General features: G+C 50.2%; 59 protein-coding genes and 1 riboswitch (2 of these 60 running past the window's edge). Of the genes, 51 read left to right on the top strand and 8 right to left on the bottom strand.

Features of this window, described 5'->3' with window-relative positions; all coding sequences use genetic code 11:
- From ASF12_RS16480 to ASF12_RS16490, 3 genes are all read right to left on the bottom strand, one after another.
- Positions 1-468: the 5' portion of a response regulator transcription factor gene (locus ASF12_RS16480; protein WP_056036682.1), read on the bottom strand. Its footprint begins 132 nt before the window's first position; 468 of the gene's 600 nt are visible here — the first part of the coding sequence; its start codon is at positions 466-468; its stop codon lies off the left edge, out of view.
- The gene (locus tag ASF12_RS16485) at positions 465-1613 is read right to left on the bottom strand and encodes a sensor histidine kinase (protein WP_056036684.1); all 1149 of its coding nucleotides are present in this window, start codon (positions 1611-1613) and stop codon (positions 465-467) included. Before ASF12_RS16485 ends, ASF12_RS16480 begins: the two co-directional genes overlap by 4 nt.
- Before the next feature lie 124 nt (positions 1614-1737).
- Positions 1738-2784 carry a fatty acid desaturase gene (locus tag ASF12_RS16490; protein WP_056036685.1) on the bottom strand — a complete coding sequence of 349 codons (1047 nt, stop codon included), beginning with the start codon at positions 2782-2784 and terminating at the stop codon, positions 1738-1740.
- A gap of 409 nt (positions 2785-3193) precedes the next feature.
- Between ASF12_RS16490 and ASF12_RS16495 the strand changes: the two genes are divergently transcribed.
- The 7 genes from ASF12_RS16495 (at position 3194) to ASF12_RS16525 (ending at position 10613) form a co-directional block, all read left to right on the top strand.
- On the top strand, positions 3194-4189 hold the full coding sequence (locus ASF12_RS16495; protein WP_235533189.1) for an ABC transporter substrate-binding protein: 996 nt from the start codon (positions 3194-3196) through the stop codon (positions 4187-4189).
- Between the two features lie 170 nt (positions 4190-4359).
- Entirely contained in the window at positions 4360-5952 is a 1593-nt protein-coding gene (locus ASF12_RS16500) for a helix-turn-helix domain-containing protein (RefSeq protein WP_063892570.1), read from the top strand.
- A gap of 81 nt (positions 5953-6033) precedes the next feature.
- The gene (locus tag ASF12_RS16505) at positions 6034-6561 is read left to right on the top strand and encodes a GNAT family N-acetyltransferase (protein ID WP_056036687.1); all 528 of its coding nucleotides are present in this window, start codon (positions 6034-6036) and stop codon (positions 6559-6561) included.
- Positions 6558-7226, top strand: a complete 669-nt coding sequence (locus ASF12_RS16510; RefSeq protein ID WP_162241903.1) for a YIP1 family protein — start codon at positions 6558-6560, stop codon at positions 7224-7226. The genes ASF12_RS16505 and ASF12_RS16510 overlap by 4 nt, the downstream gene beginning before the upstream one ends.
- A 97-nt stretch (positions 7227-7323) precedes the next feature.
- A complete protein-coding gene (gene hisC / locus ASF12_RS16515; RefSeq protein ID WP_056036691.1) occupies positions 7324-8388 on the top strand; it encodes a histidinol-phosphate transaminase in 1065 nt (354 codons plus the stop codon).
- 110 nt (positions 8389-8498) lie between these two features.
- Positions 8499-8810, top strand: a complete 312-nt coding sequence (locus ASF12_RS16520) for a hypothetical protein (protein WP_155973208.1) — start codon at positions 8499-8501, stop codon at positions 8808-8810.
- Positions 8811-8936: 126 nt separating this feature from the next.
- A complete protein-coding gene (locus ASF12_RS16525; RefSeq protein WP_046231290.1) occupies positions 8937-10613 on the top strand; it encodes a ribonuclease J in 1677 nt (558 codons plus the stop codon).
- Between the two features lie 138 nt (positions 10614-10751).
- On the opposite strand, the gene ASF12_RS16530 is transcribed toward ASF12_RS16525, so the two are convergent.
- Positions 10752-11615, bottom strand: a complete 864-nt coding sequence (locus ASF12_RS16530) for a hypothetical protein (RefSeq protein ID WP_056036695.1) — start codon at positions 11613-11615, stop codon at positions 10752-10754.
- 87 nt (positions 11616-11702) lie between these two features.
- Positions 11703-12626 (bottom strand): LysR substrate-binding domain-containing protein, encoded by a 924-nt coding sequence (locus ASF12_RS16535; protein WP_056036697.1) that lies wholly within the window; start codon positions 12624-12626, stop codon positions 11703-11705.
- Between the two features lie 220 nt (positions 12627-12846).
- Here ASF12_RS16535 and ASF12_RS16540 point away from each other — a divergent pair, with 220 nt between their 5' ends.
- The 9 genes from ASF12_RS16540 to ASF12_RS16580 all read left to right on the top strand — a co-directional run bounded on the left by ASF12_RS16540 (position 12847) and on the right by ASF12_RS16580 (position 21510).
- Positions 12847-13821 carry an ABC transporter ATP-binding protein gene (locus ASF12_RS16540; RefSeq protein ID WP_056036699.1) on the top strand — a complete coding sequence of 325 codons (975 nt, stop codon included), beginning with the start codon at positions 12847-12849 and terminating at the stop codon, positions 13819-13821.
- Between the two features lie 59 nt (positions 13822-13880).
- Positions 13881-14966, top strand: a complete 1086-nt coding sequence (locus tag ASF12_RS16545; RefSeq protein ID WP_056036701.1) for an ABC transporter substrate-binding protein — start codon at positions 13881-13883, stop codon at positions 14964-14966.
- 92 nt (positions 14967-15058) lie between these two features.
- Positions 15059-16729 (top strand): ABC transporter permease, encoded by a 1671-nt coding sequence (locus tag ASF12_RS16550; RefSeq protein ID WP_056036703.1) that lies wholly within the window; start codon positions 15059-15061, stop codon positions 16727-16729.
- A 3-nt stretch (positions 16730-16732) separates the two neighbouring features.
- A complete protein-coding gene (locus tag ASF12_RS36170) occupies positions 16733-18100 on the top strand; it encodes an MBL fold metallo-hydrolase (protein WP_056036705.1) in 1368 nt (455 codons plus the stop codon).
- 309 nt (positions 18101-18409) lie between these two features.
- Complete coding sequence (locus tag ASF12_RS16560; protein WP_056036707.1) at positions 18410-19105, top strand: stalk domain-containing protein; 696 nt, start codon at positions 18410-18412, stop codon at positions 19103-19105.
- A 216-nt stretch (positions 19106-19321) separates the two neighbouring features.
- The gene (locus tag ASF12_RS16565) at positions 19322-19930 is read left to right on the top strand and encodes a TetR/AcrR family transcriptional regulator (RefSeq protein WP_056036709.1); all 609 of its coding nucleotides are present in this window, start codon (positions 19322-19324) and stop codon (positions 19928-19930) included.
- Between the two features lie 39 nt (positions 19931-19969).
- Positions 19970-20389 (top strand): DMT family transporter, encoded by a 420-nt coding sequence (locus tag ASF12_RS16570; protein ID WP_081418852.1) that lies wholly within the window; start codon positions 19970-19972, stop codon positions 20387-20389.
- A 1-nt stretch (position 20390) separates the two neighbouring features.
- Entirely contained in the window at positions 20391-20705 is a 315-nt protein-coding gene (locus tag ASF12_RS16575; protein ID WP_056036712.1) for a DMT family transporter, read from the top strand.
- Positions 20706-20844: 139 nt separating this feature from the next.
- Positions 20845-21510, top strand: coding sequence for a serine/threonine protein kinase (locus ASF12_RS16580; RefSeq protein WP_081418853.1), 666 nt, complete (start codon positions 20845-20847; stop codon positions 21508-21510).
- A 54-nt stretch (positions 21511-21564) separates the two neighbouring features.
- Here ASF12_RS16580 and ASF12_RS16585 read toward each other — a convergent pair whose 3' ends face one another.
- Positions 21565-21771 (bottom strand): hypothetical protein, encoded by a 207-nt coding sequence (locus ASF12_RS16585; protein WP_056036713.1) that lies wholly within the window; start codon positions 21769-21771, stop codon positions 21565-21567.
- A gap of 227 nt (positions 21772-21998) precedes the next feature.
- On the opposite strand from ASF12_RS16585, the gene ASF12_RS16590 reads away from it, so the two are divergent.
- The 5 genes from ASF12_RS16590 (at position 21999) to ASF12_RS16610 (ending at position 28083) form a co-directional block, all read left to right on the top strand.
- The gene (locus ASF12_RS16590) at positions 21999-23165 is read left to right on the top strand and encodes a GntR family transcriptional regulator (RefSeq protein ID WP_056036716.1); all 1167 of its coding nucleotides are present in this window, start codon (positions 21999-22001) and stop codon (positions 23163-23165) included.
- A 290-nt stretch (positions 23166-23455) separates the two neighbouring features.
- Positions 23456-24772, top strand: a complete 1317-nt coding sequence (locus ASF12_RS16595; protein ID WP_056036718.1) for a glycoside hydrolase family 125 protein — start codon at positions 23456-23458, stop codon at positions 24770-24772.
- 47 nt (positions 24773-24819) lie between these two features.
- On the top strand, positions 24820-26193 hold the full coding sequence (locus ASF12_RS16600) for an extracellular solute-binding protein (protein ID WP_056036720.1): 1374 nt from the start codon (positions 24820-24822) through the stop codon (positions 26191-26193).
- A gap of 75 nt (positions 26194-26268) precedes the next feature.
- Positions 26269-27180 (top strand): carbohydrate ABC transporter permease, encoded by a 912-nt coding sequence (locus ASF12_RS16605; RefSeq protein ID WP_056036722.1) that lies wholly within the window; start codon positions 26269-26271, stop codon positions 27178-27180.
- Positions 27181-27228: 48 nt separating this feature from the next.
- On the top strand, positions 27229-28083 hold the full coding sequence (locus ASF12_RS16610) for a carbohydrate ABC transporter permease (protein ID WP_414811837.1): 855 nt from the start codon (positions 27229-27231) through the stop codon (positions 28081-28083).
- A gap of 88 nt (positions 28084-28171) precedes the next feature.
- Here the strand turns inward: ASF12_RS16610 and ASF12_RS16615 are convergent, their stop codons facing one another.
- A complete protein-coding gene (locus ASF12_RS16615; protein WP_056036724.1) occupies positions 28172-29032 on the bottom strand; it encodes an Rpn family recombination-promoting nuclease/putative transposase in 861 nt (286 codons plus the stop codon).
- Between the two features lie 287 nt (positions 29033-29319).
- On the opposite strand from ASF12_RS16615, the gene ASF12_RS16620 reads away from it, so the two are divergent.
- The 4 genes from ASF12_RS16620 to ASF12_RS16635 all read left to right on the top strand — a co-directional run bounded on the left by ASF12_RS16620 (position 29320) and on the right by ASF12_RS16635 (position 33607).
- Entirely contained in the window at positions 29320-30153 is an 834-nt protein-coding gene (locus ASF12_RS16620) for an aldo/keto reductase (protein WP_056036726.1), read from the top strand.
- A 135-nt stretch (positions 30154-30288) separates the two neighbouring features.
- Positions 30289-30708 (top strand): RrF2 family transcriptional regulator, encoded by a 420-nt coding sequence (locus ASF12_RS16625; protein WP_056036728.1) that lies wholly within the window; start codon positions 30289-30291, stop codon positions 30706-30708.
- A gap of 70 nt (positions 30709-30778) precedes the next feature.
- Positions 30779-31090: a thioredoxin gene (gene trxA / locus ASF12_RS16630; protein WP_056036730.1), complete on the top strand. Its 312-nt coding sequence runs from the start codon at positions 30779-30781 to the stop codon at positions 31088-31090.
- A 168-nt stretch (positions 31091-31258) separates the two neighbouring features.
- The gene (locus ASF12_RS16635) at positions 31259-33607 is read left to right on the top strand and encodes an S-layer homology domain-containing protein (protein ID WP_056036732.1); all 2349 of its coding nucleotides are present in this window, start codon (positions 31259-31261) and stop codon (positions 33605-33607) included.
- Positions 33608-33755: 148 nt separating this feature from the next.
- Here ASF12_RS16635 and ASF12_RS35215 read toward each other — a convergent pair whose 3' ends face one another.
- On the bottom strand, positions 33756-33899 hold the full coding sequence (locus tag ASF12_RS35215) for a hypothetical protein (protein WP_172455457.1): 144 nt from the start codon (positions 33897-33899) through the stop codon (positions 33756-33758).
- A 143-nt stretch (positions 33900-34042) separates the two neighbouring features.
- Here ASF12_RS35215 and ASF12_RS16640 point away from each other — a divergent pair, with 143 nt between their 5' ends.
- The 26 genes from ASF12_RS16640 to ASF12_RS16770 form a co-directional block, all read left to right on the top strand.
- A complete protein-coding gene (locus ASF12_RS16640) occupies positions 34043-34291 on the top strand; it encodes a hypothetical protein (protein ID WP_056036734.1) in 249 nt (82 codons plus the stop codon).
- Positions 34292-34339: 48 nt separating this feature from the next.
- Complete coding sequence (locus ASF12_RS16645) at positions 34340-35032, top strand: hypothetical protein (protein WP_056036736.1); 693 nt, start codon at positions 34340-34342, stop codon at positions 35030-35032.
- Between the two features lie 159 nt (positions 35033-35191).
- Positions 35192-36292, top strand: coding sequence for a redox-regulated ATPase YchF (gene ychF / locus ASF12_RS16650; protein ID WP_056036739.1), 1101 nt, complete (start codon positions 35192-35194; stop codon positions 36290-36292).
- 189 nt (positions 36293-36481) lie between these two features.
- Entirely contained in the window at positions 36482-37552 is a 1071-nt protein-coding gene (gene prfA, locus ASF12_RS16655) for a peptide chain release factor 1 (protein WP_046231406.1), read from the top strand.
- Between the two features lie 152 nt (positions 37553-37704).
- Positions 37705-38790, top strand: a complete 1086-nt coding sequence (locus ASF12_RS16660) for a N5-glutamine methyltransferase family protein (protein ID WP_056036742.1) — start codon at positions 37705-37707, stop codon at positions 38788-38790.
- A gap of 414 nt (positions 38791-39204) precedes the next feature.
- Positions 39205-39957: a stage II sporulation protein R gene (spoIIR, locus tag ASF12_RS16665; protein WP_056036743.1), complete on the top strand. Its 753-nt coding sequence runs from the start codon at positions 39205-39207 to the stop codon at positions 39955-39957.
- A 703-nt stretch (positions 39958-40660) separates the two neighbouring features.
- On the top strand, positions 40661-41734 hold the full coding sequence (locus tag ASF12_RS16675; protein WP_056036748.1) for an L-threonylcarbamoyladenylate synthase: 1074 nt from the start codon (positions 40661-40663) through the stop codon (positions 41732-41734).
- A gap of 246 nt (positions 41735-41980) precedes the next feature.
- Positions 41981-42526: a manganese efflux pump MntP gene (locus ASF12_RS16680; RefSeq protein WP_056036750.1), complete on the top strand. Its 546-nt coding sequence runs from the start codon at positions 41981-41983 to the stop codon at positions 42524-42526.
- Between the two features lie 125 nt (positions 42527-42651).
- Positions 42652-43230, top strand: coding sequence for a low molecular weight protein arginine phosphatase (locus ASF12_RS16685; protein ID WP_056036752.1), 579 nt, complete (start codon positions 42652-42654; stop codon positions 43228-43230).
- Between the two features lie 97 nt (positions 43231-43327).
- Positions 43328-43408: riboswitch (ZMP/ZTP riboswitch) on the top strand.
- Positions 43409-43562: 154 nt separating this feature from the next.
- Positions 43563-44015 carry a ribose 5-phosphate isomerase B gene (rpiB, locus tag ASF12_RS16690; RefSeq protein ID WP_056036754.1) on the top strand — a complete coding sequence of 151 codons (453 nt, stop codon included), beginning with the start codon at positions 43563-43565 and terminating at the stop codon, positions 44013-44015.
- A 75-nt stretch (positions 44016-44090) separates the two neighbouring features.
- A complete protein-coding gene (locus ASF12_RS16695; protein WP_056036756.1) occupies positions 44091-44714 on the top strand; it encodes a TIGR01440 family protein in 624 nt (207 codons plus the stop codon).
- Between the two features lie 131 nt (positions 44715-44845).
- Positions 44846-46093 (top strand): serine hydroxymethyltransferase, encoded by a 1248-nt coding sequence (gene glyA / locus ASF12_RS16700; RefSeq protein ID WP_172455458.1) that lies wholly within the window; start codon positions 44846-44848, stop codon positions 46091-46093.
- 196 nt (positions 46094-46289) lie between these two features.
- The gene (locus ASF12_RS16705; RefSeq protein WP_056036760.1) at positions 46290-47393 is read left to right on the top strand and encodes a hypothetical protein; all 1104 of its coding nucleotides are present in this window, start codon (positions 46290-46292) and stop codon (positions 47391-47393) included.
- 122 nt (positions 47394-47515) lie between these two features.
- Positions 47516-48145 carry a uracil phosphoribosyltransferase gene (gene upp, locus ASF12_RS16710; protein ID WP_046231319.1) on the top strand — a complete coding sequence of 210 codons (630 nt, stop codon included), beginning with the start codon at positions 47516-47518 and terminating at the stop codon, positions 48143-48145.
- A gap of 39 nt (positions 48146-48184) precedes the next feature.
- The gene (gene wecB / locus ASF12_RS16715) at positions 48185-49333 is read left to right on the top strand and encodes a non-hydrolyzing UDP-N-acetylglucosamine 2-epimerase (RefSeq protein ID WP_056036762.1); all 1149 of its coding nucleotides are present in this window, start codon (positions 48185-48187) and stop codon (positions 49331-49333) included.
- 189 nt (positions 49334-49522) lie between these two features.
- Positions 49523-49756 carry an AtpZ/AtpI family protein gene (locus ASF12_RS16720; protein ID WP_056036763.1) on the top strand — a complete coding sequence of 78 codons (234 nt, stop codon included), beginning with the start codon at positions 49523-49525 and terminating at the stop codon, positions 49754-49756.
- Entirely contained in the window at positions 49749-50117 is a 369-nt protein-coding gene (locus tag ASF12_RS16725; protein ID WP_056036765.1) for an ATP synthase subunit I, read from the top strand. Before ASF12_RS16720 ends, ASF12_RS16725 begins: the two co-directional genes overlap by 8 nt.
- 22 nt (positions 50118-50139) lie before the next feature.
- The gene (atpB, locus tag ASF12_RS16730; protein ID WP_056036768.1) at positions 50140-50898 is read left to right on the top strand and encodes a F0F1 ATP synthase subunit A; all 759 of its coding nucleotides are present in this window, start codon (positions 50140-50142) and stop codon (positions 50896-50898) included.
- Between the two features lie 85 nt (positions 50899-50983).
- Positions 50984-51196 (top strand): F0F1 ATP synthase subunit C, encoded by a 213-nt coding sequence (gene atpE, locus ASF12_RS16735; protein ID WP_056036771.1) that lies wholly within the window; start codon positions 50984-50986, stop codon positions 51194-51196.
- 89 nt (positions 51197-51285) lie between these two features.
- Positions 51286-51768, top strand: coding sequence for a F0F1 ATP synthase subunit B (gene atpF, locus ASF12_RS16740; RefSeq protein WP_056036774.1), 483 nt, complete (start codon positions 51286-51288; stop codon positions 51766-51768).
- Positions 51765-52313 (top strand): F0F1 ATP synthase subunit delta, encoded by a 549-nt coding sequence (locus tag ASF12_RS16745; protein ID WP_056036780.1) that lies wholly within the window; start codon positions 51765-51767, stop codon positions 52311-52313. The genes atpF and ASF12_RS16745 overlap by 4 nt, the downstream gene beginning before the upstream one ends.
- Before the next feature lie 15 nt (positions 52314-52328).
- Complete coding sequence (gene atpA, locus ASF12_RS16750; RefSeq protein WP_056036781.1) at positions 52329-53843, top strand: F0F1 ATP synthase subunit alpha; 1515 nt, start codon at positions 52329-52331, stop codon at positions 53841-53843.
- Positions 53844-53999: 156 nt separating this feature from the next.
- Complete coding sequence (gene atpG, locus ASF12_RS16755) at positions 54000-54863, top strand: ATP synthase F1 subunit gamma (protein ID WP_056036784.1); 864 nt, start codon at positions 54000-54002, stop codon at positions 54861-54863.
- A 78-nt stretch (positions 54864-54941) separates the two neighbouring features.
- Entirely contained in the window at positions 54942-56345 is a 1404-nt protein-coding gene (gene atpD / locus ASF12_RS16760) for a F0F1 ATP synthase subunit beta (protein WP_046231329.1), read from the top strand.
- 24 nt (positions 56346-56369) lie between these two features.
- Entirely contained in the window at positions 56370-56768 is a 399-nt protein-coding gene (locus ASF12_RS16765) for a F0F1 ATP synthase subunit epsilon (protein ID WP_046231330.1), read from the top strand.
- Between the two features lie 87 nt (positions 56769-56855).
- Positions 56856-57303, top strand: partial view of a tyrosine-protein phosphatase gene (locus ASF12_RS16770; protein WP_056036787.1) — the 5' portion only. The gene runs 338 nt beyond the window's last position; 448 of the gene's 786 nt are visible here — the first part of the coding sequence; the start codon lies at positions 56856-56858; its stop codon lies beyond the right edge, outside the window.

The raw sequence follows: 57303 nt of genomic DNA on the forward strand, positions 1-57303 counted from the left end.
CTTCGTATTTTTGCCGTCGGCGATGAGGCCGAGAACTTCCTTCTCCCGTTCGGTGAGCGGGTTTTCCTGCCCGTAGGCGTCGTCCACCAGCTCGGGCGCATAAATGCGGCGGCCTGTCATGACGCTGCGTATGGAGCTCGCCAGCTCCTCGCTAGGGCTGTCCTTGAGCAAATAGCCGCACACGCCGGCCTTGAGCGCACGGTCGAAATAGCCGCTTCTGGCGAAGGTGGTCAAAATGATGACCTTACAGCCTAACTGGCGCATTTCTTCCGCTGCCTCCAGCCCGCTCTTGACCGGCATTTCAATGTCCATAATGCAAATGTCCGGCTTGTGAAGCTGGACGAGCGTGATCGCTTCTTCACCGTTGCCAGCTTTGCCAACCACGGTCATATCATCCTCCAGATCAAGCAGGGAAGCAAGTGCCCCCAGCAGCATCCGCTGGTCTTCGGCGATAACAATTCTGATCATAGCGTGGGCTCCTTTTCCGGCTTCTGGACGACATTGGGCGCTTTAATGACGAGCATCGTGCCGTCTCCGCAAATAATGTCCAGGCTGCCATTAATAAACTCCAGTCTTTCCTTCATGCCCCTAAGGCCATTTCCCCGGTAATAGCTGCGCGACTCCTTGCCGCCTGTAGCAATGCCCGTGCCATTATCCTGAACGCGGACAATGAGCTCTGTGCGGGTCGGTTCAATCTCGACCAGGCACTTGGTGGCGGAGCTGTGCTTGACGATATTAGTAACAGCTTCCTTGAGGCACATGCTGACGACATTTTCGGCAAGCAGTGAAGTGTCGGTATGCGCCGGATCGCCTTCTACCAGAAGCTGAATATCGGCAGCCTTCAAAATTTGCTTTACCCGAAAAAGCTCATCCTCAAGCCGTGTTCCACGCATTTCGGTGACAAGCTCCCGCACTTCCTTGAGAGCGGTGCGCGCCGTTTGGCGCACATCATCGATTTCCTCCTGCGCCTTGGCGGGGTTTTTCTGCATCAGCTTGCCCGCTAGATCGCTTTTCAGCCCTATAAGCGACAGCTTCTGTCCAATCGTATCATGCAGGTCGCGGGCGATCCGCTGCCGCTCCTCCAGCTTGACGAGCTCTGAAATCCGCTTGTTGGCATGCTCAAGCTCCCCTTCGAGCTTGTCCCGCTTGTTGCGGTTGTACGTATTGACCGGAAGCAGAATAACGCCGATCAAGCTAATGAGCACGAAGGGGAACTGGGCGAGAAAGACCGGATTTTGCACAGCCAGCCCAAAGTTGATGCTCAGGAAGGTCGTGACGATATGAATGGAATACAGCGTAAAGAAGCCGATGCGGTTCTGGATATTGCCGATAAAATAAGCGAGAAAAATCGAGAAATACACATAACCGAACATGAGCGTCATCGCAATGGAAATAATAATTTGGATGCTGGTCCAGAAATAAACCTGCCAGCCCTTGGATACGAAGGAAAGCATATAACAGATGAAAAATAAAACGATCATCACAATGCCGGACGTCGCTTGGTAGGGCGATGAGTTGCGGAAAATAAAGTAGAAGGGCAGGATGTAGAAAACGACCCAAACATAAGGGCTGATTCCCGTATTTTTATGAAAAATATGATGCCATTTTTGCATATGCGTCCCGCCTTTTTAAATCGCTGTTGCAGCAATGAGAGCTGCTTTGAAGCTATTTTAACATAAAAGAGGCTCGCGCATTTGATTCCGCGCAGCCTCTTTCGTGCTTGTATCTTCGTACCTGCTAGCCTACGCGCCGAGTATCGAGCTTGGTGCTTGCCGCACGCGGCTTGCGCAGACGGTGCTTCAAGCCTTTAAAGCTGACGAACATTTTATTCTCTTCATCCCACAGGCGAAAACGCAAGGCAGTCAAGCTTGTTTTAAGAGTAATTGTCGTTGCCTGCTGAAGGGGAACGGAGGAGTTGTGCGCATCCTCCAAATAATAGTTAGGCACTTTCGGGCTCAGGTGATGCACATGATGGAAGCCAATGTTGCCGGTAATCCATTGCAATGGACGGGGAAGCTTGTAATAGGAGCTGCCTTCGACGGCTGCTTTCACGTAGCTCCACTCATCTTCATTTTCAAAATACGTATCCTCGAACTGATGCTGGACGTAGAACAGCCAAATGCCGAACAGTCCAGAGAGAAACATAACGGGCAGCTGTACCATGACAAATGCCTGCCAGCCCAGAAGCCAGCTAAGACCTGCATATAAAGCAACAATTGAAGCATTGATCAAATACGTGTTGAGGCGTTCCTGACGTCTAGCGCCTTTACGGTTGAAACGGTATTGGATCAGAAACACGGCAATCGGACCAAGGCCAAACATGACGACCGGATGGCGGTAAATCCGATAGAAAAGGCGGCGCAAAGGCGTTGCTGCAATATATTCATCTACGGTCATAATCCAAATGTCGCCAATACCACGCTTGTCGAGATTGCTGCTCGTTGCATGATGGATGGAGTGGCTGTATTTCCACTGTTGGAAAGGGACGAGGGTAATGATCCCTGTAATCGTGCCGACGATAGCATTTGCCCGTTTGCTCTTAAAGAAAGAACCGTGGCAGCAATCATGGCAAATAATAAAGGTCCGAATGACAAAGCCTGCAGTAATTAAGGAAAAAACGATCGTGAGCAAATAGGAGATCGGCATGACGACATACGCCGCGTACCAGAAAAAGCCGAGTGGGAGTAAAGTATTGATTAATTGTTGTATGCTGGTTTTCATATTCACTTTTTCGTAAGGGGCAAGGCTCTTTTTCAAGCTCGCTTGCTTGGCTTTCTGATCCATAATGAAGCTCCTCCTTCAATAACGGGATGTACGTCCTTTGTTCAAGGTGCCTGCATCCTGCTAGCTATATTTATATTGTAAAGAGAAACGTCATGCGCCATAAGTCATAAACGTCAGTTCAGCTATATGACATATGTCATATGAAAGCGCGGCTGCATGCCCATAAATGCATGTTTTTAACAAAAATTTTGCAGGGAATGGAATGGATAGAGGGCTATTGGATGGATGGGAGCAAGGCGAATAGGCCGTGGCGATAGCGTTTGTATAAGAAAATTGTAGCGTATGTGCATTGTAGGCAGGACGGGCGATGGGCTACACTTGATCAAGTTGTTTGATAATGATAATCACTGATTTAGAGGGGAGTCGAACAGAGATGTTGCGATGGGGGAAAAAGAGGTTTAAAAGTAAAATGACGGCGCTCATGTTAGTGGCGTTAGCCGTTATCATAGCGCTCGCGGGTTGCGGTTCGCAAGGCGAGACAGCTGTTAATAAGGGGGCTAGCGATGCAGCGGCCACTGTTAGCCCATCTCCTGCGGCAGCGGAGGAGCCGGCAGCTGCGGAGCAGGAAGCGGAAACGCGAGTGCTCCAGGACGAGTTTGGCGAGGTAACAGTTCCGGCGCATCCGAAGCGCGTAGCGGCACTTTATTTGGAGGACTATTTGACGGCGCTTGGCGTAACGCCAGTTGTCCAGTGGTATCACCCGCTTTGGGGAACGCAGGAATATTTGAAGCTGGATTTGCCGACGTTTGATATTACGGGCGATATTGAAGTGCTGCTTGATATGGAGCCGGACTTGATTATATTGGACGGCTGGGCAGACAAGGCCAAATACGATTTATTTTCTAAAATAGCGCCTACCTACCGGCTGCCAGAAAATATTTTGTTTGATTCTAAAGCGATTTTGACCACCATTGCAGATGTAATGAATATGAAGGAACAGGGAGAAACGGTGATTAATGCTTACGAGCAGAAAATAGCCGATGCCAAGGACAAGCTCAATACAGCGCTTGGCGATGAGTCCGTAGCGGTCATACGTTTGAATGTCGATGATAGTACCTTCGCGCTGTTCGGTGTGAACAACCGTTTTATTGGCTCTCTATACTCCCAGTTGGGTCTTACACCAAATACATGGTCGAAGGATATGGAGGAATTTCAAAAGATTTTAACAGAAGAAAGCTTACCGGATCTGGATGCCGACCACATTATTATTTTACTGTCCAACGGAACTTGGGATTCACCTGAAAATCAGGAAGCGCTGAAGCTTCTGGACAGCAGTATGTGGAAGGCTATTCCCGCAGTGAAGGCAGGGCATGTACACCGGGTGGAGAGATCGTATTGGCAATCTGGTGCGATAACAGCAAATTCGATGAAAATTGATGATATTTTGAAAATGTTCGTGAAATAAGCAGCGCCCTAGCAAGTGCGCTATTCAAGAAATAAAGAGGGAAGGCCCATCGGTGCATTGATGGGCTTTCTTTTTTCATTTATACTAGTTGTGAAAATCATTCTCATTTACTTCGGCATGTGCGGGCATAACGCGTGCTGTTTGCCAAAACATCCTAAGGGGGATATGAAGTGAGCAACGAGGAGAATAAGCCGCAGCTGCGCCATGCAATTTTCTATAGGCTGGCTGCGATACAATATAGGAACGTAAAAAATGGGCAGGAGCAGGTGCTGCCCACCGCTGATGAACATATCATCATGATAGTGACGGGTGGATCGGGAACGCTGTACGTGAATAGAGAGCAGCATGCTCTGGGCCATGGAGCCTGTTTTATTTTTGGCCCGGGTACGAGGATGGAGTTTGCAGCTGGTGGTTTTGAGGGCGGAGAAGAGGGGGTGTCGTTCTACTATATTGCCTTTGATGGAATTGGAGCGGAACCGGGGGAAGCCTCCTTTCCATGTCTGGGCGAGGTATCCTGCAAGCCCTTCTCCTACTGCATGAGTGAGCTGCAGGCGCTCCATGATAAGCGGGACGTGGAGGACGAGCTGGAGGCATTCCGTCATGATATCCGGTTTCAACAGCTTTTATTGTTCATCATGCAGCAAAACTTGCCTCTGCGCACAGAAAGCGGCGAAAGGCGAGCGATGGAACAGTCCATTGCCCATATTCGGCAAAACTTCCGGGAAGAGCTGACGGTAGACAAGCTTGCTGACCATGCAGGCATCGTGCGCTGGCGCTATTCCCGTCTATTCAAGGAGCTGACAGGCGAAATTCCGCTGCATTATTTGAATGGCGTACGTGTGGAGCAGGCGAAAAAGCTGCTGGCAAGCACGGATGAACGGCTGTTCAGCATCGCGCAAAGCGTCGGCTACAGCAATGAATATTATTTTAGCCGCCGCTTCAAGCAGTCGGTTGGCCTTACACCGGGCCAATATCGCCGCCATCAGCGGGAAAATATTCGGGTCTTTGCCCCTTTCATCGAGGATTATTTGCTGGCGCTTGGCGTTAGGCCCATTATGCAATTCACCCACGATCATTGGGGGCGGCAGGAATATCTTGGCCTCGATGATGTGCCAGAATTTAATGTGGTCACCGATAACGAAGCGACATTATCTGGCTTTGCGCCGGAATTTATTTTGATGGATACGGGCATTGAACGTTGGGGCATGGACAAGCTCACCAGCCTTGCTCCGAGCATTCAGCTTTCCTATAAAGGCGAGGAATGGCGTACAACGCTGCACAGCATTGCGGATTTGCTCGGGAAGGCTGAGGAAGTAAGCCCTGTTATTGCTGATTATGAAAATAAAGCAGCAGCCGCAAAGGCGAAGCTGCTGCGGGTGGTGAAGCGGCAGACGGTCGCCTGTTTGCGTTTGTCAGCCGATAGAGTGCAGTTATATGGCGGTCCTGACCATGGCTACACCGGCCCGGTGCTTTACCGCGATTTAGGACTGAGCCCGCATTTGCTCGTAGAAAAACTGGCTAAAGGGCTGCGGTTCGTTGAGCTGACGATGGAGGAGCTGGCGCTGCTTGACGCTGACCATTTGTTTATTACAATTGATCCGACTGCAGGCAGGCAGATCGAGCTGCTGCATTCGCCTCTCTGGCGGTCGCTGCCCGCTGTGCGCAACGGCAGCGTGCATGAGGTCGATTTTTTGTCGTGGATGAATTATGGCGTGCTGTCCCATCATCGAAAAATCGACGATGTGCTGCGCGTATTGTGTTAAACTGGTGATATTATGACGCTAAGAGACTGCGACGAAATAAAGTACCGCTAATTTCCTCGCAGCTCCAAAGGAGAGCGGTTTATGGCAGAGGAAACGTATCGAATTCGCGATGCTGTGCAAGAGGATTTGCCCGGCATTGTAGCTATATATAATTCAACGGTTGTGTCGCGCCAGGTGACAGCGGATTTGGAGCCTTCAACGGTAGAAGCGAAGCAGGCTTGGTTTGACGAGCATGCGCCGGATACTCGGCCGCTTTGGGTGGTGGAAGAGGACGGAGAGCTGCTGGCTTGGTTCAGCTTTCAGTCGTTTTATGGCCGTCCTGCTTATCAGGCGACAGCCGAAATCAGCATCTACATAGCGGAGCAGCACCGTGCACGCGGATTGGGAAGCATGCTGCTGAAGCATGCACTTGAGGCATGTCCGGCGCTGCATATTCGGACGCTGCTCGGCTTTATTTTTGCCCACAATGCTCCTAGCCTTGGCTTGCTCGGCAAGTTCGGCTTTGAGCAATGGGCGTACATGCCGAAAGTGGCGGAGCTGGATGGGGTGGAGCGCGATTTGGTTATTATGGGGCTCCGCGTTGGAGAAAGGACGAAAGGGGAAAAATGATGCAGCAAGGAAATTGGAAATATTGGTTTCGCGTATGGATTCATCCCCGTCAGACGGTTAGGCATTTTCTCAAACATCCGGGACCATTCTGGCCGCTTGTTGTAATTGCTTTATTCAGCGGCATCTTTCAGTTTTTGGATACCGGCGCGGATAATTCGTGGGGTAATCATATTTATTTGGGCTTGATATTGCTGCTGGCGGTTTTAGTTGGCGCACCGCTTGGAATCGGGGGATTATTTTTATCCGGCGTTTTGTATAAATGGGTGGGCTCATGGTTCGGCGGCACTGCCACCAGGCATCAGATGTACATTGCATTTGCCCGTGGCGTTTTGGCGCCTTCCGTATTAATCGGACTGCTTTGGATTCCGCAGTTTGTGCTATTAGGAAGAGGGAGCTTTACCGATACGCTTGTATATTCGGGTGGACTGGCCTCAGGGCTTGACCTTCCAGGCGGCGTGCTGATGACTCTTAGCCTGCTGTTCGCTATTATCAAAATTGTCTTGAGCATATGGGTGTTCATTATTATGCTGCATGCGGTCGGCGAGGCCCATCAGTTTTCGGCTTGGCGCGCACTTGGCGTTTCATTAATTATTACGGTAGCTATAATCGTACTTGTAATGATTCTTGTATTGCCTTTTTTAGTCATTGGCATAATCGCAAATTAGTGGATGCATTCGGCATCAAAATGTTTTATGCTGAATGAGGATGAATAAAGCGGACAAACGGCAGGGGCCGTTAATCGAAAAGAAGGGAGCTTGACTCATGAGTAAGTTCTGGAGCCCACTTGCGGCATCGCTAGTACCTTATGTGCCGGGCGAACAGCCAAAGGATAAGCAATACATTAAACTCAACACGAATGAAAACCCATATCCGCCTTCACCGAAGGTGATCGAGGCGATCCAAGCGGCGGCTAATGAGGATTTGCGCTTATACCCTGATCCGACGAGCGGAGCGCTGGTGCAGTCGCTGGCTGCTTATTTTAAAGTTTCCCCGAGCCAGGTTTTTGTAGGCAATGGCTCCGATGAGGTGCTGGCGTTTGCTTTCGCAGCATTCTTCGATCCTGCAAAGCCGGTGCTGTTTGCCGATATTACATACAGCTTCTATAAAGTGTATGCCGAGTTTTACGGGCTGCAGGCGGATTTAATTCAACTGGATGAGCAGTTCCGTATGCCGCTGGAGCAATTTAATATGCGTGAAAATGGCGGCATTGTCATTCCGAACCCGAATGCTCCGACAGCGATGCTTGTTCCAGTTGACGAGTTCCGCTCGATACTTGAGCATAACCGCGACCAAGTCGTCATCATTGACGAAGCTTATATTGATTTCGGCGGCGAATCGGCCGTTAAGCTAGTTGCCGATTATCCGAATGTGCTCGTCATTCAGACGTTATCGAAGTCGCGTTCGCTTGCCGGCTTGCGGGTAGGCTGGGCAATCGGAAGCGAGGAGCTTATCGACGGCCTTAATCGTGTGAAAAATTCATTCAACTCCTATACAATCGACCGCTTAGCGATTGCAGGTGCTGTTGCCGCTATAGAAGATGATGATTATTTCCAGGAGATTACGGCCAAAGTGAATCAGACTAGAGATCAGACGGCTGTGCGTCTGCGGGAACTCGGCTTTGTCGTGACCGATTCCACAGCCAATTTTCTATTCATTTCCCACCCTGACCAAGCGGCGGAACACCTTTTTCAAAAGCTGCGCGAGCAGGGCGTACTCGTTCGGTATTTCAAGCAGCCTCGCATTGATCAATATTTGCGGGTAAGTATTGGTACGGATGAGGAAATGGATGTTTTTCTTAACGTAATCGCTGATATTGTAAAGTCGTAATGACCGAGGAAAATCGCTCGTCGTTCGGCCCTGCTATGCGGAGGGTAATACTTCTTAGCTTAATTTTCTCGTTAATCGGCAATACTTTGTATTATGCGACAGCGTACAGCATGACGGTTTTGAATGGCGTAATTACTTTGCTGGTCCTGATTGGCGTATTTTATACGATAGCCATCGTTCGAAGCTTTAGCGGACGCTATTGGTATTTTCCGCTATTTATTCCGGTGCTTTGGGTACCCGTTACGGTCATTTTAACGTATGGGCTCGGGCTATTGTTCCCTTTATCCGATGAAGTGACATCCAGAGGTTTGCTCGTTATTTATATTCACGGGCTGAATTTATGCACGGTGGCCGCATCGGCTTTTATGGGAATGTTTGTTAAAGGCTTGCTTTACATTTTGGGTCGAATGAACAAGGAATAAAAGGCGAATAAGCCTATTTCCTTTTTATTAAATTTTCGTGCTATAATGGTGACAAGTGACTGGTTCGGATCTTTTTAGTTTGATGTATATTAATCGTCGTCAGTCTTATAAAATAGGAGGATTATTTTGAATAACAGAACAGAAAACAAACTATCCATTTTTGCCTTGGGCGGCGTAGGTGAAATTGGGAAAAATATGTACGCAGTACAATACGCTAACGATATTATTGTCATTGATTGCGGTTCCAAGTTTCCCGATGAAGAGCTGCTGGGCATCGATATTATCGTGCCGGACATTTCTTATTTAATCGAGAACAAGGACAAGGTCAGAGCGCTGCTTATTACGCACGGCCATGAAGACCACATCGGTGGATTACCTTATATTTTGAAGCAGCTTAGCCTGCCTGTCTACGCAAGTCGTCTGACAATGGGACTGATCGAAGGCAAGCTGAAGGAAGCTGGCCTGCTTGGCGCAACGGAAAGACATCTGATTCATGCGGAATCCGAGCTGAAATTCGGGACGCTAACTGCAAGCTTTTTCCGTACGAACCACAGTATTCCAGATTCCCTCGGTGTTGTACTGGATACGCCTGAAGGTGTCGTTGTACACACAGGCGACTTCAAGTTTGATCAGACGCCGGTTAATGATCACCATGCTGATCTTCACCGCATGGCTGAAATTGGCCGCAAGGGCGTGCTGGCGCTTCTATCGGAGAGTACAAATGCAGAGCGTCCGGGCTTTACGCCTTCGGAAAGAAACGTCGGAGCGAACTTCATAGACGCTTTCCGCAAAGCAGAGCGCCGTGTTATCGTATCGACGTTCGCATCGAACGTATACCGTTTGCAGCAAGTTATCGACGCGGGTGTCGCAACGAACCGCAAGCTGGCGATTATTGGCCGCAGCATGGTCAATATGATTACGATTGCTTCTGAGCTAGGCTATTTGAATATTCCAGACGGGATGCTTATTGAAACGAATGAAGTGAACCGTTATGCTGACAATCAGGTCGTCATTTTGTGCACGGGCAGCCAAGGCGAGCCGATGTCGGCGCTTACGCGCATGGCGCGTTCCAATCACCGCCAGATCGAAATTCTGGAGGGAGATACGGTCATCATTTCCGCAACGCCGATTCCAGGCAACGAGCGGAGCATTGGCCGTACTGTAGACGAGCTGTTCCGCCTTGGAGCGAACGTGATCTACGGTCAGGGCGCTGCTACAGGCATGCACGTATCTGGCCATGCCAGCCAAGAAGAGCTGAAGCTGATGCTTCACCTGATGGCTCCGAAATATTTTATTCCGATTCACGGCGAATACAGGATGCAGCTTCACCACAAGAAGCTTGCTGAAGCAGTAGGCGTTGCGAAGGAAAATATTTTCCTTGTCGATAACGGCGAGGTGGTCGAGATTGCGAATGGCCAAGCACGCAAAGCGGGCAAAGTTTCGTCAGGCAATACGTATATCGATGGCCTAGGTATTGGCGATGTCGGCAATATTGTATTGCGCGATCGCAAGCATTTGTCGCAGGACGGCATTCTCGTTGTCGTAGTAACGATCAGCAAGCAGGACAAAACGATTAAATCAGGTCCGGATATTATTTCGCGCGGTTTCGTCTATGTACGTGAATCGGAAGGTCTGCTCGACGAAGCAGGCCGCATCGTATCCCGCACCATTACTAAATCAATTAGCGATAATGTCAACCAATGGACGACGCTAAAATCTAATGTAAAAGACGCGCTCGGACGATTCTTATATGAGCAAACGAAAAGAAAGCCGATGATTCTTCCGATCATCATGGAAGTATAATCGGCGCCTAACCAGTCCACTTCACTTTGCTTAGTGAGCCGATCATTGAATAGATTCATGAATAAGAAGACCGTATAACCGGCCTGTTTCATCAGGCGGCTATACGGTCTTCTTTGCGTTCATTTTAGAGCTGCGGTCTTAATAACGTTCCAATACAAGCTGCGTTTTCAGTCCATCTGCCGGCACGAGCCAGCCGAGGTTGTTCAAGCTGTTAATGAGCGCGGTACGGTTCGTATTAGCGATGCTGTATTCATCTGTTTTGAAGGAAATTTCCACGATCGGCTCAATGCCTGTACCGGCAGCATTGCGGATTGGCCAAATTTCAACGTCTACCTCAAGGCCATTCCAAGTGCCTGTGTGCTTCGTTGTGAGGATAGGGCCGTATGCACGCGAGTTTTGCAGCTGCGTCTTGCCCCAATTGCTTGTCCCCCAGTTTTTCAGCTTGCCTGGCAGCTCGTCGAGCAGCATTTGGCGGGCGGCTGACTCGGATGGAAGTCCGAGCGCGCCGTTTAGCGATTGGCTTACCTTTTTATCGACGGACATGCTGAGCGTCTGCTTGCTGTAGCCCCAATCAATCTCCGCTTTGTAATTGTCATCCGAAATGTCAAAGCCTTCTGTGTTTGCAAGCGTCAGCGCCGCGTCAATATTGCCATTTTGCACAGCATAGCGTTTTTTGTATGTGAGCTCGTAGTTGTTTTTATCCTCTTTTTTGCGAAAACGTGCGTTCCAGCCTGCATCATCCAGACCAAGACTGTTGGTATCGAAATATTCCACATTGGTTTGTCTCGAAGTAGTCAGATTGAACTGGGAGGCAACAGCGGAACTCAGCGTCAAATTGCTGTTCAATACCTGCGTAGAATCCAGCAGCAGCTTGACCTCATAGGATGGGACCATATTCGCTTCCTGCTTTTTTGCCTGTACGGTGTCCGGTGCCTGGAATGCCGACAGCAGCAGCGTCGCACTCAAAACCATCGTTCCTGCTTTCGTTAACCAATGTTTCATTATCTCATCTCCTCTTCATAATGGACCTACAACCTTTACTTTAGGGAGCCATTGTTCGCGAGGAATCAAGCATGGAAACGGATTATGTTAATTTTTCCAATAATTAATGGATGGTGTCGGAGAATTTTTAAAGCTTCTATGGAGGGTATCAATAAATTGTTCGGTCAGCCGGGAGTCATAGCGATCCTTGTTATAGCAGCAATAAATCGAGCGCTGAAAACGGGTATTGGGGATTTTCCGCATAAGCAGCTGTCCCTTTCGAACCTCCTCCTGTACGGAAAGCTCCGAAATAAAAGCAATATGTCCGCCCTGCTGCACCGTCTGCTTGATGGCTTCAATCGAATCAAGCTCAATCGGCCCAATGAGGTCAATGCGGTGATTGTTCAGCCATCTTGTCGTCATTTCCCGCGTACTGGACTGCTCGCCATGAAGCACAAAATTGGCCGTAGCAATAAGACCCGGATTAAGCGTCTCATAAGCTGCGAGATGATGATTAGGAGCAAAAATAACGACCAGCTCATCTTCGCAAATGCTATGGGTGGACAAGGAGGGCTGCTCGAACGGCTCGGAGGAGATGAGGCCAAGATGGATGTCATGGCTCCACAGCTTTTCCTTAATAATAGGCGCTGGCTTCACCAGCACGGAAATTTCAATGCCCGGATGGTGTTTGGAAAAATTGCTCAGCACCTCCGGCAGCACATAGGTAGCCGGGACGTAGCTCGCTCCAATGGTCAGCTTTCCGCGGGCCAGGCTGCCATATTCCATAACGACGCGCTCGGCTTCCTGCGCCAGCTTATTGATGCGCACCGCATAATGAAGCAGCGCCTTGCCGGGTGCGGTCAGCAGCATTTTATCCGCCCGCGCCTCGAACAGCTTGACGCCCATTTCCTGCTCCAGGCTTTTCATATGATAGGTAATGGTCGGCTGCTTGAGATCCAGCTCGTGGGCAACAGGGGTAATTTTCTTATGCTTGTCGAGCAGCTCAATAATTTTCAGCTTCAATAAATTCACAGGCGGTTGCCTCCTACTATCGGATACTTATAAAAGTAGCATAGAAAAATTCGATGAATGTTAAAACAAATCCACTAAAAAGTTAATCTTTCATTTACACAGCTCAAATAAACAACGAATAGTCGGAGGCTATACTGAGGTCAAGCTTAAAGCCTAGCGGACAAGGAAGCCTCGGCTGCCTGCTCCGCCAGTCATTTAATAGACAGGCAGGTTAATGCATATGGGACATATCGTAATGAATCATTTGGAAAAGTCTTTCGGCGCTGTTCACGCGCTGCGGCCTTCCAACTTATCGATTGCCAAAGGCAGCTTTACGACGCTGCTCGGCCCGTCAGGCTGTGGCAAAACGACGCTGCTGCGAATGCTCGCAGGACTTGAAACGCCGGATGGCGGCGAGATTCATGTGAATGGAGAGTGCTACTATTCCAAAGTGAAGCGGATTAATAGGCCGGCTCATCAAAGGCAATTCGGAATGGTTTTTCAAGACTTTGCGCTTTGGCCGCATATGACGGTGTTTGAAAATGTCGCCTTCGGCCTCCGTGCTGCCGGCATGAAGGCTGGACTACAGGAAGCGGTGCTGGGCGCGCTCCAGACCGTCCGTCTTGGGGGCATGGAGAAGCGTTATCCTCATCAACTGTCGGGCGGACAGCAGCAGCGCGTCGCATTTGCGAGAGCGATCGTTATGAAGCCGCAGCTCGTGCTGTTCGACGAGCCGCTCAGCGCACTGGATGCGCTGCTGCGCGATGAGATGCGGGCGGAGCTGCTCCATCTGGTGAAGGAAGCTGGCGTGACGGCGCTTTACGTCACACATGACCAGACGGAGGCGATGAGCATGTCGGATGAGGTTGTCGTGCTGCAAGGCGGCGAAATTTTGCAGCAGGGGACGCCGGAGCAAATATACAGCGCCCCGGAGCATCCGTTCGTCGCCCGATTCATCGGCAAGTCGAATTGGCTGATGAAGGACAAGTGGATGCTGCGGCCGGAGCATGTGCGCTTTCGGGAGGCGGATGCGGAGGACCACCGCTTTGAGGCGGAGGTGCGGCATGCCAGCTACATGGGCGACCGCTATGAGGTAGAGCTTGAGATGCAGGAGAATCTGGGCATTTGGACGGCCTACTCTCCGTCGAGGCTGCTCGTTGGCGATAAGGTGCAGGTTTACGCCTCGCCGGAGCATGTGCATGAAGTGGTGTCCTAAACGAGTGGGTTACATGTTTTGACAAATAAAAAAATGAGAACAATCGGGAGGCCCTACCAATGAATTTAGCTAAAAAAGGCATGATGCTTGCTTTAACCGCATTTATGGGAGTCAGCTTGGCAGGCTGTGGAGCAGCAGCAAGCAATGGACAAGCAAGCAGTGAGGCGTCTGCGTCACCTTCGGCACCAGCCGCATCTGCAGCAGCAGAGCAGCAGCAGCAAACAGAGGTTAAACTGAGCGGCAGCGTAGTTATATACAGCGCAGGACCAGAAGGGCTTGCGAACAAAATTAAGGAAGGCTTTGAAGCGAAGACCGGCGTGAAGGTTGAAATGTTCCAAGGCACAACGGGCAAAATTCTGGCCCGCATGGAAGCGGAAAAATCGAATCCAGCGGTTGATGTGCTTGTACTGGCGTCGCTTCCAGCGATGCAAGGACTGAAAGAGGAAGGCATGCTGATGAGCTACCCGGAAGCGGCTAATGCGGACAAGCTAATTGCCGACTGGTCGGATAAAGACGGACAATATTTCAGCTACAGCGCCTCTGCCCTTGGCATTGTGTATAATACTAAGCTTGTACAGACGCCTCCAGCTTCATGGGCGGATCTGGCTAAGCCGGAGTGGAATGGCAAGGTCAACATTCCAGATCCATCCTTGTCTGGCTCCGCACTTGATTTTATTTCCGGCTATTTGAGCGCATCGGGCGATAGCGGCTGGTCGCTTTTCGAAAGCTACAAGCAAAACGGCGTAGCGATGGCAGGAGCGAATCAAGAGGCGCTTGATCCAGTCATTACAGGAGCGAAATCCGTTGTAGCTGCCGGCGTCGATTACATGGCGTACAAAGCGAAAGCGGCTGGCGAGCCGGTGGATATTGTTTATCCAAAAGAGGGCAGCGTCATTAGCCCGCGTCCGGCTGCTATTGTCGGCACGACCAAAAACGCCGACAATGCCAAAGCTTTTATCGATTATCTGCTTTCCGATGATGCTCAGCAAATGGTTACTGGCGCGTATTTGCTCCCAGGCCGCTCGGATGTGGAAGCGAAGGATCGCGCAAGTGTGGACGAAATTCCTACCTTCAACGTGAACTGGCAGTGGATGAACGAAAATAGCGACAGCGTAACGACGAAGTTTACCCAATTGTTTAAATAAAGCGAACACCAGCCGCCTGATATCTGCTGCCTTAAGGCATTAGGTATCGGGCGGTGCTGGCAATAAACAGGTAATAGACGGGTGGTCTGACGATGCAATCCTCTTTATTCAAAAACTATGTTTGGCTCGGCATGGGACTGGCGCTGGCGCTTCTCGGCATGCTGGTGCTCGCGCCGCTGCTGATTGTATTCGGCACGAGCTTATATACGGACCAGAAGCTCGATTTGCTTGCTCCGCTGCAAATCATTAGGCAAAGCGAGCTTAGCGAGGTGCTGTTCAATTCGATTTGGCTCGGACTATGCGTTATCGCGGCTACGACAGTGCTTGCTTTCCCGCTCGCTTGGATCATGGCGAAGACGCCGCTGCGCCGCCACAAGTGGCTGGATATCGTGCTGCTTATCCCCTTCATGACGCCGCCTTACATCGGGTCGATGGGCTGGATGCTGTTCATGCAGACGAATGGCTACATGCAGCAGTTCATTCCAGCCTCTAAGGCGATCACGCCTGCCTTCTTCAGTTTTGGCGGCATGGTGGCGATTATGAGCCTGCATTTATTTCCGTTTCTGTATTTGCTGCTGCGCAATGCGCTGCTGCAAATCGGCGGCAGCATGGAGGAAGCGGCGGCGGTGCATGGCGGCGGCTTCCTATACCGTTTGCGGCGCATCGTTCTGCCGCTGCTGCTGTCCAGCTACGTCATGGGCAGCCTGCTCATTTTTGTAAAAACGATTGCCGAATTTGGCACACCCGCCACCTTCGGGCGCAAAATCGGCTTTTACGTTATGACCTCGGAAATCCATAAATATATTTCCAGCTGGCCGATTGATTTTGGCAAGGCGACTTCACTTGCTTCGGTGCTGCTCGCGGCTTGTCTTGTGATGTGGTATATCCAAAGCACGATTAGCAGCCGCTATTCGTATCGCTTAGTCGGCGGCAAGGGCGCTATCAAGCAGACAGCAACGATGAGCCGCTGGGGCCGGATATTGTGCTCGCTGTACATTGGGGTGTTGCTCCTTGCCTCTATCGGTATTCCGTATTTTTCGATTATTACGGCATCGCTCTTGAAGCTGCGCGGCGTAGGCCTCGCATGGGACAATTTGACGCTCCAGCATTATGTGGAGCTGCTTACGCCAGGCTCTTCCAGTCTGGATGTGCTGCTTAACAGCTTCGGCCTGTCGATTGTCGCCTCCACGATTGCTGTCGTGCTGGGCACGTGGTTTGCCTTGACGGTGCAGCGCTCGCGTACGCCGGGGCAGAAGCTGGTCGATCTGTTCAGCTTGCTGCCGAATACGGTACCTGGCATCGTCATCGTTGTAGGATTGATATTGTTATGGAATGCGAAGTGGATGCCGATTCCGCTTTACAATACGTACGGCATGGTCGTGCTGACATATGTTATTTTGTTCCTGCCTTATACCGTGCAATATGTGAAAGCGAGCTACGGGCAAATCGACCCGATGCTGCTGCAGGCGGGACAAGTGTTTGGCGGACGCAGGCTTTATGTGCTGCGGCGGATTTTGCTGCCGCTGCTGCTGCCCGGCATGCTGGCGGGCTGGATGATGACGTTCACGATATCCAATCGGGAGCTGGTGGCTTCGCTGCTCGTCCTGCCGCCGTCGATGAAAACGTCGGCGACGTATATTTTTGCCCAGTTTGAGCAGGGAGAGGTGTCGATGGGGATGGCGATGGCTGTTATCTCGGTTGGCGTCACGACGGTGCTGCTGCTGGCGATGAATGTTTTTAGCTCACAACAGAAAGTGGAATAGCTGATGATGCAACTGACCATTTGGGGTGGAGCGGGCGAGCACGGCCGCTCCAGCTATTTGCTGCAATATAAAGACGAAGCGGTTTTGCTGGATTGCGGCGGGAAAAAAGAAAGCGGAGGACAATATCCGCTCATTAGTCCAGAGGTGATTCCGCAGCTTAAAGCGGTATTTTTATCGCATGCGCATGAGGATCATTCCATGGCGCTGCCGCTGCTGTATAAGCACGGCTATGAAGGTGAAGTATGGACGAGCCGCGTGACGGCGCAGCAGCTTCCGGGTTATTATCAGGCGTGGAGCCGTTATGCCCGCTCGCAGGCCGCCGAGCTCCCTTATGGGGATGAGCATATTGCGGCTATCCGCTATGCCTATTTGGAGGAGCGATCCATCGCAGATGAATGGAGCAGCGTGTTCCCCGGGCTGCGCATAAAATGGGGCCGCAGCGGGCATTTGCCAGGCGCCGTTTGGCTGGCGCTCGATTGGCATGGCAAGCTGGTTTATTTTTCAGGCGATTATACGGCTGAATCGGGTCTGCTTGCGACAGACGAACCGCTGCTGGGAGCGATTTGCGAGGGCGGCGATGAGGCGGATGCCGCCCGCCGCTCTATCTCTGAGACAGGGCGCATCGCCGATCTTGCGATCATCGATGCGGCTTACGGGGCGAACCCGGATTCGCAGGCGGTTCGGCTGGCGGAGCTGGAGCGGGCGACCGAGGAAGTGCTGCGGGCGCAGGGCTCGGTGCTGTATCCGGTGCCGACAAGCGGGAGAGGGCAGGAGCTGTTGGTATGGGCGAGCGAGCGTTTCCCCGAGGCGCAGCTTATTGTGGAGCGGGCGCTGATGGAGCCGCTCCACCAGCTGGCTGCGCTGCCGGAATGGCTGGGCGACGGAGCGCTGGCCCGTATGGAGGCGCTGCTGGCGAATGGCAGGCTTACGATTGTCGCCAATGAAGAGGAGCGGCTAAAGACGCTTGCTCGCAAGGGCAGCGCCCTGATTTTTACGAATGATGGCATGATGCAGTCCGAAGTTGCACGGTGGTATTATGAGCAGCTTTCGGGCGCCGCCCGCCATGCCGTATTGCTGACCGGACATCTTGCCGCAGGTTCTTATGGCGAAATGGCGCTGCGAAGCAGTGTTGGCAGCAGCGACAGCAGCGGGTGCCATGCCTCTGACTTCCCAATTCAGGTGCAGCATATCCGCTATAAGGTGCACCAAGGCTTGCCGGATGTCAGGCAGATGATGAAGCGGGTGCCTAGCCGCTCTGTCGTGCTGGCGCATGCCGTTAAGCCAAGAACCGATCAATTGCTTGAAGTGTTGGAGGAAGAGGGCTATAAGGGCGTGTATTCGCTGAGCCCGGGTGACCGGTTGATTTTTTAAATGAATAATGAAAAATGGAAAACAGCAGAGATTCACGGCGCCAAAATGTCGTAATGAATCGATGCTGTTTTTTTGCTGCCTGCTAAGGCTTTCATTCGTGTTGGAATTGGGGAATATTATTTACAAGTTAGATACAAGCTGGACATAGTCTTGAGATATTCGCTTTATATACTGTATTCATCAGGTAGGACGCAGCAGCGGCAAACAAGGAGGGACAGCAGCAACGTCCAGCTAGAGCGTCCAGTTATTGAAATTATAAAAAATAGAGATAAAACAAAAAAACGGAGTATTCAAAAGGAGATTATAAAAATGAAAAACAACATGAAAAAAGGAATCGTATCGCTGGTAGTTGTCGGAATGACGTTGACGGGCGCAGCGGGCGTATATGCTGGAGCGAGCCTCCAAAAAATCTCAGCATATTTGAACGGCAATATTAGTATTAAAGTCGATGGAGCTGCTTATACTCTCAAAGACGAGAACGGCCATAAGCTTTCGCCAATTATGTATCAGAATAAAATGTATTTGCCTGTCCGCTCGCTAGCGGGAGCACTTGATACACCGATTCAATATGATTCGAAAAATAATCAGGTGCTAATTGGCAAAGGGCAGCAAGCATCGGAGCAATATGTAGAGGTCAAATACAGCGATGCGCAAATCAAACTCATTAAGAAGGATTTTGCTGCATTTGATGGCTTTGAAACGGCATATGCGCCTAAGCAGATGGCAGCCGGAGATGCTTTTGTCAAATCGTTTGCCGGGGGCGACGGCGTTAGTGTGATTTTCAAGCATATGAACGTCAATGTATCTCCAAGAGACTACTCGGATGGTTATGAAAGCAAGGAGGTCGTGCTGTCGAACGGGGTAAAAGCGAAATGGTATACGCCGAGCGACCTGCCAATGCTGAGCTTCCAGCTCGATGACCGCACGATTACGATTAGCTCCCCAGATAAAGCGTTGACTGAAGCGCAAATGGAGAAAATCGCAGTTAGCGTAGCGAAGCTGTAAACTTAACCTAAGACGTAATTATCCCGTGTCACCTACAAATAAAAATAAACCACCTTTGTCGCTTCCATGCGGCAGAGGTGGTTTATTTTTATTGGCCCCCGGGAATTCGGCTTTCCGAAGGAGTCTTGACTTTTTAGCTAGGGCATTTTACAATAACATGATTCTAACTAACGTTCGTTAGGCAAAATCATTGCCGATTGAAAAGGGGAGATTGCGATGGCGGAAAAACAAGAGCGTGTGCCGCGAGCTACGGCAGAGCGTCTGAAGCAGGCGGCTCTGACGGTTTTCACGGAATATGGCTATGAAGGAACGTGCATGTCTGATATCGCCAAGGCGGTCCAGATTAAGACACCTTCTATATATGCTCATTTTGCGTCAAAGGAGCAGCTGTTTTTAGAGCTTTGCGCTGACGTGATGGCGGAAGAGGGCATGAAGTTTGATGCGCTTATCGGGCAGTCGCAAGGCAAGCCAGTTATCGAGCGGCTGCGCGAGGTGTATGATTTTTTCACGGATTTCCCGCATTTGACGGTCGGGCAGTGGTTTTTGAAACGAATGATGATGGTGCCGCCTAAACATTTGCAGCAGCAGTTCCGCGTTGATTTTTTGGCGCACGAGCAGCGGGTGGATGCTGTAGTTGGTGCGCTGCTCGTGGAGGGGCAGCAATCGGGCATTTTTTCTAAGCAGGAAGTGGATCATATGATTGCGGTTTTTTATACGCTGCTTGATGGCTTGCTGGTCGCCAACCAGATATATGAGCAGTCGGTGTTTGTTTCACGCAAGCAAGTCGTTTGGGAAATGCTAATGAAGAGCTGGACGACAGATTAAGCAAGGTGGATTTAACGGAGGGTACAGAGAGGGGTTTTTATGATGAAGGCTTGGCTTTATGTCATATTCGGGGGCATATTTGAGGTATTTTGGACCTTCGGTCTTAAATATTCGAAAGGATTTACAGACCCGCTAGTAAGCGTCATTACTGTTATTTTAATTGTTATTAGCTTTGTGCTGTTCGCCCGTTCGATGCAATTGCTGGAAATAGGCACAGCTTATGCGGTATTTACCGGAATTGGTACGGCTGGTACGGTCGTATTCGGCATTTTGGTATTAGGCGAGTCTGCGGATATTAAACGCCTGCTGCTGGTCGGTACGCTGATCATCGGCATTATCGGGCTTAAGCTCGTATCCAGTGAGAAGCCTAAGGAAGAGCAGGCGGCGAATGCAGAGGTCGAGCAGAGTGCGCAAGCGGCACAGGCAGCACCGGTCGTGCAGGGAAGGGGCGGAAAATAAGATGGCATGGATCTTTTTAATTATTTCCGGCCTTGGCGAGGTCGGCGGCGTAACATTCATGAAGCTGTCGGACGGCTTTAAACGATGGAGAGGAACGGTTGGAGCCATTATTTTCGGCTTCATCAGCTTCTACTTCCTGTCGCGGTCGCTTCAGGACATTCCAATCAGTACCGCTTACGGCATTTGGACGGGAATCGGCTCAGTCGGCAGCGTTATTCTGGGGATGATTTTTTTCAAAGAATCGCGCGACTGGCGTAAAATCTTCTTCGTCCTCATGATTATTGGAAGCGTCATTGGTCTCAAGCTGGTAGGTTAATAGTTGCGATATGGATAAAAGTAGACAATAAACCTAAAGAAGGAGGGCGAACCTGTGTCGCTCTTCTTTTCTTTTCGCCGTTTCCGATTTAAAATAATAGAATAGAGTATAGACATGGCGAGAGAGGCAGGCATAGTGCATGGAAGAGAAACGGCTGAAGAAATGGATTGAGATGACAGAACGAACGCTGCTTGAAGGAGTGAGGCTCCAAAGCATTAACCATGGCGAGCCCATTCAAGTGGATGTATTGCCGGAAGGCTGGGAGCTGCTTGGAGCGGGCAATTACGCTGGCGTATTCGTCCATCAGGATGCGCAGGATATAGCGGTGAAGGTGTATGCGCCGGGCAGAGAAGGCTGGGAAGCGGAGCGGGAAGTTTATCGCCGTTTGGGCGATCACCCTGCATATTCGACCTGCTACCATGCTTCCACAAGCAATGGGCTGGAATATTTGATGCTGCGCAGGCTTGAAGGGAAGACGCTGTATAAGTGTGTGCTTGAGGGTGTGATCATTGAGGACCGCATTATTGCGGAAATTGATGCCGCTTTGGATTACGCTCGGGAGCAGGGACTGTTTCCGCATGATGTTCATGGCAAAAATGTCATGGTATCCAGCGATGACCGCGGCCTTGTCGTAGACGTATCCGATTTTCTTAAAGAAGAGCCTTGCATGATGTGGGATGATTTGAAAAAAGCGTACAACCGGATTTATATGCCGTTTCTATCCAAGCATTCTATGCCCGTGCCTGAGTGGGTCATGAATGGTGTGCGCAAAGGCTATCGCTGGGTGCGTGCTTCCTCCAGATAGCTGTGCGCGGCCGGGCAGCCGCATAGATAATGCGTGCCCGGCCCGCGCCTGTGCTTAAGGTTCGGAGTCGAAAGCGTCCAGCTGTTGCTGAGCGGCTTCAACGTCCTTCTTAAGTACATGAAGCCGTTTCAAATTGCCTTCCAGTGTAATTTTTGCCTTGATGCCGCTTGCCTTCAAATGAGCCTCCAATCGGTCAATGATATCCGCCCTAGAACCGCTTTCGGTTCTGATGGCAACCCACCGCCGCCACAGCAGCCCCATCTTATGCACCTCCGAGTTCTGCACAGATTATCCGTTCAAGCTATATATATTCCGGGTCCTCCCGCTGCCATGACAGATTTATTCAAAGGGCTGGAGGATAAGCTCGCATTTGCCGGAAGCGGCATTATAAGCTTTCCAGAAATGACATGACATAGTATACTAGGTGGATATGTATAATCATGACATCGTCCCGGTACGACCAAATAGATGCTGAAGGTGAATGTATAATGGAAGGCATGAACGCTTTAAAGCCTAGATATGAACAAATGTATCTTATGCTGCGCGAAAAGATCCAAATCGGAGATTATACGGTCGGTGACCGCATCCCTTCGGAGAAGGAGCTGATGGAGGAATTTTCAGTCAGCCGAATTACCTCCAAGAAAGCACTGGATATGCTCGTTCAAGACGGCTATATTATGCGTCAGCCGGGCCGCGGCTCGTTCGTCATCGAGCATGCAATTCAGGAGCAGGGCGAAGCTCCGCCTGCGCAAGATCAGGCAGCTCAGGCAATTGCTTCTGTGCGCACACAGCAGATTGTATTAGGGCTCATCATGGAGGATTTCAGCGATAGCTACGGCAAGGAAATGCTGTCGGAGATGGAGCGGACGGCGCAGGCGCTCGGCGTTTATTTGATGCTGCGCATCTCTTTTTCCCAGCCAGATGTAGAAGAGAAGGCGATTCAGATGCTGCGCCAATACGGCGTAGATGGCCTGATCATATATCCGACGCGCGGTCAAAACTTCAGCCCGGAAATTTTAAAGCTGGTCATCGACAAATTCCCGCATGTGCTGGTAGACCGTTATTTGAAATGGACGGATACAACGGCCATCAGCTCAGACAACGTAGAAGCGGCGCGATTGGGTGTCCAGCATTTGTTTAACTACGGCCATCGCCATATTGGACTGCTTGCTTCGCGGGTGACGGACAATGTGGCCATTGAGGAACGGATTGAAGGGTTTGTGCAGGCGCATGCTGAAGGCGGCATTTTGCTGGATCGCTCGTCTTGGCTGACCGATATGAACTGGACGTCCAATGACAATTCCAGCAGTCACCTCATCGATAAATATGTGAAAATCATTCAGCAGATGCTGCGCGAGCATCCGCGGATTACCGCATTGTTTGCGATGGAATATGAGCTGGCGCTCATAGCGAAGGAAGCGGTAGAGAAGATGGGGCTGCAAATTCCGCAGCAAATTTCGATTATTTGCTTTGACAGCCCGCAGAGCACGTCGGCGCTGTATCCATTTACGCATTTGGAGCAGAATGAGAAAGAAATTGGCCGCCTCGCTGTCAATAATGTGCTGGAACTGATCCAGGGCGCTACGCTCCCTAGCAAAATATCGCTGCAAGTAAAGCTTGTCCAAGGCAAATCGACAGGGCCCGCCCCACAATAAGCAAGCGTGCTGCTGGGCGGTTTAAGCGTGCTTTGCATATTTTTTAAGCTCGCGTGAGAAACTGAATGCAAGTATAGAGATAAAGCCCTTCTGTCAATTGAGACAGCAAGGGCTTTGTGCTTATCTTTTATTATAATTTAAGGACATGAATAGGGGGTTTGCCTAGCAAACAATTAACATGCTATTTGTTTTTAAATAATATAACATAGTATATTGACATACCATGAAATATAGATTAATATCGGTACATAAACAACTTGAAAGCGCTTATATAGAAAGGGATGCTTGAAATGACTGAAGTAATGGAAACGCTGCCGACATCGGTGCAGTCGTTGATCCAGGAAGTAGAAGGGAAGCTCGGTTCGCGTACGAAGCTGGCCCGGATGTTTGCAAACTGTTTCTCCAATACGTTAACGACGACGTTGAAGCCTCAGCCTGACGGTGCTATTTTCGTCATTACGGGCGATATTCCAGCGATGTGGCTGCGAGATTCAGCAGCTCAGGTTCGTCCGTACTTAATTTTAGCGAATGAAGATGCAGAGATGGCACGTTTAATTGAAGGCGTTGTCAAACGGCAAATTCAACATATATTGCAGGACCCTTATGCTAATGCGTTTAATGAGCATGCCAATAGCAAGGGGCATCAAAACGATTTAACGGAAATGAGTCCTTGGCTATGGGAGCGCAAATATGAAATTGACTCGCTCTGCTATCCGATCCAGCTTGCTTATCTGCTGTGGAAGACAACGGGAACTACGGCGCATTTGGATGAGGCATTCAGTGAAGCATGCTTCAGCATTTTGCGGGTGTGGAGGACGGAGCAGAATCACGATGGGCAGTCGAGCTACCGTTTCCAAAGAACGGATTGTCCGCAGTCGGATACGCTGCTGAATGAAGGCAAAGGCACGCCAAGCGCAGTCACTGGCATGACCTGGTCAGGCTTCCGCCCAAGTGACGATGCTTGCGACTACGGCTATCTTATTCCATCGAACATGTTTGCTGTTGTTGTGCTGGATTATATGGCTGAAATTGCGGTGGAAGTGCTTGGCCATCAAGAGCTGGCGAAGCAAGCGGCTGCTCTCCGCCATGAAATTCAATCCGGCATTGAGCAGTATGCGACAGTCGAGCATGAGCAGTTCGGCAAAATTTTCGCTTACGAAACAGATGGCCTTGGCAGCTACAACCTGATGGATGATGCGAATGTGCCAAGCTTGCTGTCGTTGCCTTATCTCGGCTGCTGCAAGCTGGATGATCCGATCTATTTGAATACGAGACGCTTCGTTCTTAGCGAGGATAATCCTTATTACTTCGTAGGTACGGCGGCGCAAGGAATTGGCAGCCCTCATACTCCGGAAAACTATATTTGGCACATTTCACTGGCTATGCAAGCGCTGACTTCACAAGATGAGGCAGAGGTTGAGCGGCTGCTGAACGTGCTGGAGAGCACGGATGCCGGAACTGATTTTCTGCATGAAGGCTTTCATAAAGATGATCCTAGCGAGTATACGCGCGAATGGTTTTCTTGGGCCAATGCCTTGTTTAGCGAATTGATTTTGACGTATTGCGGCTTTAAGGTTCCATCGAGCATGAATGCTCGTTCAATATAGGAACAAATAATAAGCGTAACAGACGGACAATAAGGGGAGCGATCAAGATGGCAGGTAAAAAAACAATTCTGGCAGGTACGGTTGCAGCTTTAACTGTATTCACAGCAGCATGTTCGGGAAATGCAGGCACAAATGGCTCGGAGGGCGCAGAAGCAACTTCCGCAGCAGGAGCGACAAAGACAGTTAAAGTCGCTTATGGCAAATGGAATGAGACGGACAACTGGGGCAAGTGGCTGACTAGCGTGAAGGCGGATTTTGAAAAAGCCAATCCTGGCGTTACCGTTGAGCTGCAGCCAATTGAAGGCTCGCAATATGCAACTAAAATTCCACTGCTCATGATGGATGGGAAAACGGCGCCTGAGGTGCTTGCTGAAGATTCCTTCATGATTAATGCCGACAGCGAGGCCGGCTACCTTGAGCCGCTTGCTGTGGATTCATGGGAAGATTGGGGCAAATTCAACGAAGGTATTAAAGCGGCTGTAACAGCCACGGACAGCAAAGTGTATGGCGTACCTTTCTCCACTGACGTTCGCGGCTTGTATTACAACAAAGAGCTGTTCAAGAAAGCAGGACTGCCTGTGCCTTGGGAGCCTAAGAGCTGGGACGAAGTGCTGAGCGCTTCCCGCACGATTAAATCCAAGCTGCCAGACATTATTCCTTTCTGGATGAACTCTGGTAAAGCAGGCCAAGAAGCAACGACGATGCAAACGTTCGAAATGCTGCTTTATGGAACAGACGACACGCTTTATGAAGATGGCAAGTGGGTTACGCAAAGCCCGGGCATTTTGAGCTCGCTGAATTTCATTCACACCATCTACTCCGAGGGCATGGGGCCGAAAATGTCGCAAGTACTGACTGCACAAGCAGGTCAAGTACTGGAGACCGATCTGATGCCGAATCAGAAGGTCGCAATTGTCTTGAATGGCAACTGGTTGACAGGCAACTGGTCGGCAAGCGGCAGCAAGCCGTGGCCGGAAGCGCTTGATGTATATGGCTACGTGAAAATGCCGACAGAGAAAGGTCAAGAGCCTGGCTTCACTTCGATGTCTGGCGGCTGGACGCTTAGCGTTGGTGCGAAATCCACTGAAAAAGAGCTAGGCTTTGAATTTATTAAAATGGCAACTAATGAACAGCACAACAAAGAGTTCGCTATGCTGGACGGCGCTCTAACGCCTCGTACCGACGTTGCGGCTGATACTGAATACACGGGCCAGCCTGGTACGCTGTATGGCGTAGCTGCTGAATTTATTACGTACACACATGTTCGTCCTACTAATGCGAATTACCCGGCAGTATCGACTTCCATTCAAGAAATGGTTGAAAAAGTGGCATCGGGATCTCTTGCGCCTGAAGCTGCCATGAAAGAATATGCAAAAAGCGTAGAAAGAACAGTCGGCGCTGATAAAGTAGCGACGAAGTAGCACACAGCTGGGAAGCCGATTGTTGCTTAATGACAATCGGCTTGTCTTTTTCAAATTCAGTCAGGAGGATACCAGATGGAAGCGATAAACTCGCGATTTCCCAAAGCGAAAAGGAAAGGGAACGGCAGTGAACAGTGGAGAGCAGCGCTATTCTTATCGCCTAGCTGGCTGCTGCTTTTACTCTTTTTCTTCGTGCCGGCAGTATTAACTTTTTATTTCGCGTTTACGAATATGGCTTTGACAGGGGCCGCAGCAGCGAATCTGCAGTTTGTCGGGTTCCAAAACTTCACGAATATGTTTCAGGATGCGACATTCCGCACTTCTGTAGGCAACACCATCCTCTTCCTCATTTTCTCGGCCGTTATTGGCCAGCAAGTTATGGGCTTTCTTATTGCCTTTCTAATGAATGGTAGAAACCGCGTATTCCGCAGCGTAGTCGGCTCCATCGTCATCTCGGGCTGGGTCGCGCCAGAAGTGGTATGCGCATTTGTATGGTTTGCTTTTCTGAATGATACGGGAACGGCTAATGCATTCATTCAAGGCATAGGCTTTGAGCCTATTGCTTGGCTGTACACATTCCCGATGGTATCCGTTATTATTGCAAACGTATGGCATGGAACAGCCTTCTCGATGATGGTATTCCAGGCTGCACTAGGCGACGTGCCTAAAGAGGTTGAGGAAGCAGCCATGATTGATGGCGCTTCGGCTTGGCAGAGACTTATCCGTATTACCATTCCAATGATTAGCGGTTCTGTTGTAACGAATATGGTACTCGTAACGCTTCAAACATTAGGCTCCTTCACGCTTATTTATGCGTTGACAGGTGGCGGTCCGGGAAATGCAACGGAGACGCTGCCAATCTATATGTATCATCAGGCCTTCGTCAACTATCAGCTTGGCTACGGCACAGCTATTTCGCTTGTTCTGCTGTTGATCGGTATTGTTGCCAGTCTGTTGTATATGAAGCTTCTTAAAGTGAAGCTGTAAGCCATGCGCAAAGCTTGGATAATGGTTTATTAAAAGGAGGACGCGAAAATGAGCAGCAACGTACGCAAGCGCCCCAGAATGAATCGGTTTATGGTCGGCCGGGTGCTTCCTTATATTATTTTGAGTTTTATCGCTTTATTGTTCCTGCTTCCAATGCTGTGGCTCGTATTGGCTTCGTTCGATGGAGCAGCTACCCTTGCTTTGAAGGTGCCGGATGAGGTAACGCTAAGCAATTATACGTCTACACTAGCGAGCTCTGACAATCAGCGCTCTTTCGGCAATGGCTTGCTGCTGGCTCTTGGACAAGCACTGCTTGTTGTAGCGGCGGCAGGGCTAGCTTCTTATCCGCTGTCACGTTATCAGCTGCGGTATAAACGTCCGTTCATGTATGTGATCCTGTTCGCAACAGGCTTGCCGATTACGGCAGTTATGGTTCCGGTTTATCAATTTTTCCTGTACATGCAAATTCAGGATTCCTTGTTTTTCACCATTTTGTTCTTGGCCGCATCCGCGCTGCCATATTCCATCTGGATGATGAAAAACTTCATGGATTCCGTGCCTTTGGAGCTGGAGGAGGCTGCTTGGGTGGATGGCGCGTCCATTTGGACGACGCTTCGCCTAGTTGTTGCGCCACTGATGCTGCCAGGTATTTTCACAGTCGGTATTTTCGCCTTTGCCGGCAGCTGGGGGAACTTCCTCGTGCCATTCATTTTGCTGCAAAGCCCGCAGAAGCTTCCTGCTGCCGTTACCATCTACCAGTATTTTGGGCAAAATGGCATCGTGCAATATGGCAAGCTGGCTGCCTTCTCGATCATTTACACAATCCCTGCGGTCGCGCTTTATGTGTTCGGCCAACGCTTTATGTCCCAAGGCTTTAGCTTCGGCGGGGCGAATAAGGGTTAATTTTACGGAGTAATAGTTTTAAATGAAAAAGCGGCAAGCCCCACCATTTATTTGGATGGGCTTGCCGCTTTTTTTGGTAATCGTAACATTAGCGTTCGTGGCGTTTTTGTTTCATGTTTAAGATTTCGGACTCAGTAAGACCGGATGCTTTAGCAATAATATGCGCTTCAACTCCAAGAGCTATAAGCTCGGAAGCGATTTCGATTGCTTTTTTTCGCTCGCCACGGGCTTCCCCTTCTGCTAAAGCACCTTCAATCATGGAAGCCTCATCGTGCAAATACTTTTGCCTATCCTCATACAAGCGACGCGCTTCTGTATCCTGACTAAGAAACTCAAGTGTATTCATAGCTTTCTTTAATACAGGATCGTTCATGGTGAGCACCTCCCAATTGGATTTATTCGTACTCTTTAGAAACAGCAGCCAATTGACCAATCCTCCATTTTCAACAGGTACTGCGAGGTCATCTAGCTTAGGCAATTCTAAAAAATGCAGTTCTATATCATCGATTAGGGAAATGCCACTGCGATCTTCTCGAAGATGAAACACGTTATGATACTGTTCGTTAGGCAAAAATGAGTAATTAAGAATATTGATTGTGACACATTTTTTGAGCAACTTATAAGATTGACCTTCTTGCAATTGTCCATTGTAGAGCTTACTCCAATAAAAAAGAGTGCGCTTCTCAGTGTCATATTTATTGAACAGTTGCATTTCAACATTAATAAGTTCACCTTCGGCAGTTTTGCCCCGAATATCTAAGATCGATTGTTTGTCTCGTGGAGCATCTTTTTCTGTATAGGGATTGAGAAGAGTAATTTCCGTTAATGGTGGCTTTCCTGCTTCTGTAAAGGTCCGGTTGAGGAAGGCAAGCAATACATCCCGGTTCTCTTCGCTACCAAAAATGCGTTTAAACAAGAAGTCATTTCGAGGATTAAGCAATTCCGCCATCAATAATCAACTCCGTTCGATACGTTAATATCTATTATATCACGTTGCGACAGGCTAGAGACATTATCGTCCCTTCAATCACAGGAATAGGTTGACCCACCCGTCTTTTGTTGTTACTATTTTGTGGAAAATAGTTTTATTGCTATCGTTCATCACTTTTCTCAAGGTGAAAAGGCTGTCGCCGTCCTTTGGCGGCGCGGCGCGTTTCATTCCGAGAAATATAAGCCTAATGATAAGTGTGAAACTTATACAAGCTTATATTTTAAAAAAGAACAGGAGGAACAAAGATGACTAAAGCTGCAATAAGCACAGAAGTAACGACGCTGAATAACGGGGTACAAATGCCGCGGCTGGGGCTTGGCGTATACTTGTCGAAAGAAGGCGATGAGGTTGAGCACGCTGTACGTTACGCAATAGAGGCGGGGTATCGCAGCATCGATACAGCAAGCGCTTACAACAACGAAACCGGTGTGGGGCGTGCAATTGCCGATAGCGGTATTGCGAGGGACGAGCTGTTCATTACGACGAAGGTATGGAACCGGGACCAAGGCTATGAGACGACATTGCAAGCATTCGAAGCAAGCCGCAAGCGTCTAGGGCTGGATATCATAGATTTGTATTTAGTACATTGGCCAGTGGCGGGCAAGTTTACAGAAACGTACCGCGCGCTGGAAAAGCTTTATAAGGATGGCTACGTTCGGGCCATCGGCGTGAGCAATTTTCTACTGCCGCATTTCGACGAGCTGCTGCCGGGCTGCGAAATTAAGCCGATGGTCAATCAGGTGGAATTCCATCCGCTGCTGACACAGCCGGAACTGCAAAGCTTCTGCCGCGAGCAGGGCATCCAGCTTGAGGCTTGGAGCCCGCTCATGCAAGGGAATTTAGACGTGCCGCTGCTTCAGGAACTGGCTGGCAAATACGGCAAAAGCCCGGCGCAAGTCGTCATCCGCTGGGATCTGCAAAAAGGCGTCATTACAATTCCGAAATCCGTTCGAAAAGAGCGTATTGTCGAAAATGGCGATGTGTTTGATTTTGAATTGACGGAAGCGGAGGTTGCGGCGATTGATGGGTTAAACGAAGGCCGTCGTTATGGCTCCAATCCGATGAATTTCAATTTTTAGAGGTAGGCTGGACGGCCCGTGCATAATAGATGAAAAGTCATCGCATCCTAATGATGAATATTAGCGGGAACGGACTATTGACAGTTTGAACTGTAATTGATAAAATTACAGTACTAAACAGGGAGGCCGTTCACATTGAACAGCGAATTTACAATTGCCGTACACAGTCTTGTATATTTAGCTCATTTGCCGGAAAACATGGCGAGCAGCGAGATGATTGCCGTCAACGTAGGCACTCATTCAGCCCGCGTTCGCAAGGTGATGAGCGGCTTGCGCCGCAGCGGTTATGTGGATACGCGCGAAGGATCGGGAGGCGGCTATCGGCTGACGATTGATCCGAGAGTAGTAACGCTTGCCGATGTTTACCGAGTGATGGCGCAAGGTTCGCTTATTCCAAGCTGGTGCTCGGGCGATCCGGGCATGGAGTGCGTCGTTGGCTCCAATATGAACCAAGTGATGTTCCGGATTTTTTGTGAGGCGGAGAAGCAGCTTGAAGCTCATTTCAGTCACACGACAATTCAAGATGTGCTTGGCCAGATTCATGCGTGTGAATAGGCAACTGATTATAAAGACGGTGTGAGGGGTATTCCCTTATCATACAACACAGCTGGAGAGGATGATTGAAATGGCAGTAGCATTAACGAAAGACAACTTTTCATCTAACGTAGAGAGCGGCGTATCTCTGGTAGATTTTTGGGCACCTTGGTGCGGACCTTGCAAAATGCAGCTTCCAATCGTTGAAGAATTGGCAACTGAGCTTGCAGGCCAAGCTACAATTGCAAAAATCAATGTCGATGAAGAGCCTGAACTGGCTTCGCAATTCGGCGTAATGAGCATTCCAACCCTTATTTTGTTCAAAGACGGACAGCCCGTTGACAAAATGGTAGGTCTGCAAAGCAAAGATGCTTTGAAAGCAAAAATCAGCAATCAACTGTAAGACCTTTGGTCGCATATTGATTCAATGAAGGGAAGCTGCATCGCCGATGGTTCATCGGTGTGCGGCTTCTTTTTTTATTGTGCAAAAATTCTTTCAAAAGACGCAACTTCCCTCAAAGCTTGGGCGTCTATAGGATATTCAGGAATGTATTGGAGGGGGAAGCAGGAGATGGGAAGCAAAAAAAGGTTGATTGCATTTGTTGCGTTGGTCGCGATAACAAGCAGTGTGCCTACCGCCGCTTTTGCAAACGGAGCGAACGTGACGATTGATCGCCAGACTAATCTGGCAGACCGTATTTCCGGGGAGGGCTCCATGGAAGCTGCTGAGAATGTATCGGTTTCAAAGGATAAGGCTGAGAAGCTTGCGCGCGAGCTTGTGAGCATTCCAAAGGAATATACGCTGCAGGGCGCGTCTTTGGCGGTCACTGTGCTGGCGCAGGGCAAACGCAATGTGTGGGGGCTTGATTTCGTCAAGAAAGTGAATGGCAAGCATAAGGGCAGCATTTATGTGCAAATTGATGCTGACGGCGGCCAGTTGCTTGCTTTTAGCTCCTATTTAGAAAATGCCAGCTCCAAGCCGACGTATCCGCTCAAGGTAGAGCGTTCGGCTGCTCAGGATATTGCTGCTTCCTTCATGAAGCAAATTGCTGCTTCGTACGCAGACCAGGTGCGCTACAATCCCGAATACGGGGCCCAGGTGCTTCCCCCACTGACAGGCGAGGTTGTCCATAAAATTCGCTATGACCGAATCATTAATGATATTCCTTATGTAGACAACTATATTGAACTCGATGTGGATAGTGAAGGCCATATTACTAATTATAAATTGCAATGGGATGACACGCTGCAGTTTCCAAAAGCAGACTCGCGCATTACGCTAGCTGAGGCTAATGCCAAGCTCCGTGAGCTTGCCCAGCCCGAGCTGCAATACATTGTGCCTTATAGCCCGCAAGGCCAGCGTTCCCCTCAGCTTAGCTACGAGATGAACAGTCTGGCGGTGAATGCTCTGGACGGCTCCCTTATTAAGAAGCTAAATGATCAGACTAGCAGCGTATCCGCTACTCCAATTGCTCCAGCAGCGCTTGGCGAAGCGCCAAAAGCGGGCAATATGACGGACAAACAGGCGATTGCGCTTGTAGAGTCTTCTTTCAAGCTGCCAACAGGCGCTGTGCTGTCCAATTCGAGCTACAATGAATACAACGACGATACAACAGGCCATAACGAATCGTATTGGAACCTCAATTGGACGACGAAGAGCGGATCTAGAGAGACCGGCTCTGTATCGGCCACTGTGGACAGCAAGACGGGGATTATTCGCAGTTATTATGCCTATTCTTACGATGGCGGGGATACTTCGGTAAAGCCTTCATTAACTTACGAGCAGGCGGAGAAGATTGCAACCGATACGGTGAAAAAGCAGCTTTCTTGGGCGGCTGACCAGCTATACGTTGTAAAGCCTGATCCAAAGCAGTACAGTGAGGCGCCAGCAGGCACGATTAATTCCTATTATATTTCCTTTGTCCGCAAAATTCAGGGAGCTACGGTGTCCTATGATCGGGTCAACGTCAATGTGGATGCCCGGACGAATGAAGTGACGATGTATGACGCCCAGCTCGCTTCCTTCAACTACCCGGCGCAAGCGCCAAAGGTTATTGAAAAAACGGAAGCGATTGAAAAATGGCTCACCTACTATCGTACAGAGCTGACTTATTATGTAGAGCGGGAATATTCCCTGCAAGGCCAGCCGATCCCTATTGATAAATACAACCTGATGCTGGCGGCCGGCGAGCTGGATTCCGAGCAGGTGGAAAGCAAGACGGATGTGAAGCTTGTTTACCGTCTTGTGCCGGCTGCGATTGATGAATCCGTATTCCTGGATGCCCAAAGCGGGCAATGGCGGAATCGCGAAAGTGGTGAGGTTACGGCGCTCGAGAAGCCTAAGGCGCTCGATGTCGAAGGCCACTGGGCGCAGCGGCAGTTGGAACTGATGGTTGCCTACAAGGCGCTGGATGTGAAGGATGGCAAGGTGCGTCCAAATGCGATTGTGACACGCGGCGAATTGATTAAAATGCTAGTGCTTGCTATGAACAGCGGCCGAGGGCCGATTGTGATGGCGAATGCTGAATCGGGTAGTGCGGCTTTTAGCGATGTAGCGGCGGGCTCAGGCTATTATGTATATGTCCAAAGCGCGCTTGAGCAAAATCTGATTGATATTGGCGACGGCACCTTTAATCCGGCGGGCGAGGTTGACCGTGAGGAAATGGCCGAGCTGATCGTGCGGGCATTGGGCTACAATACGCTGGCGAATTTTGACCAGCTGTTCAATATCAATTTTAAAGATGCGGACAAAACAGAGAAAAAAGGCCAAGCGGCAATCGTGGTCGGCCTCAACATTATGTCTCTGTCGGACGGGAGCTTCCTTCCGGAACGTAAAGTGACGCGGGCCGAGGCGGCGACGGCATTTTTCCGTTACCTGCAAACGCGGGCCGATTTGAAGGAAGCGCCGATTCGCAACTAAGAGCTGAAAGGCTATCCCTTGCTCAGCAATTCGAGGCATAGCCTAAGGGCAGCAATGAACAACGGAAGAGCCTTCGGCCAGGCAGTTAAGTGGCTGGAGGCTCTTCCGTATGCTTTTTTACGGGAAGAATAGATGGGTTTAGGGGTGGTTAGTCGGTTTTTTTCTTCTTGTCTGTGAAGTTGGAGACGGATTTCGTATCCTTAATGTTATCGTTTACGAATGCCATGTCCTGATTTTTCGCATGCATTTTCGTTGTGCCTTTGTAATTGCCTTTGTGAGTGTTGTTTTCCACGGCGCTTCACCTCCTGACTGCGGGTAACCCCAGCTATAGTATGACCGAAGCGTTCTGAAGCATGCGTGAAAAAAGGACATGAGGAGGCTGTGAAACGGAATTGTACAAGCATAATAAATTTTTAAGGGAAGGAGCTTTCTATTTTGAAAAAGAACACGCTTATCAGGCTTGTAGCTGCGGTTATCGTTGTTGTAATTGCAGCTGCGCTCTATATGGCGTCGCAATATACGACGTTTCAAAAAGCCGTATTAGATTCAGTCGGTGAAGCAGATATTACAGCCATTGAGCTAGTCAGATCATCAGCTACGACAGCGGAGCGGGAAGAAAAAAGGATAACGAACCCGCAAGAAATCGATAAAATCATGGCTGTTTTTGCGAAAATGAAATTTTAAAAATCCAATGAGCTTGATCTGAGCAGAGCCAAAAAGGACCAGTATTCGATGATTATTGAATTAGATGGCAACCGCGCTTTTGGCGTTACGATTTATAGAGGGTATTTTGTCACGATCTATAATGCCAATAAAACCCAAAATAAGCTAAGCTCCTACCAAATAACGAATATTAATGAAGTGGAGCCACTGGAAAAGCTCATGGTTTTCTCGGACACCTCCACCTCCCAAATGCGGGAAATGGAGATGTCTGTACGATATGAGGTATATGACTCATTAAAGGCTTTGGAGCAAGCAGCAGATCTGATTATTATTGGAGCGCCTATACATTCTTTTGATGAGCGTGACCAGAATTCCGCCTACTACAGTGATGGAACGTTGCAGGATTTTTATACCCTGTCACAAGTGGGGATTTTTAAAATCATTAAACAGCCTGCTGAATGGGCAGATGCGAAGCAGATGGAAATCGTTGAACCTGTTAGCATCATTACAGAACCCGATGGCATAAAAACTAAAGTGAAGGCAGCAGGCTACAATGAGATGGCATCCCAGCAGAAGTACATTATTTTTCTAAAGAAAAACAGCATGGGGCAGTATGCCATCCTTAATATGAACAATGGGAAATTTGAAATAAAAGGCTCGAAGCATCCTGATTTGCAAACGGGTGGGGATCAACCGGCGGAAATCAGACAAAAGCTATGGGAAGAAATAAACAGCAAATATGAATTTGAATACGGATTCTAATTTAAAGCTCTTGCACGAACGCTGGCTGGAACGGGGTGTATCAGCACCACAACAGGAGCCTTTTGCTAAGCGGGTAAGCGAACTCGCCCTTTTATTGTTTATACGCATCGGGTATAATGACGAGAGCTTGTTACTTCGGAAAATGGGGTGTCTTTACGCATGGCTTTAAAAGCTGGTATCGTAGGCTTGCCGAATGTCGGCAAATCGACTTTGTTTAATGCAATTACGCAAGCGGGTGCTGAATCCGCTAACTATCCTTTTTGTACAATTGATCCTAACGTTGGTGTTGTAGAGGTGCCGGATCCGCGTCTGAACAGGCTCGTTGAGCTTGTGGTGCCGAAAAGCATCGTGCCTACAGCATTTGAGTTTGTTGATATTGCCGGTCTGGTAGCAGGCGCGAGCAAGGGCGAAGGACTTGGCAACAAGTTTTTGGCACATATTCGTGAAGTCGATGCGATTGTTCATGTCGTTCGCTGCTTCCAAGACGAGAATATCACGCATGTAGCGGGCAAAATCGACCCGATCGACGATATTCAGACGATTAATCTAGAGCTGATTTTGGCGGATATTGATTCCGTTGATAAAAAAATCGAGCGCTCCCGCAAAAATCTCAAGGGCGGCGACAAAAAAGTTGTGCAAGAGGTTGAAGTGCTTGAGCGTGTAAAAGAGGCGCTCTACAATGATATGCCAGCGCGCAGCCTGGAGCTGTCCGAGGATGAGAAGCTGCTCATTCGCGATCTTCATTTGCTGACAATGAAGCCTGTACTTTATGCAGCCAATGTGAGCGAAGCTGAAGTTGCTGACACGGACAATAACGAATTCGTTAATAAAGTTCGCGAGTTCGCTGCTGCTGAAAATGCAGAAGTGGTGCCCATTTCCGCGCGTGTTGAGGAAGAAATTGCCGAGCTGGAAGGCGAAGACAAGGCGATGTTCCTTGAGGAGCTTGGCCTTGCGGAGTCGGGACTTAACCGTCTGATTCGTGCGGCGTACAAGCTGCTTGGCCTTTATACGTATTTTACGGCAGGCGTGCAGGAAGTTCGCGCTTGGACGATTCGCAGCGGAACGAAAGCGCCGCAGGCAGCTGGCGTTATTCATACGGATTTTGAGCGCGGCTTTATTCGCGCCGAGATCGTATCGTTTGACGATTTATCAGCTGCCGGTTCGATGAACGTGGCGAAAGAGCGTGGCCAGGTTCGCTTGGAAGGCAAAGATTATGTCGTAAAAGACGGCGATGTTATACATTTCCGCTTTAACGTTTAGATTTTTCACGAAAGAGGGAGCTTTCGATCTGCTGTTTAAGCGGATTCGGAGGCTCCTTCGTCTAGGTATGCGAACTTAACAAGCGGAAAAGTAGAAAACTGGGCGCGGCGGCAGTAATTCGCTTGTCGATAGAATGCTGCGCATATGTTATAATGGAGTATCAAAGTGTGATAACAGAGGTGAATGATGGTGTTGGACCGTTTACAAGCACTGGCTGATCGTTACGAGAAGTTGAGTGAGCTGCTGTGTGATCCAGATGTAGCAAGTGATCCGAAGCGTCTGCGGGAATATTCCAAGGAGCAGTCCGATCTGCAACAATCTTATGAAGCTTATACTGAATATAAACAAGTGTCGGAGCAGTTGGACGATGCGAAGGTTATGCAGGGCGAGAAGCTGGATGATGAAATGCGCGAGATGGTCAAGATGGAGATTGATGAGCTATCTGACCGCAAGGAAGAGCTGGAAGAGAAAATTAAAATTTTGCTTCTGCCGAAAGATCCGAACGATGACAAAAACGTTATCGTGGAAATTCGCGGCGCGGCTGGCGGCGATGAGGCTGCTTTGTTCGCTTATGAGCTGTACCGCATGTACACGAAGTTTGCGGATACGCAAGGCTGGCGTGTAGAGCTGATGGATTTTAATGAAAATGACTTGGGCGGCTTTAAAGAGGTTATTTTCATGATTACGGGCAAAGGCGCCTACAGCAAGCTGAAATTCGAGAGCGGCGCTCATCGGGTACAGCGTATTCCAGTAACGGAGTCAGGCGGCCGTATTCATACGTCCACTTCGACCGTTTCGGTTATGCCGGAGGTTGAGGAAGTGGAAGTTGAGATTTTCGACAAGGATATCCGGGTTGATACATTCTGCTCCAGCGGCGCAGGCGGCCAGTCGGTTAATACGACAAAATCCGCTGTCCGGGTGCTTCACGTACCAACGGGCATTATGGCAACTTGCCAAGACGGCAAATCGCAAAATGAGAACAAAGCCAAAGCGCTGCAGGTATTGCGTGCGCGTATTGTCGATGTACAGCGTCAAGAGGAAGAAGCGAAATATGCCGGCGAGCGTAAAAGCAAAGTCGGAACGGGCGACCGCAGTGAGCGGATTCGCACGTATAATTTCCCGCAGAGCCGCGTGACGGATCACCGTATTGGTCTTACGCTGCATAAGCTGGATTCGGTTATGAACGGCGACATGGCGGAAATTATTTCGTCGCTTACGATTGCTGAGCAAGCCGACATTATGGAGAGAGAACTGAACTAACTGAAGTGCTTTCCCAAGTGAGCTGCCAGATCTGGCATGCTGCGTGAAGAGGCAGGATTTTCGAGCATCTGTGCTTGGAGACCCTGCCTTTTATGCGGCTATGCGTTTTATTGGCGGGCATTTAGGGAAGTAAAGAAAGGGACGTTGGATACATGGGCGACAATAGCAAGGAGTGGAAGGTTTTGCTGCCTTGTACCATTAGAGAAGCCTGCTTGCAGGCTTCTTCGTTTTTGGCGGGGCAGGGCGTCGAGGAACCGCGCAATAATGCGGAGCTGCTGCTGCAGCATCTGCTGGGAATTGGGCGCATGGAGCTGCTGCGCGACGGGGGCGATCCTTTTCCGAGCGAGCTGGCTCCGGCATGGGACGAGCTCACTCGGCGAAAAGGGAATGGTGAGCCGGTGCAATATATCATCGGCGAGCAGTGGTTCTACAGCAGGCCGTTTGCGGTTACGCCGGCCGTGCTGATTCCGCGGCCCGAGACGGAGCTGCTCGTCGAGGCAGTGCTTGAGGCGGCGGATCGCCTGTGGCCGGAATCGGCACAGGCGGAAGCAGAGGGTGCGCCAGCGGAAGGCGCGGCCGAGGCGGGGTTTGCCGCTGCGAGCAATAGCGCCAGCGAGCAGGCGGAGCAGGAGGGAGGGTCAGCGATAGCGGCTGACCGGGCTAAGGGCTTGGCTGCGCGGCCGACGGTGCTTGACGTCGGTACGGGCAGCGGCGCCATCGGCGTGACGCTGGCTGTGCTGCGTCCGCTCTGGCGCGTATGCGCGTCCGATCTTTCGCCGGACGCGCTGGCTGTCGCCCGCACGAATGCGGCCTGCCATGGAGCGGCGGGCCGCATGGCGTTCGTGCAGGGCGACCTGCTGGCGCCGTTCATCGGAACGGGCGGCGCCGCCGCAGCCCAGGCACCCGGCGCGGTAGACCTCCGCGTCGATGTGCTGGTATCTAATCCGCCGTATATACCGGCGGATGACCTCCCGGGCTTGCAGCGCGAGGTGCGGGATTACGAGCCGCATCTCGCGCTGGATGGCGGAGCGGACGGGCTGGACCCGTACCGCCGCATGGTAGAGCAGCTGCCGCTGCTGAGGCAAATGCCGCGCATCGTCGCTTTCGAGCTGGGCATGGGCCAAGCGGAAGCGGTGGCGGAGCTATTAAGGAAAGCGGATATGTGGGACGAGGTACGGACGATTACAGATTATGGCGGCATTGACCGCCATGTTATTGCGGTGCGTACCAACGGCTAGGCAGGATGAATAATCTCCCTTGTGAAGCACACCTGCGGCATGCTGCTTCTGCATGCCGCGAGTGTGCATCAGCATACTGCAAGTGCTCTGCATGCCGCGAGTGTGCATCAGTATACTGCAAGTTCGCTCCTGCAGGAGCGAACAGCTCCGAAAATTGCTAGAAGGCTATAACAATAGAATAGCCCAAGGGGCTGTTTATTTTTGAAATATAAGAAAGTATATGTTTCCTCACTGAGCTTCAATTTCTCGGACTGAGTAGCACCGCCAAAGGGCGGCGACAGCCGTTTACGCTTGTCTATTAAAATTTAATAGGTTTGAGGTTTATAGAACGGGAATCGCGGACATACTTACGGATAGATACGTTCCGGAACGCAAGCAGAGGTACCGACGGGTGCCATCGAGAGGAGCTTGTGTATGTCCCGCAATTATTCCCGTATTTCTTATCGTAGATCCGTCGTTCTTATTATGGTGGTGCTTGCTGTACTTGTAATGAGCTGGGAGCTGCAAAAAGTAGATGCCGCTGTAGCTGGCAGTCATATTCCGGAGGAGTCGATCAGGCTCCGTATACTGGCTAATTCCGACGCTCCTGCCGATCAGGCAGTTAAACGTGTCGTTCGTGATGCTGTGGTCGAGGCAATGAACAGCTGGGTAACTGGACCGCAGACGATAGAAGAAGCTCGTGCCACGATGCGCGAGCATATGGGCGAGATGGAGCTTCTGGTTGGCAAAGTATTGAGCAGCCGGGGTTTTGATTATGCGTTTCACATTGAGCTTGGCCAAGTTCCTTTCCCTACTAAAATGTACGGAAGTGAAGTATATCCTGCTGGCAACTACGAAGCGCTGCTCATTACGCTAGGTGAAGGCAAGGGGCAGAACTGGTGGTGCGTGCTGTTCCCGCCATTGTGCTTCATCGATGCAGCTTCCGGCGAAGCGGTAGCCGCCGATGGCGAGGTGGAGGCAGCAAATGCAGCAAGCAAGGCAGAATCGAAAGAAGCGAAAGCTTCTGTAGAAAAGGCATCTGCACAAAAAGAAAATGCTGGCGATGTTGTCCATGCCAAACAGGATTCTGCTCCTAGCAAAGCGGAAGGCGAAGCGCCGGAAGCAAAGTTTTTCCTTTGGGAAATGCTGCAAAAGCTGATTGCTTGGATGCAAAGCCTGTTTGCTTAGGGCGTGTATACAAGCCAGCTCGATACTCTTCATTTCAGAGCTTTAATCCCTGTACAAAGTTAGACTTGGCGGACACAGCAGCCGCTATTTTAATAGAATTACGGGTTAAGGCATAGGTTGCGGACTCAGGAGCAGCTAATGCGATGCCACTAGCCATTTTGACGACAAAATGAGGACGATAGCGGATTTCCTGTCCGCTTATGGCTTGAAATGGATTGAAAAGCCAAAATAGCGGAATCTCAGTCCTCAAAAAAGAAATGAGCGCCCCGCCCCGAGCTCTCAAGCACCCGAGCACCCGAGCTCTCAAGCACCCGAGCTCCCGAGCTCCCGAGCTCCCGAACTCCCGAACTCCCGAACTCTCAAGCTCCCAAGCTCCCAAGCTATGAGGTCTTAGCAACAAGGGTCTTAGCAACAAGAGTCACAGCTACAGGGGGTCTCAGTAGCAATCGCATGCTTCGGTTCTCAGGCCTCGAATCGCCAGTTGAGCTTGGCCACGATTAAGCTCTGAGCAAGGAGTGGCAGGGCTACTCCGGTTTACATAAACACCCTAGCATACAGCAGCTTATAGCCAGGTTTAAGCCAGTGAGCATCCGCGGGCTGCGGTTATGCTGCTGGCTCCGTTTTTATCCAAGCGTATGGTATACTTACGGGAGTATACAGACTAGAAGGATGACTATAACAGAGCAAGGATTGAAGGATAGAGATGACTACGACGAAGGTATGGCGCATGACGGATGAATATGCGGAGGCGTCTATCGCGGAAGCAGCAGAACTGCTTCGCGGTGGAGAGCTTGTAGCTTTCCCGACGGAGACGGTATACGGGCTTGGTGCCGATGCTCGCAGCTCGGAGGCGGTGGCGCAGATTTTTCAGGCCAAAGGCCGCCCCTCCGATAATCCGCTTATTGTTCACATCGCAACGATTTCGCAGCTTGATGAGCTGGTGCTGCCTTACTCGGCACTTGCGAAGCAATTGATGGAGCAGCTGTGGCCAGGACCGCTTACGCTTGTGCTTCCCGTTCAGCCGGGAGCGGTGTCGCCGCTTGTAACGGCTGGCTTATCCACTGTTGGCGTTCGGATGCCTTCCCATCCGGTGGCGCTGCGCCTCCTTGCAGCTGCGGGCTGTCCGGTTGCCGCGCCAAGCGCTAATCGTTCGGGCAGGCCAAGCCCTACGCTCGCCGAGCATGTGGCTGAAGACCTCAGCGGCCGGATCAGCGGCATTGTCGACGGCGGCGCTACAGGCATCGGCCTTGAATCGACCGTCATTGAACTGACGGGCGAACAGGCGCTTCGCATTTTGCGCCCAGGCGGCGTAACGGTGGAGCAGCTGTGCAAAGCGGCGCCGCAAGCGGAAATTGACGCACCTGCGGAAGCTGAGTCGGCCGTGGAGGAGCTATCTGCGCCACGTTCGCCAGGCATGAAATATACGCATTATGCACCGAAGGGCGAGCTAAGCGTCGTACAAGGAAGCTCAGCCGCCAAGCGTGTTGCTTATATGCAGGAGCAGGTGTCGCAAGCCGTGAACGCCGGACTGAAAGCAGGCGTTCTTGTATTCGATGAGCAGGCCGCTGTTATGGAGGACGGCTCCGCTCTCGTGCTGACCTACGGGAGCGGGCAGCAGCTGGAGCAGGCTGCGCACCGCCTGTATGCAGCATTGCGGCAGTTTGATGCTGCTGGCGTTCAGCGAATTTGGGCAGAAGGCTGCGAGCCAGATGGTATCGGAGCCGCACTTATGAATCGGCTGCTCAAGGCAGCCGGTCATCGCACCCATCAGGTATAAGACAAGACCAGCTTAAGCCGGCGAACTATTTTTTCACTAGTAAAATTAAGCTCGTGCCGGTTATACCGGTCGTGCCTGTCATGCGATTTTTTGACTCAAGTTTTGCGGTTTGCCTGGCGCTTTACAAGGGTAAGAATATCTCCAAGACCGATTAAACAAGCTATAGTATGTTTGTCCCCATTGCCGCATATGTTGGGTTAAGAGTGTTTGCGGACGTGGGGGGAGATCATTTTGTGGAGTAGCCATATGCTTGGAGGGCAATTTATTACACTGCTGCTTATGGCGGTTGCACTTGGCATGGATGCTTTTTCGCTAGGAATTGGAATTGGGCTGCGCGGTATTCGCTGGCTCCATATAATAAGATTAAGTGTTATTATCGGTATTTTTCATATTATTATGCCGCTCGGGGGCATGTACGCTGGGAGCTTCGTCAGCGGCTTGCTTGGTCATGTAGCGACTGCGTCTGCTGGCGTACTGCTGGTGCTGCTCGGCGGGCATATGATTTATAGCTCCTTGCGGGGAGAAGATGTGCAAGCCTTTGATTACCGCACCATTTGGGGAACGCTGCTGTTCGCGCTGGGCGTCAGCGCTGATTCTTTTTCCGTTGGCGTTACGCTCGGCATGTTCGCAGCTGATTTGATGCTGACGGTGCTGCTGTTCGGTTTTTTTGGCAGCTTAATGTCGATTATGGGATTGCTGCTTGGAAGAAGAGTCAGCCATAGGCTAGGCGGCTATGGCGAAGCATGCGGCGGCGCGGTGCTGCTGGTGTTCGGTATAATGTTTATTTTCTGAAAATATAAGAATTTATAAGTTTACATGTATAAATAGGCTTATATTTCATCGCGAAACGGAAGCTTTGCCATCAAAGGATGGCATCAGCCGTTTACGCTTGATACACATAGAAAGGGGCATGCGGCGTGAAGCACATTTTGTTCATTTGTACGGGAAATACTTGTCGTTCTCCGATGGCGGAGGCGATGTTGAAAAATATGGCGGGCCAGCAGGGTGTAGCAGTAGAAGTGCGTTCGGCAGGCATCTCGACCATTGACGGTTTGGCCGTTTCCGGCCATGCGACAGAGGTGCTGCGCGGTTATGGCATTGAACATCAGAGCTCTTCGTGCGCGCTGACAGCAGAAGCGGTAAAATGGGCTGACCTCGTACTGACGATGACCGCCAGCCACAAAAGAGGACTGCTCCAATGGTTCCCAGAAGCCGTTGATAAAGCGCACACGCTCAAAGAGTATGTCAATCAAGATACGGGCGTACTGGCAGACATTAAGGAACTGGAGCGGCTGTATACGGAGCTGCACATGAAGCAGACGCTGGGACAGCAGCTGACGGATGGCGAACGCAATCGTCTGCTGGAGTTGGAGCGCCGTATACCAAGCTTTGATATTATAGACCCGTTTGGCGGAACACTCGGTAATTACAAAAGCTGCGCCGAGGAAATTCGTAGCTGCTTGCAGCAGCTGCTCTTGCGGTTAAAGCAGGAATAAGCGAATGGTTGTGGCAGCGCAAATGTAAAAGCGCGAATTTAGGCGCGGAACCGATTGATTTTTCACAAAAATTCGGCTATGATGAGTACAGATATACGGTTTCCGATGTGACTGGCGACGGAAGTGGGTAACCACGGTGGAGCATCGGAACATACGGCCGGTCGCCTGGGCAAAGAGCAGCATGCTGAAGAGCATGTCATGCTCTTTTTTCGTCTTTTAGGACAAATTTAGGTATAATAAAAGCGCCGAATTGCGGAAGCGGAGTTCATGTGCCGAGCGCCGCAAGTATCATTGCAAGTGCAGCATCGTCATACTGTGGAGGAGGTTTATACGTGAAAATTGCCATTGGCGCCGATCATGCCGGCTATCGGCTGAAGGACGAAATTGTACCATTTCTGCTATCGCTTGGTCACGAAATTGAAGATTTCGGTTGCGACTGCAATCAATCGGTCGATTACCCGGATTATGCACTGCCTGTAGCAGAAAAGGTGGCAAACGGGGAAGTGGATCGCGGTATTCTCATTTGTGGAACAGGCATTGGCATGTCGATTGCCGCTAATAAGGTTAAAGGCATCCGCTGCGCGCTGGTGCACGATTTATTTTCCGCCAAAGCGACGCGCGAGCATAATGATACGAATGTGATTGCACTGGGCGAGCGGGTCATTGGACCGGGGGTTGCACAGGAAATTCTTCGTATTTGGCTGGACACGCCATTCTCCGGCGGCGAGCGTCATGCGGGACGCATTCATAAAGTAGGCCAAATCGAGCAAAAATATAACGCTTAAGCTAAATCAACAAGTAAGAAGGCTTTGTTCCATGCTTGCATGGATACGGTTAGTTAGACAAGGAGGCCGCCTGCTATGGAAGCAAACGAGGAAACGATAGCGATAACAAGCGCAGTAGAGACGGTCGTTCGCGAGCTTGCGGCAGCGGGCAGCCTGCGGGCTGGACAGCTTCTCGTCATCGGCACGAGTACGAGCGAGGTGCTGGGCCATCGCATCGGGACGTCAGGCACGCTGGAAGCTGCTGCGGAAATTTTCGCTGGAGTGGAGGCTGTGCGCCGCGATATTGGTTTTTATCCGGTGTATCAATGCTGCGAGCATTTGAACCGCGCGCTCGTTATCGAGCGTGCAGCGGCTGAACGTTACGGACTAGAGCAGGTTGCGGCGATTCCCGTTCCGAAGGCGGGCGGCTCTATGGCGGCTTATGCGTATCGGCATATCAGCGATGCCTGTCTCGTTGAGACGGTAGCCGCGCATGCTGGAATAGATATCGGCGATACTTTCATCGGTATGCATTTGCGCAGAGTGGCGGTTCCGGTGCGGCCTTCGATTCGCAGCATTGGCGAGGCGCATGTCACGATGGCGGTTACGCGGCCAAAGCTTATTGGCGGTGTACGAGCGGTGTATGAGCTGGACGGTGTGGCAGACAGCCGTGATGCTGTTGTCTTGTCTCCGGAGCAATCAGCTGGGACATGCGATTAATCGCAAGCATTCTATAAAGATTTTATTATTGGCGGATGGAGCATGTAACCCGTAGAACAAATATCTGACGAGTCTATCATGCTTAATCCTTATCTATATAACAAGCACACACAACTAAGGAGGCATTTATAATGGAAAATCTACGTAAACAAGATCCGGAAGTTTTGAAAGCAATGGGACTGGAATTGCAGCGTCAACGCGATAACATCGAGCTAATCGCATCGGAAAATATCGTAAGCGAAGCTGTGCTTGAAGCATTGGGTTCTGCTTTGACGAACAAATATGCAGAAGGCTACCCAGGCAAACGTTTCTACGGCGGCTGTGAGCATGTCGACATCGTGGAAGATATCGCACGCGATCGTGCAAAAGAACTGTTTGGCGCAGACCATGCCAACGTACAACCGCATTCCGGCGCACAAGCGAACATGGCTGTTTATTTGGCGGCGCTTAAGCCTGGCGACACGGTACTGGGCATGAATTTGGCTCATGGCGGCCACTTGACGCACGGCAGCCCGGTTAATGCATCCGGCTTGCTTTACAACTTCGTAGCCTACGGTGTAAATGAAGATTCCTTCACGATTGATTATGAAGAAGTTCGCAAAGCGGCCTTCAAGCACCGCCCTCGCATGATCGTAGCTGGTGCATCTGCGTACCCGCGCATTATTGATTTCGAAAAAATGGCTAAAATCGCCAACGATGTAGGCGCACTATTTTTCGTAGATATGGCTCATATTGCAGGTCTTGTAGCTGCTGGTCTTCACCCGAGCCCAGTGCCTCATGCGCATTTCGTTACAACGACAACGCACAAAACGCTTCGCGGTCCTCGCGGCGGCTTGATCCTGTGCCGTAAAGAGTGGGCAGCTGCGATCGACAAAGCGGTATTCCCAGGTACACAAGGCGGTCCTTTGATGCACGTTATTGCTGCTAAAGCAGTGGCACTGGGCGAAGCTTTGCAGCCATCGTTCAAGACGTATGCGCAAAATGTTGTGAAAAATGCGGCGGTTCTTTCCGATACACTCGTTGCAGCAGGCATTAACATCGTATCCGGCGGCACAGACAACCACCTGATGCTGATCGACACGCGTTCCCTGAACATCACAGGCAAAGAGGCGGAGCACGTACTGGATTCAATCGGTATTACAGCTAACAAAAACGCGATTCCTTTCGATCCAACTAGCCCGTTCATTACTAGCGGTATCCGTCTTGGAACACCTGCAGCGACATCGCGCGGCATGGATGAGAAAGCGATGAAAGTGATCGGCGAAGTGATCGCTGTAACGCTGAAAAATCCAAAGGATGAGGCGACGCTTGAAAAATCCCGTCAAATCGTTCGCGATCTGACTGCGCAATATCCGCTTTATCCAGAATTGAAATACTAATTTTAAGTTTTTGAAAAAAGCCGCATGGGGCCTCGGCCTCTATGCGGTATTTTTGCGTGTAAACAAGCGTTTGAGGGCTGTCGTCACGTTATTAAAAGGAATTTTTATTCATTTATGGTAGATATAATATGCAGAAAATCCATTCGGCATGCTACAATAGTACAGACTATGCTAATTGGAGGGTGATGGTACAACCATGAGCAATACGATTCTTGTCGTTCTGATTTTTGTTGTATTCCTGGTAATCATAAGCATAACTCAATCCAATCGTTCGCGAAAAAGAAATGATACTGGCCATTCGCCGGGCAAGCGAAGCTTGTCGTTAGCTTCATGGCCGTCTGAGGAGCCGCCGCTTGCATTAGGCGTGCCTTACGAGCATCCTGCCCGTCCAGCTGCTGAACGTCTTGAGGCCGCCCTTACGAGTGACTTTGAAAGCCGGATTAAGGATCGCGTGCTCAAGCAGCTGCCGAGTCTGTCCGATAAGGAATGGAAATGGACCTTCTTCGAGCTGAAGCGCTTCTTCCTAATGTGCGGCCTGCTGCGCGGCGTGCCGATGTATAGCAGCAGGGCAGATGTCATTTGGCATGAAATGCTCATGTTTACACGGGAGTACGAGCAGTTTTGCACCGCCTTCTGCGGCGGGCTGATTCATCATGCTCCGCATGCCGAAAATGAGCGCCCGAATGTCGATGGCCGGGCCTGGTTTGACTGGGTATACGGCGAGCTTTTTCAGCAAACGCCGGCAAGCGGACGGGTGTGGGGCGCATTTTTTAAGACGCCGCTTCCTCGCAATTGGACGGATGAGTTTGCTGAGCAATCCGAGCAGGCACTGACGGAAAAATGGTTTAATGCCAAAGCCGCGGGAGCCTATCCCGATATGCAGAAGACGATCGATTATTTGCTGTGGCGCTTGAAATCGCAGCTTCATAATAGCGATGATGAGCAAGTTAAGCCTTATCCGGTAGGCGCCTCTTCCTCCTGGAAGGGCGGCTATGATCCTGTAATCGGAGCGACGGGCATGCTGTCCGGCATGCTCATTTTCCACTCCATCTCCGCTTCATCTCCTAATGATTTTGCCGAGCAGATGAATGCAGCGCAGACAAAGGCCCAGAGAGAAGCGAATGGCAGCGGGTCCTCGACATACGGCTGTGACGGCTTGGGCTCCACACATGACCGTCATGATTCTGACGGGGGTCATGATAGCGGTGGCCATGATAGTGGCAGCGATTCATCCAGCTCCTGCGGAGGCTCCAGTGGAGGAGACGGCGGTGGAGGCTGTGGCGGTGGCTGCAGCAGCTAAAAACGGACGATTTTTCAAAGAGAAAAATCACAGGATGCAACAGGCCTTTTACAATGCTATAATATACGGGATTGTGTCTACTGATACAGAAATAAGTTATCACACAGGAGGAATAACGCTCCATGAGCAAATTGGTCATCTGCGACCATCCGTTAATCCAGCATAAGCTGACCTTTATTCGGAATAAAGATACGAATACGAAAGATTTTCGGGAACTGGTTGATGAAGTAGCAACATTAATGGCATATGAGATTACAAGGGACATCCCGCTTGAAACGATTACCGTACAGACGCCGGTTGCTGAGACGCCATCGAAGGTCGTATCGGGACGCATGCTGGGGCTTGTTCCCATTTTGCGCGCCGGCCTTGGCATGGTAGAAGGCATTTTGAAGCTGATTCCTGCTGCGAAGGTTGGCCATATCGGCTTGTTCCGCGATCATGAAACGCTCCAGCCAACGGAATATTATATCAACTTGCCGACGGATGCTCCGAATCGTCTGCTCGTTGTTGTAGACCCGATGCTGGCAACTGGCGGCTCCGCAATCGCGGCTATTACTGCGCTCAAAAAACGCGACTGCGAGCATATTAAGCTGATGTGTCTAATTGCCGCGCCTGAAGGCGTGAAGGCAGTACAGGAAGCGCACCCGGACATCGATATTTATATTGCTGCGCTTGATGAGTGTCTGAACGAGAAGGGCTATATTGTTCCAGGTCTTGGCGACGCGGGCGACCGCATGTTCGGCACCAATTAGCGCCTGCCTGGCGCAAGCAGATTATAGGAGTGAATTGTTTTGTCCAAATTAAAAGTAATGACTATTTTCGGTACGCGCCCGGAGGCAGTTAAGATGGCGCCGCTTGTTCTCGAACTGAACAAGCACTCGGACGATATTGAATCCATCGTCTGCGTAACTGCGCAGCACCGTCATATGCTCGATCAGGTGCTAGATTTTTTTGAAATCCAGCCAAATTATGATTTGAATGTGATGAAGGATCGCCAGACGCTAACGGAAACGACTGTGCGCGTTTTGGAGGGCCTTGATCCGATTTTGACGGAAGCGAAGCCGGATATCGTGCTTGTCCATGGCGACACGCAGACGACGTTCCTTGCCAGCTACGCCGCTTTCCTGAAGCAAATTCAGGTTGGCCATGTGGAAGCGGGCCTTCGGACTTGGAATAAGCTGTCCCCGTACCCGGAAGAGATGAACCGCCAGCTTGCAGGCGTGTTGTCCGATGTGCATTTTGCTCCAACCTCTTGGTCGGCAAGCAATTTGCTCAAGGAGAACAAGTCGGAATCGACCATTTATGTTACGGGCAATACGGCAACGGACGTATTCCAGTACACGGTTGATCCTTCCTTTGCTCATCCGGTTATCGACTGGGCGAAAGGCAAACGGATGATTTTGATGACGGCGCATCGCCGCGAGTCGCTGGGCGAGCCTCATCGCAATATTTTCCGTGCGGTAAAACGCATTGCCGATGAGCATGAAGATATTGCCATTGTGTATGCCGTTCACCCGAATCCAGCCGTCAAAGAACCGGCAACGGAAATTCTCGGCGGACATCCGCGTATTCAGCTTATCGATCCGCTGGATGTGTTCGAATTCCACAATTTTTATCCACATGCCTACATGATTTTGACCGATTCCGGCGGCCTGCAGGAGGAAGCTCCTTCGTTTGGAGTGCCAACGCTGGTGCTGCGCGATACAACAGAGCGTCCTGAGGGCATTGAGGCGGGTACACTTGAGCTTGTAGGTACGGATGAAGAGGTTGTTTACAGCCGGGCCAGCGCCTTGCTGAACGATGCTTCCTTGTATGAAAAGATGAGCCATGCGGCAAATCCATACGGTGATGGACAAGCTTCGACACGTATCGTGCAAGCTTTGCTGCATCATTTTGGAAGAAATTCTGAGCGTCCCGATCCGTTCACACAACGTTCATAGTTTACACATGGTCTTATAAATAGCGGCGCAATGCACAGCATACAGTTGTACTGTATGGTTTTGTCGGCTCTGAGGGCTTGATTTGACTGGCTTTTGGGCAATCTGTACAGTAAAACTATACAGGATTATCAATTGACAAACCTTGCGCCGCTTGGATAAAATAAATGAGGATTGACAGGGGTATGGGCCATGGATAAAAAGAACAGAAGAGACAATCCGCTGTTTGCCGCAGGTCTTGTCGGCGGACTCGGACTGCAAGTCGCTATTTGTATCTTTTTAGGGTACTTTCTCGGATCGTCGCTCGGTAAACGCTTTGGCGGAGGTTCGGGTTGGACGGTTGGAGGCATACTGGTCGGTCTGGCTGTCGGTCTTCTCTCAGGCATTCTGCTTGTGAAGAAGGTAATGGAGGATACCGATGGATAAAATAATGAACACTGCAGTAAGGTCACTGCTCTTCGTGATGGGTGTATGTCTGCTTGTCTGGGCGTTTATGCCGAACTTGCGAACAGCCGCACTCGGTCTTCTACTGGGTCTTGCAGCGAGTTTCATGAATGCGTTTTTACTGAGGCGCAGAGTGGAAATGATTACGCTTAAAGCAGCAGGAGGAACCTCTCGCAGAATGGGTATGGGACTTGGAAGCCGCATCGCTATGGTGCTGCTGGTTGCCATGGTTGCTTATCGCTTTCCGGAAGACTTCAGCATGCCAGCCGCATTAATTGGCTGTATGGTTATGCCTTTTATTCTTCTGGTAGCAGCTTATATTCATAATAGAAATAAACTTTAGTGGAAAGGGGTGAGAATTTTACATGCATGAATTTCCGGTGTGGCAGCTCGGATCGCTACAGATCGACATTTCAACGTTTATTGCGATAACGGTTTCCGCCATCATCACCTTTGTTGTGGCGAGACTTGCTGTGCGCAATTTATCGGTGGACAACCCTTCCAAGATGCAAAACTTTTTGGAATGGGTCGTCGAATTTGTTCACAATCTGATTTCCAGCGCAATGCCGCTTAACCGCGTCAAGCCTTTCATTTCCTTGGGTATGACGTTGATTATGTTTATTTTCATCTCCAACCTGCTTGGTTTGCCTTTCGGTATCGTGACGGATGTCCATCACGCTTACCCGGCACTAGGTATTACAGAGGAGCTGCTTCAGGAGAAGGGTGGACATTTGGAGCTGGCTTGGTGGAAATCGCCAACGGCTGACCTTTCCGTAACGGCTGGTCTGGCGCTGATCGTATTCATCCTCGTGCATTATCTGGGCGTGAGATTGAACAGCAAGCATTACGTGAAACACTATTTCCATCCGTTCCCAATTTTTCTGCCGATCAACTTGATCGAGACAATCTCGAAGCCAGTAACTTTGGCACTACGGCTATTCGCCAACATTTATGCGGGCGAAGTGCTGATCTCGACCATATTGATGCTGGGAGTTATCGGAACTCCGTTCCTCGCTGCTTGGCAAGCATTTAGTATCTTTGTCGGTGCGATTCAGGCTTTCTTGTTCACTATGCTTACGATGGTGTACATTTCACAGGCTGCAATTCACGAGGAAGACCATTAATTTAAGCTTTATGCCTAGGATTTAATTACCCCCTAGGTCAGCAATACAAAACCAAAACGAGATATTATTGAGGAGGATTTTTAAAATGGAAGTATTGGCAGCAGCATTGGCAGTTGGTTTGGCCGCAATTGGCGCAGGTGTAGGTAACGGTATGATCGTCAGCAAAACAGTTGAAGGTATCGCTCGTCAGCCTGAGCTTCAAGGCAAATTGCAAACAACAATGTTTATCGGTGTAGGTATCGTCGAAGTTGTGCCGATTATCGGCGTAGTTATCGGCTTCCTTGCATTCTTTAAATAATTCAAAACACGCATCTGGCGGGGAAGGCCTAGCCCTCTTCGCCTTCGTTGTGATTTAGACAATTTTGTGGTAGGAAAGGAGTGTCTTTAATGGGATGGCATTGGGAATCGACAGTATATGCGATAGTAGCTTTTCTAGTATTGTACTGGTTGCTGAACAAGTACGCATTCGGTCCGCTGCTCAGCGTTATGGAGAAACGGAGACAACTCGTGCTTGAACAGATGAATACAGCTGAATCCAGCCGTAAGCAAGCTGAGCAGCAAATGGTTGAGCAGAAAGCGGCTCTTGAGCAGGCTCGTAAAGAGGCTTATGAAATTATTGAGCAATCAAGAGTTACAAGCAGCAAGCAAGCCGATGAGATCGTGAACACTGCTAAGACAGAAGCGTCGCGCTTGAAAGATGATGCTCTTAAAGACATCGAAAGTGAGAAAAACAAGGCAATTGCAGCACTTCGTTCTGAAGTTGGCGGTATTTCCGTTCAAATCGCTTCGAAAATCATTGAGAAGCAAGTTGACGAGAAATCGCAAGAGCAGCTTGTTAATCAATACCTGAAAGAAGTAAGCGGCAAATGAGCCGGGACGCAGCGGTAGCGAAGCGCTACGCCAAAGCGTTGTTCGAGCTTGCACAGCAAGGCGGCATTATTTCTGAGGTAGAGCAGCAGCTGCAAGCTATTGCACAAACGCTTGGAGAAGATTTGGAAATCCGTAAATTTCTAAGCTATCCGAATATTGATGCTTCGAAGAAGCTGGCTGTTCTTAAAGCCGCTTTCGGCGGAAGCATTTCCGAATTGCTGCTGAATACGCTGGAGCTGGTTTTTGTGCGCGGGCGTCAGGAGCTAATTGTGGAAATCTACGAAGCATTTACAAAAATCGCAGGCGATGTGCTTAAGCAAGCGCATGCGACGGTATATACAGCTCGTCTTTTGAATGACGCGGAACTGGCAGAGGTTGCAGCACAGTTTGGCGGATTGACAGGCAAAACTATTATTGCTGAGCAAGTCGTAGAGCCTGCCCTACTGGGTGGAGTGAAGGTCCGCATTGGCGACCGCCTTTACGATGGAAGCTTGTCCGGCAAGCTTGAACGGTTAGAAAAACAGTTAAAATCTAAAGCACTGTAGATAGGGGTGAGCGAATTGAGTATCAGACCTGATGAAATCAGCACGCTGATTAAGCAGCAGATCGAACAATATAAATCCGAAATTCAAGTCGTGGATGTTGGCACCGTTATTAGCATCGGTGACGGTATCGCTCGCGTTCACGGTTTGGAAAATGCGATGCAAGGCGAATTGCTCGAATTCTCCAACGGTGTTGTCGGCATGGCATTGAACCTTGAAGAAAGCAACGTCGGTGTCGTTATTCTCGGTCCTTACAAGGACATTCGTGAAGGCGATCAAGTAAAACGTACAGGCCGTATCATGGAAGTTCCAGTTGGCGAAGAGCTGCTGGGCCGCGTCGTGAACCCGCTTGGACAGCCGCTTGACGGCAAGGGTCCAATCAACACGAAGCATTCCCGTCCGGTTGAATCTCCAGCTCCAGGCGTTATCGACCGTAAATCGGTTCATGAGCCTATGCAAACAGGTATTAAAGCGATCGACGCAATGGTTCCAGTTGGCCGTGGCCAACGTGAGCTTATTATCGGCGACCGTCAAACAGGTAAAACAGCTATCGCAATTGATGCGATCATCAACCAAAAAGGCAATGGCGTAAAATGTATTTATGTCGCTGTCGGACAAAAGCAATCCACTGTTGCTAACGTTGTAGAAACGCTTCGCCGTCATGGCGCTTTGGAATATACAATCGTTGTAACTGCGGGCGCTTCCGAGCCAGCTCCACTCTTGTTCCTGGCTCCTTATGCAGGCTGCTCGATGGGCGAATACTTCATGTACAAAGGCGAGCATGTACTCGTTATTTACGATGACTTGTCGAAACAAGCGGCAGCATACCGTGAGCTTTCCTTGCTGCTTCGCCGTCCACCGGGTCGGGAAGCTTACCCAGGTGACGTATTCTATCTTCACTCCCGTTTGCTTGAGCGCGCAGCTAAGCTGAGCGATGCAAGAGGCGGCGGTTCCTTGACTGCCCTGCCTTTCATCGAGACTCAAGCTTCTGACGTATCGGCTTACATCCCGACGAACGTTATTTCGATTACTGACGGTCAAATCTTCCTGGAAGCAGACCTGTTCTACTCCGGTCAACGTCCAGCGGTTAACGTTGGTATCTCGGTATCCCGTGTCGGCGGTTCTGCACAAATTAAAGCGATGAAAAAAGTTGCCGGTACGCTCCGTCTTGACCTTGCGGCTTACCGTGAGCTTCAAGCGTTCTCGCAATTCGGTTCCGACCTTGATAAATCAACGCTTGCCCGTCTAAACCGTGGTGCTCGCACAATGGAAATTCTGAAACAAGGCGTTAACCAGCCGATGCCGGTTGAGAAGCAAGTAATCTCGATCTACTCTGCGGTTAAAGGTCATCTGGATGAAATTCCGGTTGCCGACATTTTGCGCTTTGAGAAAGAATTCCTGGCGTTCCTCGATTCCAATCACCCGGAAATCGGCAATTCGATCCGCGATACGAAGGATCTGGTTGCTGATAACGAGAAAGCCCTTGTTGATGCGATCAACAAATTTAAGAAAAGCTTTGCCGTATCGGCTTAATTTTGGAGCTTGAGAGGAACGATAGGTTCCTCTAAGTTCTTATATATGCTGCTCGTACCAATCATTAGGCTTCGCAGCCATCCCTTATAGCTTGTGCGGCTCTATCCGGGCTTGCGTACAGGAGAGCTGCGAGGCAACAAAGGCGGGTGAAACCAAATGGCTAAAGGTATGCGCGATATTAAACGCGAAATCAAGAGCAAACAAAATACGAAGCAGATTACGAAGGCGATGGAAATGGTCGCGGCTTCCAGGCTGAGAAGAGCGCAGGAAGCTGCACAGGCATCCCGCCCGTATTCAGAAAAGCTGAAGGAAGTTGTGGCAAGCATCGCTGCTGGCACGAAAGACGTTAAACACCCGATGCTGGAAACCCGTCCGATCAAAAAGACAGGTTATCTTGTCATCACGTCTGATCGCGGTCTGGCAGGCGGCTACAACGCCAACGTGCTTCGTAAGGTAACGGACACGATTCGCAGCAAGCATAAGTCGAACGATGATTTCGTATTGTTCGTCATCGGCAAGAAGGGCCGGGATTATTTCCGCCGTCGCAATATGCCGATCGTAGAAGAAGTAACGGGTCTTCCGGATGCTCCTACGTTTGCAGATATCAAGATCGTAGCTTCAACAGCCGTTCAGAAATTTGCCGACGGCACTTTTGACGAGCTGTATGTGTATTACAATAAATTCGTTAATGCCATTACCCAAATTCCTACGGAAATGCGCCTGCTGCCGCTTGAATCGGTAGACGGAAGCGCAGCTTCAACAGCAGCGTACGAATACGAGCCATCGCCGGAAGGCGTGCTGGAGGCATTGCTGCCTAAATATGCGGAGACGCTTATTTACAGCGCATTGCTGGACGGCAAGGCAAGTGAGTTCGGCGCCCGGATGACGGCTATGGGCAGTGCGACGAAAAATGCGACGAAGATGATCAGCAATTTGACGCTTACGTACAACCGTGCTCGTCAAGCGGCAATCACACAGGAAATTTCCGAGATCGTTGCAGGAGCAAATGCTCAATCTTAGGTAACACACTACGCCGCCAGAAGCCTGAGAGAGGCTGCTCTGCCGGCTAGTAACAAGAAGGAACCAGGAGGGAATACCATGAAAAAAGGACGCGTTGTATCCGTCATGGGTCCGGTCGTCGATCTAGAGTTCGAACGCGGCAACCTGCCGGAAATTTTGAACGCTGTCAAAATCGAGAAGAAGGGCGAAAATGGCGGTGTAGATATTAATCTGACGCTTGAAGTCGCTGTTCACCTCGGTGACAATAAAGTTCGTGCTGTAGCAATGAGCACAACGGACGGTCTTGTACGCGGTACTGAAGCCATTGATACTGGCGCTCCAATCACGATTCCAGTTGGCGCTCCAACACTCGGCCGTGTATTTAACGTACTAGGACAACCGATCGATGAAGCTGGCGATGCTACTTCTTCAATCAATCTTCCTATTCACCGTGAAGCTCCTGCTTTCGACGAATTGTCGACACAATCGGAAATTCTCGAAACAGGAATTAAAGTTATCGACTTGCTGGCACCATACGCAAAAGGCGGTAAAATCGGTCTCTTCGGCGGCGCGGGCGTAGGTAAAACGGTAACGATTCAAGAGCTGATCAACAACATCGCACAAGAGCACGGCGGTATTTCCGTATTCGCAGGTGTTGGTGAGCGTACGCGTGAGGGTAATGACTTGTACCACGAGATGAAAGACTCCGGCGTACTTAGCAAAACAGCAATGGTATTCGGACAAATGAACGAGCCGCCAGGCGCACGTCAGCGTGTAGCTCTAACGGGTCTGACAATGGCTGAATATTTCCGTGATGAGGAAGGCAAAGACGTGCTTCTGTTCGTCGATAACATCTTCCGTTTCACACAAGCAGGCTCCGAGGTTTCGGCCCTTCTAGGCCGTATGCCTTCCGCAGTAGGTTACCAGCCAACGCTGGCAACTGAAATGGGTCAACTGCAAGAGCGTATTACTTCAACGAAAAAAGGCTCGGTTACATCGATCCAAGCGATCTACGTACCTGCCGATGACTATACGGATCCAGCTCCAGCTACGACGTTTGCCCACTTGGATGCAACGACTAACCTTGAGCGTAAAATTTCCGAGATGGGTATTTTCCCAGCGGTAGATCCACTTGCTTCATCTTCCCGTATCCTTAGCCCGGATATTCTTGGCGAAGAGCATTACAATGTAGCTCAAGGCGTTAAGAAAATTCTTCAGCGTTATAAAGAGCTTCAAGATATTATCGCGATTCTTGGTATGGATGAGCTGTCCGAGGAAGATAAATTGACCGTTGCTCGCGCACGTAAAATTCAACTCTTCTTGTCCCAGCCGTTCCACGTTGCCGAGCCTTTCACAGGCATTAAAGGTAAATATGTACCAGTTAAAGAATCCGTGCGCAGCTTCAAAGAAATTCTCGAGGGCAAACATGACGACCTTCCGGAAGAAGCTTTCCGGTATGTAGGTGTGATTGAAGAGGCCGTGGAGAAAGCCAAAACGCTGTAGTAGCGAAAGGCGGGAGGAATCCACATGAGTACCTTTTTGGTAGAAGTCGTTACTCCTGAGCGTAAAGTGTACGCGGAGAATGCGAATATGATTAGTGTAAAAGGTGTTGAAGGTGAGCTTGGCATATTGCCAAACCACATTCCACTCGTAACACAGCTTCGTATTGCACCAGTTGTAATCAAGCGCGATGGAAAAGTTGATGTAATTGCTGTAAATGGTGGTTTTATCGAGGTTCGTAAAGATAAAATCGTTATTTTGGCGGAAAGCGCCGAGCTTGCGACCGATATTGATCTTGATCGTGCGAAGGCAGCGAAAGCACGCGCTGAGCAGCTTCTGTCTGCCAAACGCGATGAGATCGATTTCCGCCGCGCGGAGCTTGCTTTGCAGCGTGCAATGAACCGTATTGGCACAGCGCAAAAATAATAATTGATACCCAAACACCGTTAATGTCCTGTAAGAGGCGTTAGCGGTGTTTTTTGTAAATGAAAAAGCAGGAGAGGAGCCCCCACTATGATTGATATTCATACACATATTCTTCCCGGTATTGATGATGGTGCGGCCCGCCTGGAGGATTCGCTTGCGCTGGCAAGAGCGGCTGCTGCCGAGGGAATCAGAACCATTATCGCTACCCCCCATCACCATAACGGTCGTTATGTGAATCCGGCTCAAGTTGTAGAAGAGCTGACCCGTACGCTCAATAAGCAACTTCAGGAGCTGAATATTCCGATTGTCGTACATGCCGGTCAGGAGGTTCGGCTGCACCGGGAGCTGCTCGACCACTTTCAGGAAGGAAGCTTGCTGACGCTAGCGGGTTCATCCTACATGCTGCTGGAGCTGCCATCCTCCCATATTCCGAAAAATACGGAGCAGACCGTCTATGAGCTTGGACTGCTTGGCATTCATGTGGTTATCGCTCATCCAGAGCGGAACGCAGCCATCATTCAGCAGCCTGAGCGGC

Origin of the sequence: Paenibacillus sp. Leaf72, from assembly GCF_001422685.1 — a bacterium.
In the GTDB taxonomy this organism is placed as follows: domain Bacteria; phylum Bacillota; class Bacilli; order Paenibacillales; family Paenibacillaceae; genus Pristimantibacillus.

What these genes read in the sequence shown, in the direction of transcription:
- ASF12_RS16695 (WP_056036756.1), top strand. Translation starts at nt 44,091, where the DNA reads ATGGAAGCAAACGAGGAAACGATAGCGATAACAAGCGCAGTAGAGACG.
- ASF12_RS16610 (WP_414811837.1), top strand. Translation starts at nt 27,229, where the DNA reads ATGAGCAGCAACGTACGCAAGCGCCCCAGAATGAATCGGTTTATGGTC.
- atpE (WP_056036771.1), top strand. Translation starts at nt 50,984, where the DNA reads ATGGAAGTATTGGCAGCAGCATTGGCAGTTGGTTTGGCCGCAATTGGC.
- trxA (WP_056036730.1), top strand. Translation starts at nt 30,779, where the DNA reads ATGGCAGTAGCATTAACGAAAGACAACTTTTCATCTAACGTAGAGAGC.
- ASF12_RS16550 (WP_056036703.1), top strand. Translation starts at nt 15,059, where the DNA reads ATGCAATCCTCTTTATTCAAAAACTATGTTTGGCTCGGCATGGGACTG.
- ASF12_RS16635 (WP_056036732.1), top strand. Translation starts at nt 31,259, where the DNA reads ATGGGAAGCAAAAAAAGGTTGATTGCATTTGTTGCGTTGGTCGCGATA.
- ASF12_RS16530 (WP_056036695.1), bottom strand. Translation starts at nt 11,615, where the DNA reads ATGAAACATTGGTTAACGAAAGCAGGAACGATGGTTTTGAGTGCGACG.
- ASF12_RS16745 (WP_056036780.1), top strand. Translation starts at nt 51,765, where the DNA reads ATGAGCCGGGACGCAGCGGTAGCGAAGCGCTACGCCAAAGCGTTGTTC.
- ASF12_RS16545 (WP_056036701.1), top strand. Translation starts at nt 13,881, where the DNA reads ATGAATTTAGCTAAAAAAGGCATGATGCTTGCTTTAACCGCATTTATG.
- ASF12_RS16495 (WP_235533189.1), top strand. Translation starts at nt 3,194, where the DNA reads ATGACGGCGCTCATGTTAGTGGCGTTAGCCGTTATCATAGCGCTCGCG.
- ASF12_RS16580 (WP_081418853.1), top strand. Translation starts at nt 20,845, where the DNA reads ATGGAAGAGAAACGGCTGAAGAAATGGATTGAGATGACAGAACGAACG.
- ASF12_RS16725 (WP_056036765.1), top strand. Translation starts at nt 49,749, where the DNA reads ATGGATAAAATAATGAACACTGCAGTAAGGTCACTGCTCTTCGTGATG.
- ASF12_RS16705 (WP_056036760.1), top strand. Translation starts at nt 46,290, where the DNA reads ATGAGCAATACGATTCTTGTCGTTCTGATTTTTGTTGTATTCCTGGTA.
- atpD (WP_046231329.1), top strand. Translation starts at nt 54,942, where the DNA reads ATGAAAAAAGGACGCGTTGTATCCGTCATGGGTCCGGTCGTCGATCTA.
- ASF12_RS16510 (WP_162241903.1), top strand. Translation starts at nt 6,558, where the DNA reads ATGATGCAGCAAGGAAATTGGAAATATTGGTTTCGCGTATGGATTCAT.
- ASF12_RS16765 (WP_046231330.1), top strand. Translation starts at nt 56,370, where the DNA reads ATGAGTACCTTTTTGGTAGAAGTCGTTACTCCTGAGCGTAAAGTGTAC.
- ASF12_RS16720 (WP_056036763.1), top strand. Translation starts at nt 49,523, where the DNA reads ATGGATAAAAAGAACAGAAGAGACAATCCGCTGTTTGCCGCAGGTCTT.
- upp (WP_046231319.1), top strand. Translation starts at nt 47,516, where the DNA reads ATGAGCAAATTGGTCATCTGCGACCATCCGTTAATCCAGCATAAGCTG.
- ASF12_RS16565 (WP_056036709.1), top strand. Translation starts at nt 19,322, where the DNA reads ATGGCGGAAAAACAAGAGCGTGTGCCGCGAGCTACGGCAGAGCGTCTG.
- ASF12_RS16600 (WP_056036720.1), top strand. Translation starts at nt 24,820, where the DNA reads ATGGCAGGTAAAAAAACAATTCTGGCAGGTACGGTTGCAGCTTTAACT.
- ASF12_RS16590 (WP_056036716.1), top strand. Translation starts at nt 21,999, where the DNA reads ATGGAAGGCATGAACGCTTTAAAGCCTAGATATGAACAAATGTATCTT.
- ASF12_RS36170 (WP_056036705.1), top strand. Translation starts at nt 16,733, where the DNA reads ATGATGCAACTGACCATTTGGGGTGGAGCGGGCGAGCACGGCCGCTCC.
- ASF12_RS16620 (WP_056036726.1), top strand. Translation starts at nt 29,320, where the DNA reads ATGACTAAAGCTGCAATAAGCACAGAAGTAACGACGCTGAATAACGGG.
- ASF12_RS16680 (WP_056036750.1), top strand. Translation starts at nt 41,981, where the DNA reads ATGCTTGGAGGGCAATTTATTACACTGCTGCTTATGGCGGTTGCACTT.
- atpG (WP_056036784.1), top strand. Translation starts at nt 54,000, where the DNA reads ATGGCTAAAGGTATGCGCGATATTAAACGCGAAATCAAGAGCAAACAA.
- ASF12_RS16570 (WP_081418852.1), top strand. Translation starts at nt 19,970, where the DNA reads ATGATGAAGGCTTGGCTTTATGTCATATTCGGGGGCATATTTGAGGTA.
- ASF12_RS16520 (WP_155973208.1), top strand. Translation starts at nt 8,499, where the DNA reads ATGACGGTTTTGAATGGCGTAATTACTTTGCTGGTCCTGATTGGCGTA.
- spoIIR (WP_056036743.1), top strand. Translation starts at nt 39,205, where the DNA reads ATGTCCCGCAATTATTCCCGTATTTCTTATCGTAGATCCGTCGTTCTT.
- ASF12_RS16540 (WP_056036699.1), top strand. Translation starts at nt 12,847, where the DNA reads ATGGGACATATCGTAATGAATCATTTGGAAAAGTCTTTCGGCGCTGTT.
- ASF12_RS16560 (WP_056036707.1), top strand. Translation starts at nt 18,410, where the DNA reads ATGAAAAACAACATGAAAAAAGGAATCGTATCGCTGGTAGTTGTCGGA.
- ASF12_RS16615 (WP_056036724.1), bottom strand. Translation starts at nt 29,032, where the DNA reads ATGGCGGAATTGCTTAATCCTCGAAATGACTTCTTGTTTAAACGCATT.
- ASF12_RS16645 (WP_056036736.1), top strand. Translation starts at nt 34,340, where the DNA reads ATGATTATTGAATTAGATGGCAACCGCGCTTTTGGCGTTACGATTTAT.
- ASF12_RS16605 (WP_056036722.1), top strand. Translation starts at nt 26,269, where the DNA reads ATGGAAGCGATAAACTCGCGATTTCCCAAAGCGAAAAGGAAAGGGAAC.
- ASF12_RS16485 (WP_056036684.1), bottom strand. Translation starts at nt 1,613, where the DNA reads ATGCAAAAATGGCATCATATTTTTCATAAAAATACGGGAATCAGCCCT.
- ASF12_RS16660 (WP_056036742.1), top strand. Translation starts at nt 37,705, where the DNA reads ATGGGCGACAATAGCAAGGAGTGGAAGGTTTTGCTGCCTTGTACCATT.
- ASF12_RS16505 (WP_056036687.1), top strand. Translation starts at nt 6,034, where the DNA reads ATGGCAGAGGAAACGTATCGAATTCGCGATGCTGTGCAAGAGGATTTG.
- atpB (WP_056036768.1), top strand. Translation starts at nt 50,140, where the DNA reads ATGCATGAATTTCCGGTGTGGCAGCTCGGATCGCTACAGATCGACATT.
- ASF12_RS16490 (WP_056036685.1), bottom strand. Translation starts at nt 2,784, where the DNA reads ATGGATCAGAAAGCCAAGCAAGCGAGCTTGAAAAAGAGCCTTGCCCCT.
- ASF12_RS16675 (WP_056036748.1), top strand. Translation starts at nt 40,661, where the DNA reads ATGACTACGACGAAGGTATGGCGCATGACGGATGAATATGCGGAGGCG.
- ASF12_RS16595 (WP_056036718.1), top strand. Translation starts at nt 23,456, where the DNA reads ATGACTGAAGTAATGGAAACGCTGCCGACATCGGTGCAGTCGTTGATC.
- ASF12_RS16575 (WP_056036712.1), top strand. Translation starts at nt 20,391, where the DNA reads ATGGCATGGATCTTTTTAATTATTTCCGGCCTTGGCGAGGTCGGCGGC.
- hisC (WP_056036691.1), top strand. Translation starts at nt 7,324, where the DNA reads ATGAGTAAGTTCTGGAGCCCACTTGCGGCATCGCTAGTACCTTATGTG.
- atpF (WP_056036774.1), top strand. Translation starts at nt 51,286, where the DNA reads ATGGGATGGCATTGGGAATCGACAGTATATGCGATAGTAGCTTTTCTA.
- ychF (WP_056036739.1), top strand. Translation starts at nt 35,192, where the DNA reads ATGGCTTTAAAAGCTGGTATCGTAGGCTTGCCGAATGTCGGCAAATCG.
- ASF12_RS16585 (WP_056036713.1), bottom strand. Translation starts at nt 21,771, where the DNA reads ATGGGGCTGCTGTGGCGGCGGTGGGTTGCCATCAGAACCGAAAGCGGT.
- glyA (WP_172455458.1), top strand. Translation starts at nt 44,846, where the DNA reads ATGGAAAATCTACGTAAACAAGATCCGGAAGTTTTGAAAGCAATGGGA.